Source organism: Streptomyces sp. NPDC013455 (assembly GCF_040632975.1).
In the GTDB taxonomy this organism is placed as follows: Bacteria; Actinomycetota; Actinomycetes; order Streptomycetales; family Streptomycetaceae; genus Streptomyces.
Genome location: NZ_JBEYCX010000008.1, coordinates 1 through 57,345, shown reverse-complemented (window position 1 = coordinate 57,345; position 57,345 = coordinate 1). Strand labels below are relative to the sequence as shown.

The following is a 57,345-nucleotide window of genomic DNA, read 5'->3' as shown; positions in this document are numbered from 1 at the left end:
GGCACCACACGGCACCTCAACCGAGGACCCCGGCACGGCGGCGCACGGCGCCCCGGCCGCGGGCGCCGGTGCCCAGCAGGGGACCCGGCGGCGCGGGATCGGCGCCTGGGCGCGCCGGCTGGCCGGCGGGCGCGCGGAGCGGCCGGCCGGGCCGGAGGCGTACGGGTCCCCGGCCGCCCGGGCCGGTGCCATCCCGGCGACCGGGGTCCGGCGGCAGCCCGAGACCTGGCCGGACCCGGCCGCGCTGCTGCTGACCGCGCTGGGTCCCGGCCCCCGGCTGTGGGAGCGCGGGGCGGGGCACCCCGAGGCGCTGGCCGTGCGGCTCGGCACCGCCGACCGGAGCGCTCCGGACGGATCCGGCCTGCTGCCCGCGGTACCGGTGACCGCCGCGCTGCGCGAGGCGGGCGCGCTGGGCCTGGCCGGTCCGCGCCCCCGGCTGGCCGGGCTGGCCCGCGCGGTGCTGGCCCAGCTCGCCGCGCTGCACTCCCCGGACCTGCTGGAGATCGTGCTGATCAGCGCGGACCACGCGCGGCCGGTGGCGGAGCGCGCGGCCGAGTGGGGCTGGCTGGGCTGGCTGCCGCACGTCCGGCCGGGCCACGGCCAGGACTGCCGCCTGCTGCTGGCCTACGACCGCGAACAGGCGGCGGCCCGCACCGGGGAACTGCTGCGCCGGCTGGACGATCAGGCGGCGACCGGCCGGAGCACGGCCCACCCCGGCCAGGGCCGCACCGCACCGTCCGGGCCAACCACGCCGTCCGGGCCGCCCGGGCCAACCACGCCGTCCGGGCCGCCCGGGCCGATCACGCCGTCCGGGCCGCCCGCGCCGGACACCTCCTCCTTCCTCACCGGTCCGCCGGTGCCGGGCACCGGTGACACCGGCCCGCACGGCCACGGCCGGCCGCCGGCGGGTGCCGGGGCCCCGGCCGGCCACCCCGGGACCCCGGGCCGGCCCGCGGGCGCCGAGGGCCACGATCGGGACGGCCTCGTGTGGCGCGGTGACCGCGGCGACGCCGCCGTGCATGCCGGCCCGGCCGTGTCCACCGCGTCCGCCCTGTCCCCTGCGGCCGCCGCCCGCCGCCCCTCCTGGGCCAAGGAAGACACCGGCCCGGCCGGCGGTTTCGCGGGGCCGTACACCGTCGTCGTCGTGGACGGGGACCCGGGCGGCGGCGCGCTGCGGGACGCCCTCGCGCGGCTGGCCGTGGCCGGGCCGCGGGCCGGGATCCACGTGGTGTGCCTGGCCGAGACCGAGCCGGCCTCGCCCGTGTCCCCGGTGACGCGGACGTACGAGGCCGCGTGCGCGGTGACGCCGACGTTCCGGCACTGCGGCGCGGTGGCGCTGCTCAGCGGGGACGTGGCCGCCGGCCTCCAGCTGCTGCGGGTCGCGCCGAGCGGTCCCGTCGGCCCCGGCACGCCCGCCGTCGTGGACGCCGTCTCCGCCGCCTGGGCCGAGCGCTTCGCGCGGGCGCTGGCGCCGCTGCGGCCGGACGGCCCGCCGGCCGGTGAGCGGCACGCGCGCGTGGCCGTGCCCTTGCCGCAGTCGGCTCGGCTGCTGGACGAGCTCGGGCTGGCCCGGGCCACCCCGGCGTCGCTGATGGCGCGCTGGGCGGACGCGGCCGACGACACGGAGTCGCCGGGCGGGCGGGCGCGGGCGGTGCTGGGCGCCGGCCCGCGCGGACCGGTCGCCGTGGACCTGGTGGCCGACGGGCCGCATCTGCTGGTCGAGGGACCGGCCGGCAGCGGCCGCACCGAGCTGCTGCGGGCGGCGGTCGCCTCGCTGGCCGCCGCGGAGCGGCCGGACCGGCTGGCCGTGGTGCTGCTCGACGGCCGGGACGGCGGCGGCTCGGGCGCCGGGCACGCGGACGGCCTGCGCGTCTGCACCGAGATACCGCACGTGACCACGTACCTCATCGCCAACGACCCGGTGCGCATGCGGGAGTTCGCACAGTCGCTGGCGGCCGAGCTGAAGCGCCGGGCGGAACTGCTCGGCCGGACGGACTTCGCCCGGTGGCACGCCGGTCACGAGGTGTCCGGCCGGATGGTCGCCCAGCGCACGTCCAGCCACGCCCCCGGCCCCGCCGCGGGTGCACCGTCGACCGGGGACATCGAGGTGCCGCCCAGCTCCACCCTGCGCCTGCGGCCGGGCGGGGCGGCCCGCAGGCGCGCCGGTGCGGCGCCGCCGCTGCCCCGGCTGGTGGTCGTCGTCGACGACCTGGACGCGCTGGTCTCCCCCGCGCTCGGCGCACCGGGCCGGCCCGCCGCCGGATCGGTCGTCCGCGCGCTGGAGGCCGTGGCCCGGGAGGGCGAGCGGCTCGGGGTGCACCTGCTGGCGGCGACCGGGACCGACGGCCGTACGGCGGAGTCGGAGCCGGCGCGCCGGGCCACCGTGCGGGTGACGCTGGACGCCCCGCAGCCGGGACCGGACCAGCCGGCGCCCGGCCGGGGCAGGCTGGCCGGTCCGGACGGCCGGACGCTCGGCTTGCAGGGCGGCCGGGTGACGGGCCGCATCCCGCGGACCGCGACCCAGCGGCCCACCGTGGTCCCGCTGGACTGGCAGCGCATGGGCGACCCGCCGGCCCGCCGGCCGGTGCGGGAGCTGGGCAACGGCCCGACCGACCTGGCCCTGCTGGCGAGCGCGCTGGAGCGGGCGGCCCGGGAGGTCGCGGCGGCCGAGGTGCCGTCGCTGCTCTGACGCTCGGACGCTCTGACGCTCTGACCGGGCCGCCGCCGCGCCGGGCGGGGCCTTCCCTGCTCCGCCGCCCGGACCGGGCTGCCCGTCGCCGGGCGGAGCCGTCCCTCCTCCAGGTGAACCTGCCGGCCCGCCGGTGCCTCCGCCACCCCTCGGCCGCCGGAAACCGGCACGCATACACCCCTGGTCACGAGCCGGTCACGATGAGCCGGTCGACCCCGCAGGCGCTCTTGCCCGCCCTGAGCGGCCCGGCGTACACCGGACCGCACGGGACAGAGTTCTGACGTTCAACAGCGTTCAACGAAGAACGACGAACGGGGAAGTGATGCGCAGCAAGAGCAGCACGTTCCGGACACACAGGGCCGTCACCACACTCGCCGCACTGCTCACGGGAGCCCTCGCGCTCTCCGCCTGCTCCGGCAGTGACGACGACAAGAAGGACGACGGGGAGAAGAGCGGCGCACCGACCGGCACCACCCTCACGCTGCCCGATCTGAAGGGCGCCCGCCTGGAGGTGGCCGCCGTCTGGACCGGCGCCGAGCAGGCCAACTTCAAGAAGGTGCTCGCCGAGTTCGAGAAACGCACCGGCGCGAGCGTCACCTTCGTACCCGCGCAGGACCCGATCATCAACTTCCTCGGTTCCAAGATCGCGGGCGGTCAGCCGCCGGACGTGGCGCTGCTGCCGCAGCCCGGTGCGATCAAGCAGGCCGTGCGGAAGGGCTGGGCCAAGCCGGTCGGACCCGAGGGGCAGGAGCAGCTGGCGAAGAACTACACGCAGGGCTGGCAGGACATCGGCAAGGTCGACGGCAAGCAGTACGGCGTCTACTACAAGGCCGCCAACAAGTCGCTGATCTGGTACAACGCCGAGGTTTTCGCGAACGCGGGGGCCAAGGAGCCCAAGACCTGGCAGGACCTGATGACCGCCTCGCGGGCGGTGTACGACTCGGGGGTCACGCCGTTCTCGGTGGCCGGCGCGGACGGCTGGCCGCTGACCGACTGGTTCGAGAACGTGTACCTGTCCCAGGCGGGCCCGGAGAAGTACGACCGGCTCGCCCGGCACGAGATCAAGTGGACCGATCCGTCGGTGAAGCAGGCGCTGACCACGCTCGCCCAGCTCTGGGGCAGGAAGGACTACCTGGCGGGCGGTCAGGACGGCGCGCTGCAGACCGAGTTCCCGCAGTCGGTCACCCAGACCTTCACCGGCGGCGACCAGCCGAAGTCCGCCATGGTCTACGAGGGCGACTTCGTACAGGTCAACATCGGCGAGACCGAGGCGAAGGTGGGCACGGACGCGAAGGTGTTCCCGTTCCCGGCGGTCGGCTCGGCCGCGCCGGTGGTCTCCGGCGGTGACGCGGCGGTGATCCTGAAGGACTCCGAGGCGGCCCAGGCCCTGGTGACCTTCCTGGCCTCGCCGGACGCGGCGACGATCCAGGCGAAGCTCGGCGGGTACCTCTCGCCGAACAAGAACGTGCCGGTGTCGGCGTACCCGAACGAGGTCCAGCAGAAGATCGCCAAGGCGCTGATCGCGTCCGGCGACGACTTCCGCTTCGACATGTCCGACCAGGCCCCGCAGGCGTTCGGCGGCACGCCCGGCAAGGGTGAGTGGAAAGACCTCCAGGACTTCCTGAAGAACCCGAAGGACGTCGCGGGCGCCCAGGCGAAGCTGGAGAAGGACGCGGCGGCGGCGTACGGGAACGGGGGCTGATCCGGCCATGGCGCCGGCAGCGGCGGCCGGGGCCCCACCGGGCCCCGCCGCGCCCCGCAGTCGCAAGAGCGTGACCGGCACCCGGAGGGCCGTGGCAGCCCTGTTCCTGCTGCCCGCGCTGGTGCTGCTCGGCGCGCTCGTGGTCTACCCGATCGGGTACTCGATCGTCCGCAGCTTCTTCGACGCCTCCGGCGACGGCTTCGCCGGGTTCGACAACTACGAGACCCTCTTCACCGACGACGGCATCCGGACCGCGTTGAAGAACAACGTCGTCTGGGTGGTGTTCGCGCCCACCGTCTCCACCGCCCTCGGCCTGGTCTTCGCCGTGCTGACCGAACGGGTGCGCTGGGGAACGGCGTTCAAGCTGGTCGTCTTCATGCCGATGGCGATCTCGATGCTGGCCGCCGGGATCATCTTCCGGCTGGTGTACGACCAGGACCCGGACAAGGGGGTCGCGAACGCGGTGTGGGTGGGGGTGCACGACACGTTCACGCAGTCGTCGGCGTTCCCGAAGGCCCACCCGGGCCGTGAGTCGCCGCTCGTGGCCGAGGGCGGGGGCTTCATCACCCGGACCACCGTGCGTGCCGGGCAGCCGGTCGCCCTGCCGCTCGTCGGCGTGGCCCCGGACCGGCTTCCGGACGGGGTGGCGAAGGCCGCCGCCGCGAAGGCGGAGCCGGGGAAGGTCACCGGTACCACCTGGCAGGACTTCACCCGGGGCAAGGGCGTCGGCAGGCTCGGCGCACCGGACGCCTCCGAGGTGGGCTATGCCGGGATGCGGATCGAGGCGGTGAAGGACGGCCGGGTGGTCGCGTCGGCGAAGGCGTCCGGTGACGGCACCTTCACCCTGCCCGCGGCGGCCGACGGGGCCCGGCTCCGGCTGCCCGCGAGCAATTTCCGGGAGCCGTACAACGGGGTCGAGTGGCTGGGCCCGGCGCTGGTCACCCCGGCGATCATCGGGGCGTACGTGTGGATGTGGGCGGGCTTCGCGATGGTGCTGATCGCGGCCGGGCTCGCGGGCGTGCCCCGGGAGCTGCTGGAGGCGGCGCGGGTGGACGGCGCCACCGAGTGGCAGGTGTTCCGCAAGGTCACCGTGCCGCTGCTGGCCCCGGTGCTCGCGGTGGTCGTCGTCACGCTGATGATCAACGTGCTGAAGGTGTTCGACCTGGTCTTCATCATCGCGCCGGGTTCCTCGCAGGACGACGCGAACGTGCTGGCGCTGGAGCTGTACCGCAAGGGCTTCGCGGAGGGCCGGCCGGGCGTCGCGAGCGCGATCTCGGTGTTCCTGCTGCTCCTGGTGATCCCGGTGATGCTGTTCAACATCCGCAGGCTGAGGCGGGAGGTGCGGCGATGACGGCGGCGGCCGGAAGCATCGGGAAGGTCTCCTCCGCCGACACGGCGGTGAAGGCCAGGCAGTCGCTCGGCTCCAGGATCGTGGGGAAGCTGAGCGGCGGGCTGGTCCGGGCGGTCCTGCTCGTCGTGGGCCTGTTCTGGCTGGTGCCGACCATCGGTCTGCTCGTCTCCTCGCTGCGCTCGCCGCAGGACATGAGCGCGAGCGGCTGGTGGACGGTGTTCAGCGAGCCGTCCCAGCTCACCGTGGACAGCTACCGAAAACTGCTGGAGAACGGCGACATCACCGACTCCCTGGTGAACACCGTGCTGATCACGGTCCCGGCGACCGTCCTGGTCGTGGTGATCGGCGCACTGGCCGGGTACGCGTTCGCGTGGATGGAGTTCCCCGGCCGGGACTGGTGGTTCCTCGGCGTGGTGAGCCTGCTCGTGGTGCCCGTGCAGGTGGCGCTGATCCCGATTGCCGAACTCTTCGGCAACATCGGCCTGTTCGGCACGATCCTCGGGGTGATCCTGTTCCACACGGGCTTCGGTCTGCCGTTCGCGGTGTTCCTGTTGCGGAACTTCTTCGCGGAGATCCCGCGCGAGCTGCTGGAGGCGGCCCGGCTGGACGGAGCCGGGGAACTCCGGCTGTTCGCCCGGGTGGTGATGCCGCTCGGCGGGCCGGCGATCGCGAGCCTCGGCATCTTCCAGTTCCTGTGGGTGTGGAACGACATGCTGGTCGCGCTGGTGTTCACCAAGTCGGGCACCCAGCCGGTCACGGTCGCCCTCCAGACGCAGGTACGGCAGTTCGGCAACAACATCGACGTCCTGGCGCCCGGTGCGTTCATCTCCATGGTGATCCCGCTGGCGGTGTTCTTCGCGTTCCAGCGGCAGTTCGTCTCCGGAGTCATGGCCGGCGCCGTCAAATAGCCACGAACCGGGACGAGTTCATAGGGGCGGGCCTTCCGGGGCCCGCCCCGCGGCGTTCACCCGGTGTCCCCCGAATGCCGTACGGGCCGTAACCAAGTCACTCCATCGGCCGTTCCCGGGCAGAACGCCCGCGCCGACCGACCCATGGATGTCCCTTGCCCAGGTTCAGTGTCATTGTCCCCGCGTACAAGGTCCAGGCGTACCTGTCCGAGTGCCTGGACTCGGTGCTCTCCCAGTCGTACCCGGACCTGGAACTGATCGCCGTGGACGACCGCTCGCCGGACGCCTGCGGCGCGATCATCGACGAGTACGCGGCCCGGGACGCGCGCGTAAAGGCCGTGCACCTGGCCGAGAACCAGGGTCTCGGCCGCGCCCGGAACGCCGGCCTGGCCGAGGCGACCGGCGACTACCTGCTCTTCCTCGACAGCGACGACACGCTCACCCCCGACGCGCTGCGGGCCGTCGCCGACCGGCTGAAGGAGACCGGCGAACCGGACGTTCTGGTCTTCGACTACGCGCGCACCTACTGGGACGGCCGCGAGGTGCGCAACCAGCTCGCCGCCCAGCTCACCGAGCAGGGCCCGGCGCCGTTCCGGCTGGAGGACCGGCCGGGGCTGCTGCGGGTGCTCATGGTGGCCTGGAACAAGGCGTACCGGCGGGAGTTCGTCCAGGAGCACGGGTTCACCTTCCCGCCGGGCTACTACGAGGACACCCCCTGGACCTTCCCGGTGCTGCTGACGGCGCGGTCGATCGCCACCCTGGACCGGGTGTGCGTGCACTACCGGCAGCGCCGGCAGGGCAGCATCCTGGGCACCACCAGCACCCGGCACTTCGACCTGTTCGAGCAGTACGAGCGGGTGTTCGCCTACATCGAGCAGCGGCCCGGACTCGCCCGCTGGCGCGGTGAGCTGTTCCGGCGGATGATCGACCACTACGCCGTGGTGTTCACCCGGCGGGGCCGGCTGCCGCGCGGCAGCCACGGCGCGTTCCTGCGCCGGGCCCGCGCGCACTACCGCCGCTACCGCGTGCCCGGGGGGCGTCTGCGGCTGCGGCACGCGCTGGTCCGCTTCGGTCTGCACCGCACGTTCCGCGCGCTCCGGCTGGCCGCGGCGGTCCGCCGGCGGGTGGCGAAGTCGGCGGTGAAGCCGGCCCGCGCGGTGCGCTCGGGCCTGCTGCGGCTGCACTACCTCGTCCAGCTGCGGCTGCCGCTGCGGTCCGACCGGGCGGTGTTCGCCTCCCAGGAGGGGTACGGCGACCCGGCCGCGCTGGAGGAGGCGTTCCGGGCGCACGCCCCGCGGCTGAGCACGGCGTGGGTCGCCCGGCCGGGGCAGGAGCACGCGGTGCCGCCGGGTCCGCGCCGGCTGACGCCCGGGACGGCCGGCTACTTCACGGCGCTGGCCCGCTCCCGGTACCTGGTCAGCGACGCCGGTTTCGAGGGCCGGCTGCGCAAGCGGCCCGGGCAGGTCTTCGTGCAGACGCAGCAGGGCACCCCGCTCGGGCACGCGGGCCTCGACCTCCAGGAGCGCCCGGCGGCCGCCCGCGGCCTGGACTTCGCACAGCTGCTGCGGGACGTGGACCAGTGGGACTACGTGCTGTCCGGCAGCCGGCACGCCACGCTGGTCTGGGAGCGGGTCCACCCGGGCCGCTACACCACGCTGGAGTACGGCCTGCCCCGCAACGACGTCTTCCAGCGGGCGACCCCGGCGGACGTGGCGCGGCTGCGCGCGGGGCTGGGCGTGCCGGAGGGCGCCGTCGCCATCCTGTACGCGCCCGCGCACCGCGACCACCGGCGCACCCAGCGCCCGCTGCTCGACCTGGAGCGGATCCTGCGCCGTCTGGGCCCGCGCTTCGTGGTCCTGGCCCGCACCCCCGCGCCCGCCCAGGGCACCCGGATCATCGACGTCTCCGGTCACCCGGACCTGTCCGCGCTGTGTCTCGCCTCGGACGCGCTGCTCACGGACTACGCGCCGGTGATGTTCGACTACGCGGGCCTGGACCGGCCGATCGTGGTGCACACCGAGGACTGGGCGGCGTTCGAGGCGGCCCGCGGCGCCTACTTCGACCTGCGGGCCTTCCCGCCGGGCGCGGTGGCGCGCAGCGAGGACGAGCTGATCGACATCTTCGCCAGCGGGCACTGGCGCGGCTCGCGCTCGGCGCAGCTGCGGGCTGCGTTCCGGGAGCGGTTCTGCCCGTGGGACGACGGGCGCGCCGCCGAGCGGGTGGTGCGGCGGGTGGTGCTGGGCGAGACGGAGCTGCCGCCGGTGGTGCCGCTCGCGGACCGCGCACCGGTGCCGTCGGCCTGCGTGCGCTCCCCGCTGGTCACCGTGCCGCAACCTTCCGGCCCCTTCCCCGTCACCGAGAGCCGCTGAACACCGTTGGTCATACCGGGAGTTCCCATGCCCCTCGGCTCGACGCGGCCCACTCCGAGCCGGCCGTCCACCTGGCGTCCGGCGGGACGGCCCGGCCGCGTCCGCAAGACGACAGAAAGAACAGAATGCCCCGCTTCAGCATCATCGTCCCGTCCCACGGGGTCGCCGGCCGGCTGTCCCAGGCCCTGGACTCGGTCCTCGGCCAGTCCTTCGGCGACCTCCAGCTGATCCCCGTCTGCGACGCCCCGGACACCCCGGCCGAGGAGGGTCCCCCCTGCCCGCGCGCGGCCGAGGGCGCGGAGGAGGTCGCCGCCGGGTACGCCGGGCGGGACTCCCGGGTGACCCCCGTCCACTCACCGCCGTCCGCCGGGCTGAGCGGGGCGCGCAACGCCGGGATGCGGGCGGCGACCGGCGCGTACGTGCTGTTCCTGGACGGCGACGACCTGCTGCTGCCGGGCGCGCTGGCGGCGCTGGACGCCCGGCTGGCCGAGACCGGCGACGTGGACGTGCTGTACACCGAGCACGAGCGCGCCCCCTGGTGGGAGGGCGAGCCGACGAACCCGGCCGCGCCGCTGCTCACCGGGGCCCCGGAGGGTGCCTTCGCCCCGGCCGCGCTGCCCCGGCTGACCGGTGTCCAGCTGCCGGCGTGGAGCGCGGTCTACCGCCGCGCCTTCCTCACCGAGCACCGCCTGCTGTTCCCGGAGGGCCACTTCACCGACCTCGGGTGGGGCGGGCTGGTCACCCTCGCCGCCGAGCGGACGGCGGTGCTGCGCCGGACCGTCGTACGGCACCGGCTGCGCCGCCAGGGCAGCCGGCTCAATCTGCCCGGGCCGCACCAGCACGCCCTGCTGGACCAGGCGGAGCGGGTGCTGGCGCGGGCGGCGGAACTCGGCCTGCCCGTCGAGCGGACCGGGCCGCTGTTCGACCAGGTGTTCGCCGTGGTGCTGAAGACGGCCTCCCGGCCCGAGCGGCTGCTCTCCGGGCACCGGGCGTTCTTCCGCCGGGCGGCCCGCCTCTACCGGCGGCACCGGCCGGCCGGCCACCAACTGCCCGGCGGCAGCGTGGGCGTGCAGCACCGGCTGCTGGCGGCGGGCGCGTACACCGCCTTCCGGTGCCTGCGCGGGGCCAACCAGGCCGCGGGCGGCGCCGCCGGCCGGCTGCCCCGCCCGCGCATGCTGCGCACCCGGCTGCGCTACGCCCGCGACCTGCGCCGCCCGCTCGACCCGAACCTCGCCGTGTACTGCGCCTACTGGGGGCGCGGCTACACCTGCAACCCGGCCGCGATCCACGCCAAGGCCCGCGAACTGGCCCCGCACATCCGCTCGGTGTTCCTGGTGGAACCCGGCCGGGAGCACACCATGCCGAAGGACGTCGAGTACGCGGTGATCGGCTCCCACCGCTACTGGGAGGTGCTGGCCCGCGCCACCTACCTGGTGAACAACGCCAACTTCGCCGAGGGCGTCGTCAAACGGCCCGGCAGCGTGCACCTCCAGACGCAGCACGGCACGCCGCTGAAGAAGATGGGCGTGGACCAGTCGACGTACCCGGTGGTGGCCGCCCAGTCCGGCAGCTTCACCAAGCTGCTCGGCCGGGTCGACCGCTGGGACTTCAACCTCTCCGCCAACCGGCACTCCACACAGATGTGGGAGCGCGCCTTCCCCGGCTCCTACGAGCAGCTGGAGTACGGCTATCCGCGCAACGACGTCTACTACACGGCGACCGCCGACGACGTGGCCCGGATCCGGCGCGACCTGGGCGTCCCGGAGGGCAGCACGGCCGTGCTGTACGCGCCGACCCACCGCGACCACCACACCGGCTTCGAGTCCGGCCTGGACCTGGAGGCGTTCTGCGAGGCGGCCGGGGAGGACGTCGTCGTCCTGCTGCGCGCGCACTACTTCTACGACCGGGGCGGCTCCCGGGGTTCGGACCGGATCATCGACGTGACCGCGCACCGCTCCTCGGAGGACGTGTGCCTGGCCGCGGACGCGCTGGTCACCGACTACTCGTCGATCATGTTCGACTACGCCAACCTGGACCGGCCGATCGTCGTGTACGCCGACGACTGGGAGGTCTACCAGGAGACCCGGGGCGTCTACTTCGACCTGCCGGCCGAGCCGCCCGGGGTGGTCGCCCGGACCCCCGGGGAGCTGGCCGCCGTCTTCCGCGACGGCTCCTACGCGGGCCCGGAGGCCGGCGCGCTGCGGGCCGCGTTCCGCACGCGGTTCTGCCAGTTCGACGACGGGCGGGCCGCCGAGCGGGTGGTGCGGCGGGTGCTGCTCGGTGAGCCGCCGGAGGCGGTGCCGCCCGTGATCCCGCTCGCGGAGCGCATCCCCGCCCCCGCCGCCGCGACCCTCGTGAGGAGCTGACCCGCCGTGCCCCGCTTCAGTCTGATCGTGCCCTGTTTCAAGGTGCAGGCCTTCCTGCGCGAGTGCCTGGACTCCGTGCTCGGGCAGTCCTTCGGCGACTTCGAGCTGATCGCGGTGGACGACTGCTCCCCGGACGGCTGCGGCGCGATCCTCGACGAGTACGCCGCGCGCGACCCGCGCGTGAAGGTGCTGCACCTGCCGGAGAACGTGGGCCTCGGCCGGGCCCGCAACGCGGGCATGCCGGAGGCCACCGGGGACTACCTGTTCTTCCTGGACAGCGACGACACGCTCACCCCGGGGGCGCTGCGGGCCATCGCCGACCGGCTCGCGGAGTCCGCCGACCCGGACGTCCTCGTCTTCGACTACGCGCGCACCTACTGGTGGGGCGGGACCCGGCGCAACGTGCTCGCCCACGTCCTGGCGGAGGCCGGCGCCGGCACCTTCACGGTGGCCGAGCGGCCGGAGATCCTGGACCTGCTGATGGTGGTCTGGAACAAGGTCTACCGGCGGGAGTTCGTCGCGGAGCACGCCTTCGCGTTCCCGCCCGGCTACTACGAGGACACCCCCTGGACCTTCCCGGTGCTGCTCAGCGCCCGAAGGATCGCCACCCTGGACCGCATCTGCCTGAACTACCGGCAGCGCCGGCAGGGCAACATCCTGTCCACCACCAGCCGCAAGCACTTCGACATCCACGACCAGTACGAGCGGGTCTTCGCCTTCCTGGCCGAGCGGCCCGAGCTGGCGCAGTGGCTGCCGTACCTGCACCGCAAGATGGGCGAGCACTGCCTCGACATCCTCGCCAAGCCGGACCGGCTGCCGCCGGCCGACAAGGCCGAGTTCTTCCGGCGTACGGCGGAGATGTTCCGCCGGCACCGGCCGGAGGGCGCCACGGTGGACGGTGAGGTCGCCGTGCTGGAAGGCTCCTGGGCCGGCTACCTGCTCAGGCGGCAGGCGGGACGGGCCGGGCGGGAGGCGGCACGGCGGGCGGCGCAGGCGCGCCGGGGCGCGGCCGGGCGGGCCCGCACGGGCTGGGCGGCCCTGCACCGGCACCGCCCGCTGGACGAGGACCTGGTGGTGTACTCGGCGTCCTCGCACCGCGGCCTGCTCGGCGACCCCGCGGCCGTGTACGCCGCCGCCCGCGAGATCGCCCCGCGGCTGCGCGGGGTGTGGGTGGTGCGGGACGCGGAGACGGCGGCGCACCTGCCGTCCGGTGTGGAGCACGTGGTCGTCGGCTCGCGGCGCTACCTGGAGGTCACCGCGCGCGCGAAGTTCTTCGTCAACGACGTCAACTGGCCCGGTGCCCTGGCCAAGCGCCCGGGCAGCGTGCACATCCACACCCACCAGGGCACCCCGCTGAAGTACCTGGGCGCGGACCTGCTCGACAAGCCGGGCGCCCGGCTCGGCTTCGACGTGCCGCAGATGCTGCGCCGGGCCGACCGCTGGGACTACAGCCTGGTCGCGAGCCGCCATTCCGAGCTGGTCTTCGAGCGGGCCTACCCCTGCCACTTCACCTCGGTGCGCACCGGCAGCCCGCGCAACGACGTGCTGGTGAACGGCGGCCCCGGTGACTTCCGGGAGCGGCACGGCATCCCGGCGGACCACACGGTCGTGCTGTACGCGCCGACCCGCCGGGACTACCGGCGCGGCGGGCACGTGGACCGGATCGACCTGGCCCGGTTCGCGGCCGACCTGGGCGAGGGGCACACCCTCGTGGTGCGGCTGCACCCGTCGCTGGCGTCCGGCCCCGCCCGGGGCATGGGCCTCGCGGAACTGGCCCGGCGCGGGATCGTGGTGGACGCGACCGAGGAGCCGCGGGTGGCGGACGTGCTGCTCGCGGCGGACGCGCTGGTCACCGACTACTCGTCCGTCATGGTCGACTACGCCGTCCTGGACCGCCCGGTCGTGGTGCACGCCGACGACTGGCCCGCCTTCTCGGCGAGCCGGGGCGCCTACGTCGACCTCACCGCCGAGCCGCCGGGCCATGTCTCGCGCTCCTACCGGGAGCTGGTCCGGCTGTTCTCCTCGGGCGCGTGGCGGGACGAGGAGTCGGCGCGGCTGCGCGCGGACTTCCGGGACCGGTTCTGCACCTACGAGGACGGGCGGGCCGCCGAGCGGGTCGTGCGGACGCTGCTGCTGGGCGATCCGATGCCGGGCGAGAATCCGGTGCGGATCCCGGGCCAGGCGGTGGCCACGGACGCGCTGACGTCGGCGTAGCCACGGCCCGGGGGGCCGGCCCCGTCCGGGACCGGCCCCCCGGGGAGCACGCGACGGTTCACTCGATGACGAGGTCGACGTCGATGTTGCCGCGGGTGGCGTTGGAGTACGGGCAGACCTGGTGCGCGGTCTCGACGAGCTTGCGGCCGGTCGCCTCGTCGACGGTGTCGGGCAGCTCGATCCGCAGGGTCACCTTCAGGCCGAAGCCCTCGCCCTGCTTGCCTATGCCGACCTCGGCGGTCACCGCGGCGTCGCTGACATCGACCTTCGCCTGGCGTCCGACGAGCCCGAGCGCGCTGCCGAAGCAGGCGGCGTACCCGGCGGCGAACAGCTGTTCCGGGTTGGTGCCCTGGCCGTTGCCGCCCAGCTCCACCGGCATGGCGAGGGCGAGGTCGATCGCGCCGTCGGCGGAGACGGCACGGCCCTCGCGGCCGTGCGTGGCGGTGGCGACAGCGGTGTAGAGCGCGTCCATGAAGACCATCCCTGTGTGGAGTCGGGTGTTCCGGCGGCCCCTGTCCTGACCGCCGTACGACGATCAGTAGAGCACACAATTTAGTTGTGCACAACTAAATGGACCGCGAGAGCTATCCTGGTGCCATGACCGTCCCGCCCGCCTCCCCCGACGCCGACTGGCTCCGCCTGGACCGCCAGATCTGCTTCTCGCTGCACGCCGCGTCCCGCGCCTTCAACGGCGTCTACCGCGTCATCCTCAAGGACCTCGGACTCACCTATCCCCAGTACCTCGTGATGCTGGTGCTGTGGGAGCGGGACGACCTGCCGGTCAAGAAGCTCGGCGAGCAGCTGCGGCTCGACTCGGGCACGCTGTCCCCGCTGGTCAAGCGACTGGAGGGGGCGGGTCTTGTACGGCGCGAGCGCAGCGCGCAGGACGAGCGGTCGGTGAGCGTCCGGCTCACCGGGGAGGGCGCTGCGCTGCGCGAGCGGGCCCTGGAGGTGCCCCGCCGGATCATGTCGGCGACCGGCTTCGACCTGGGGGAGATCGTCGACCTGCGCGCCCGGCTCGACCAGCTCACCGCCGCCCTGGACGCGGCGGCGCGGCAGGAGGCCCGGTCCGCCCGCTGACCGGGCGGACGTACAGCCGTACCGTCACGCCGCGCCGCACGGCTTCCTCCCGCCGGGTGAACTGCTGCCACAGGACGGTCACCTTGGCCCGCTCGACGGGACCGCGCGGGGCCGAGCGTCCGCCGAGCACCCTCCGGTCCGCGACGACCCACACCCGGTCCAGCCGCGCCAGCCTGCGCCGCAGTTCGGCGGCATCGGCCTCCCGGCCGTACAGCGTCCCGGACTCGGCCGCCCCCTCCACCAGCGCCACGTCCCGCACGCCCCGGAACGCCCCGGGGTAGGTGAGCGCCGCGTTCCGCAGCACGGCCGGGACGAACACCACGCTCTCCCCGGGCGCCAGCCGCCGCGCGGCGGCCCGGGAGACGGCGCCGAGATCGTCCGCCCGCCGCCCGGGATCCCGGTCCGCCCGCAGGACGGGGAACTGGTGGAGGGCGGAGAGGCAGACCAGGAGGACGCCGGCCAGGGCGGCGCGGGGCGACGACGGCAGGGGGCGCCCGGTCAGGACCGCCTCGCCGGGCCGGCGGCCCTCCGGCAGGGCACCGGGGGCACCCCCGCCCGAGCGGAGCCGGGCGAGGAGGGCGGGCAGCCGGTGGGCGGCGGTCCGCAGCCGCGCGGCCGCCCCGGCCACCCGTTCGGCCCCCGCGGCGACCAGCAGGGGTGCTCCGGACAGGGCGTACAGCACGTACCGGTCGACGTACAGCGGTGACGCCTGCGACGCCAGCATCAGCACCACCGGCGGCACCACCGCCACCGGCAGCGCGACCCCCGCGCAGGTGAGCTCCCCCCGTCGGCCCACCAGTCCCGCCAGACCGGCCACCGCCAGCGCGAGACACACCCAGAAGACCTCCTGCGTCGGCCCGAGGAACGCCCGCAGCAACCTTTCAGCGGTTTCCGCCGTGGGCGTGCGCAACCACGCCACCTGCGCCGACTGCCCCCGCGAGACCCACACCATGGGCAGCAGCGCGAGGCCGGCCGCCGCCGCCGCACACCCCCAGCCCCGCCACACCCGCGCCCCGGCCCGGGCCAGCGCCAGCGACACCGCGTGGGCCAGGAGCAGCAGCACCGCGAACTCGTGCAGCCAGCAGGTGAGGCCGAGGAGCGCGCCGTAGGGCCACCAGGAACCGCCGCGGACGGCGCGCACGAAGAGGAGGGTCGCGCCGGTGGCGCCGGCCGCGACGAGGGCGTAGGAACGGCCCTCCTGGGCGTAGTGGCCGGCCATCGGGCTGAGGGCGTAGAGCAGGCCGGCCCACAGGCCGGCCCGGGGCCGCAGCAGCCGGGTGCCGAGCGCGGCCACCAGGCCCGCCGTGAGGGCCGCCGCGCCCACCGAGGGCAGCCGGAGGGCGACCTCCCCGGGGTGCACGGCGAGGACGGCGTGCAGCAGCAGGTAGTACAGGCCGTGCACCGCGTCCACCTCGTGCAGCAGGTGCCAGATCTGCGGCACCGTACGGCGCGCGACCTGGTGGCTGACGGCCTCGTCGCGCCACATGCCGCCCCGGTCGAGTCCCCAGAGCCCGACCGCCGTCATCACCAGCGTGGGCACGCCCACGGCGACGGCCCGGCGGATTACCGGTGCCCGGTGCGGGACCCGGCCCAGTGCACCGGCCGGCACGGCAGTGGTCGCTCCAGCCGCCCGACGCGACTGCGGTTTCGCGGAAAGCCCGACGTTCACCCTGGCCCGATCTCTTGCGATTAGCCAATCTTTGCGGTCATTGACGGCGTATCAGCATGAATACACCATGCGCTCCGCTTAGGCTCCCATGTGATGAACCGTCTCCGTGTCACCCCCGGCCCGGTCCTCGCACTCACCGCCATCTGGCTCACCACCCGCGCCCTGATGCTGTGGCTGCTCGCCCACAACAGCGCCCGGCTGCTGGGCGGCGGTTCGGTGTCCCGGGAGGTCTGGCGGCTGTACGTCCACTGGTACGGCGTCCTCGCGCACGGCTCCTTCCCGGTGCACGACACGCTGTGGCAGTACCCGCCGGGCGCGGGCGCGGTGCTGCTGGCGCCGGGCCTGCTGCCGGGCCTGACGTACTTTCAGGCGTTCGTGGCGCTCACCCTGGCCGCGGACGCGCTGACCGCGGCGGCGCTGCTGCGCGCGGGCACCCGGCCCGGGCGCAGCCAGCTCGGCGCGGCCGTGTGGACCGGCGGCCTGCCGCTGCTGCTGCACCTGCCGCTCGCCCGGTACGACCTCCAGGTCACCGCCCTGGCCGTGCTGTCCCTGCTGGCCGTGGCGCGCTCCCCGCGCGCGGGCGGGGTGTTCGGCGCGCTGGGCGCGCTGGTGAAGGTGTGGCCGGCGCTGGTGCTGCTCGGCGTCCCCCGGGGGCGGCCGGCGCGCACGGCGTGGGCCTGGGCGGCGGCGGCCTCGGCCGCGTGCCTCGTCCCGCTCGCGCTCCTCCTCGACCACCCGCTGTCCTTCCTGCGCGAGCAGGGCGGCCGGGGGGTACAGATCGAGTCGCTCGGCGGCACGGCGCTCAACCTGGCCCGGCACGCCGGATGGCCGGGCCGGTCCCGCTACCGGTACGGCGCGATCGAACTCGTCGGCCCGCACGTGCAGGCGGTCGCCACCGCCTCCCTCGCGCTCACCGCGCTCTGCCTCGGGCTGCTGGTGCTGTGGCGGGTGCGGGCGCGGCACTGGAGCGAGGCCACGCCGTACGACGCGGCGCTGAGCGCGGTGCTGCTGTTCACGGTCACCAGCCGGGTCATCAGTCCGCAGTACATGATCTGGCTGATCGGCCTCGCCGCCGTGTGCCTGACCTCGCGCCGCACCAGCCAGCGGCCGGTGGCGGTGCTGATCCTGGCGGCGGCCGCCGTGAGCACCGTGGCGTACCCGATGTACTACCAGGAGGTGGTGCACGGCACCTGGGCCGGCTGCCTGCTGATGCTGGTCCGCAACGGGCTGCTGACGGCCGCCGCCGTGCTGTCCTTCGCACGGCTGTGGCGGGCCGCGCGGCCCGCGTCCGGAAAGGCCGGGCCGCCGATGGAACCCCGGCCCGGTCCCCACCGTCTTCCGGAGCGAGCACTAAGTGTCTCTTAACGGGGTATTACCTACTATTTCTCCGCTCCCGGCCCGTGGACCCCATGCATCCAGAACCGCGAGACCCGAACCCGGCCCCGGCCCCGGCGCCGGCGCCGGCGCCCCAGGTCACCGTCGTCGTCATCGGCTACAACGACCGCTCCCACGTGGGCGACGCCGTGCGCTCGGCGCTGGCCCAGGGGCCCGCCGTGGCCGAGGTGATCGCCGTCGACGACTGCTCCACCGACGGCAGTGACCGGCTGCTCGCCCGGCTGGCCGAGGGCGAGCCGCGGCTGCGGGTGGTGCGCCGCGGGGTGAACAGCGGCGGCTGCGGCAGCCCGCGCAACACCGGGATCGACGCGGCCAGGGCGCCGTACGTGATGTTCCTGGACAGCGACGACGTGCTGCCGCCGGGTGCGGTGGAGGCGCTGCTGGCCGCGGTCACCGAGGCGCGGGCCGAGGTCGCGAGCGGCCTGTGCGTGCGCCGGGAGCTGCCTTCGGGGCGCGAACAGCCCTGGCAGGCGCCCCTCTACGCGGCACGGGCCGTGCTGCCCCGCCCCTCCCGGCGCCCGCGGCTGGTCCACGACACGCTGTGCGTCAACAAGCTGTACCGCACCGACTTCCTGCGCGAGCACGGCATCCGCTTCCCCGAGGGCCGCTTCCTCTACGAGGACTTCGTCTTCACCGCGCGGGTCCTGGCCGCGGGCCCGCGCGTCGCGCTCGTCCCGGACCGGGTGTACGTGTGGCAGGTACGCCGGTCGGCCGACCGGCTGTCGCTCTCGCTGGACCGGGAGCACATCGGCAACTGGACGGCGCGTGTCGAGGCGTGCGCGCTGGCGTACGACATCCTGCTGAGCGCTGGGCAGAAGCAGCTGGCGCGGGCGGCACGCGCCAAGTTCCTCGACCACGAGCTGCGCATGTACGCGCGCGAGCTGGGACTGCGCGACGCACGGTACCGGCGCGCGTGGTGGGCGCGCACCCGGGAGTACCTGGGGCGCTACGACGCGGCCGACTGGGAGCTGAACCCCGCCGCCCCCGGCCGGCTGCTGGCCCGGGTGGTGCTGGCCTCCCCCGAGCCGCGCGACCTGCCCCGCCTGCGCGAGCTCGCCGCCCGCCCGGCGCGCCTGCTCCCGCCGTACGCCCGCACCCCCGAGGGCGACCCGGTCTGGTCCGCGGACCTGCCCCAGGTCTCCCTGGCCCCGCTGCTGGCCGGACCCGTCCCCGCGCTCCCCCTCGCGGTGGACGCGGAGCTGCGCCCCCGCGCCCGCGTGTCACCGCTGCGCCTGCGGCTGCACGAGCTGTACGGCAGGGTCGCCGAGGCGGGCCCGCGCGAGGTGGACGTGGTGTGGCAGGCGCGGGACGACGAGCGCACGCGCGGCCGTGCGACGGTGGCGCTCACGCGCCGCGGCGCGGACACCTGGTCGGCCGAGGTGCCGGTCGACCTGGCCGGGCTGGGCGCGGGCACCTGGGACCTGCGGCTGACCGTGCGGTTCGCCGACGGCGGGCAGCGGGAGGTCACGGCACACGCCCTGGCGGGCGCCGGCCGGCTGCGCCGGCGCGCCGTCCCGAGCGCCGTGCACGGCGTGCTCCTGGCGCAGCCGTACGCCACGCACTCCGGCGCACTCGCGCTGCGCGTGGCCACCGGCGTGCGCGGGGTGCTGGCGGTGGCCCGCGGCCGGCTCGGCCGCCTGCTTCACTGAGACACGGGACGCGGGACACGGAACGGGCACGCGGGACACAGGGCACAGGACGCAGGACGCAGGACGCAGGACGCAGAACGCAGACGCAGGACGCAGGACGCAGGACGCAGGCGACGGACGCAGGACGCAGGCGACGGACACGGCACCGGGGCACGGGCCAACCGACGAGCTACGAGGGGACGGCCGCACATGACCTGGCTGATCACCGGCGGCGCCGGATACATCGGGGCGCACGTCGTCCGGGCGATGACGGAGGCCGGTGAACGCACGGTCGTCTACGACGACCTGTCCACCGGGGCCGCGGAGCGGGTGCCGGCCGAGGTCCCGCTGGTGCGCGGCTCGGTCCTGGACGCGGAGCTGGTGGCCCGCACCCTCGCCGGGTACGGGATCACCGGGGTCGTCCATCTGGCGGCGAAGAAGCAGGTGGGCGAATCGGTGGAGCACCCGCTGCTCTACTACCGGCACAACGTGGAGGGGTTGCGCGTCCTGCTGGAGGCGGTGGTCGCGACGGGGGTCCCGTCGTTCCTGTTCTCCTCCTCGGCGGCGGTCTACGGCATGCCCGACGTCGACCTGGTGACGGAGGAGACCCCGTGCCGCCCGCTCTCCCCCTACGGCGAGACCAAGCTGGCCGGCGAGTGGCTGGTGCGCGCCACGGGCCGGGCCGCGGGACTCGCCACCGCCTCGCTGCGCTACTTCAACGTCGCGGGCGCGGCCGCCCCCGAACTCGCCGACACCGGTGTGTCCAACCTGATCCCGATGGTCTTCGAACGGCTCACCGAGGGCGCGCCGCCGCGCATCTTCGGCGACGGCTACCCCACCCCGGACGGCACCTGCGTCCGCGACTACATCCACGTGGTGGACCTGGCCGAGGCCCATGTGACCGTCGCCCGCGCGCTGCGCTCCTCGCCCGGTACCGACCTGACCTTCAACATCGGCCGCGGCGAGGGCGTCTCCGTCCGCGAGATGATCGACCGCATCAACGCGGTCACCGGCTACGACCGCCCGCCGACGGTCACCCCGCACCGTCCCGGCGACCCCGCCCGGGTCGTCGCCTCCGCCGCCCGGATCGCCACCGAACTGGGCTGGGAGGCCAAGTACGACGTGCAGGACATGATCACCTCGGCGTGGGAGGGGTGGGTCCGCAGGCATCCGGAGGCGGCGCGGTCGTAGCGGACCCCGCCCTCACAACGCCTTCAGCGCCGCCGCCGTGGCCCGGGCCAGCTGCTCCAGGTAGCCCTTGGGCGGCTTCGGCGAGCGGATCACCACCGAGCGCCAGTACAACGGGCCGGAGACGAGGTCCAGCGCCAGGTCGGAGTCGACGCCCGCGCGGAGTTCACCCCGTCGCTCCGCCGCCGCCACGATCCCGCTGACCACACCCTCCTGACCGTCCCGCAGTGCCTTCTGGAACGCCTCCGCGAGGTCGGGATTGCGGGCCGCCTCGGCCTGGAGGTCGGGGATGATCTGGGACGCGACCGGATGGCGCAGGGCCCGGGACGTGACCTCGTACAGGAGCCGCAGGTCGCCCTCCAGGGAGCCCGTGTCGGGCACCGGGAAGCCGGTCACCGCCATCGCGGAGACGACGTCCAGGACCAGGTGGAGCTTCGAGCGCCAGCGCCGGTACACCGCCGTCTTGCCGACGCCGGCGCGGCGGGCGATCCCCTCGATCGACACGCGGGCGTAGCCGACGGACGCCAGCTCCTCGAAGACGGCCGCCCGGATGGCCTCGGTCACGTCCTCGCGGAGCACGGCCGCCCCGGCCGGTGCCCGGCGGCGCGGACGCGCCGGCGGCTCGTCGGCGGACCCGGCGGCGTTCGTCGTCATGCCTCCCAGCATAGGGCGTCACGACGAAACGGTTGCGTTCCGACGTCCGTTGGCCCTACGCTCGCGTTGCGACGATACGGTCCCGTCCCGACGTAAGAAAACGGGAAGAGAAGCGTGTGGAAACGCCGGACGACGACCGCGGACGCGGCGGCCCGGACGGGAGCCGCGCGCAGCACCCCCTCCCCCCGAGCGAAAGCAGCGGATGTGAGCCAGGTCCTCCACACACCGCCCCCCACCCAGGCCGCGGCCGGCGACGACCTCGCCGCCCTCGCGGCCCGGCACGGCCTGTCGGTCAGCGGTGCCCGCCCCTCCCTGCCGGAGTACGTCCGCCAGCTGTGGGCCCGGCGCCACTTCATCGGCGCCTTCGCCACCGCGAAGCTCACCGCGCAGTACAGCCAGGCCAAGCTCGGCCAGGTCTGGCAGGTCATGACCCCGCTGCTGAACGCGGCGGTCTACTACTTCATCTTCGGCGTGCTGCTCGGCACCAAGCACAACGTGCCGGACTACGTGCCCTTCCTGGTCACGGGCGTGTTCATCTGGACGTTCACACAGAGCTCGATCATGGCCGGCACCCGGGCGATCTCCGGCAACCTCGGACTGGTGCGCGCCCTGCACTTCCCGCGGGCCGCCCTGCCGATCTCCTTCGCGCTCCAGCAGCTCCAGCAGCTGCTGTTCTCGATGGCCGCGCTCGTCGTCATCCTGCTCTGCTTCGGCGTGCCGGTCGCCGCCTCCTGGGTGCTGGCACTCCCGGCCCTGGTGCTCCAGTTCACGTTCAACGCGGGCGTCTCGATGATCGTCGCGCGGCTGGGCGCCAAGACCCCGGACATCGCGCAGCTGATGCCGTTCGTGCTGCGGACCTGGATGTACGTGTCCGGTGTGATGTGGAGCATCGACACACTGGCCGACAAGGACGACCTGCCGCACATCGTCACCGTCCTGCTGGAGATCAATCCGGCCGCCGTCTACATCGACCTCATGCGCTTCGCGCTGATCGACAGCTTCCACGCCGCCTCCCTGCCCCCGCACGTGTGGGCGGCGGCCGTCGGCTGGGCCCTGCTCGCCGGCATCGGCGGCTTCATCTACTTCTGGAAGGCTGAGGAGACGTACGGCCGTGGCTGAGCACACCCCCGAGAAGACCGAGCGGGCCGAGAAGGCCGAGACCACCGAGACCTCCGCGGGGGCCCGGAAGGTCCCCACCGTCGTCGCCGACCGCGTCGACATCGTCTACCGGGTCAACGGCACCGGCGCCGGGCGGGGCTCCGCCACCGCCGCCCTCAACCGCATCCTGCGCCGCAAGCAGACCGAGAAGGCGGCCGGCGTGCGCCGGGTGCACGCGGTGAAGAAGGTGTCGTTCGTCGCGTACAAGGGCGAGGCCATCGGGCTCATCGGCACCAACGGTTCCGGCAAGTCGACCCTGCTCAAGGCGGTCGCCGGGCTGCTCCCGGTGGAGAGCGGCCACATCTACACCGACGGCCAGCCGTCCCTGCTGGGCGTCAACGCGGCCCTGATGAACGACCTCACCGGCGAGCGGAACGTCTTCCTCGGCGGTCTGGCGATGGGCATGTCCCGGGAGCAGATAAAGGAGCGCTACCAGGACATCGTCGACTTCTCGGGGATCAACGAGAAGGGCGACTTCATCACCCTGCCGATGCGCACGTACTCCTCCGGCATGGCGGCCCGGCTCCGCTTCTCCATCGCCGCCGCCAAGGACCACGACGTGCTGCTGATCGACGAGGCGCTGGCCACCGGCGACCGCTCCTTCCAGAAGCGCTCCGAGGCGCGCATCCGCGAGCTGCGGCAGCACGCGGGCACGGTCTTCCTGGTCAGCCACAACAACAAGTCGATCCGCGACACCTGCGAGCGGGTGCTGTGGCTGGAGCGCGGCGAGCTGCGCATGGACGGGCCGACGGAGGAGGTCATGAAGGAGTACGAGGCCTTCACCGGAGACAAGAAGCCGGCGCCGGGGAAACCGGCCCCGAAGAAACCGGCCGCGGGGAACCCGGAGGTGCCGAAGGTTCCTCTTCCCTCCTGAGCGCCCCTCTTGTGCCAGGCGTGGTTATCCCTTTCATCGGCTTAATGTCAGTATGTTGTGAAAGGTGCGCCCGGAGACCGCGAGCCGAAGGAGTCCACTGCGATGCCCCAGCTGAGCGTGATCGTCTACGGGCCGAACGCGCAGGGGCGCCTGACGGAGCTGCTGGACTCCCTGGAGGCACACCCCCTCCCCGACGCCGAGGTGATCGTCGCCGCGGTCGGCGACTGGGCGCGCGAGGCGGCCGAGGGCCACGCCCCCGAGACCGTCGTCGTCCCGCTGCCGGACGGCACCGGTGACGCGCGGGCCCGCGCGGCCGGCGCCGCCCGGGCCTCCGGTCGCTGGCTGCACTTCGTCCACGCCAAGGACGGCCTGCCGGCCGGCGCCCCCCGCCTGATCGTCGAGCGGACCGCCGAACTGGACGCCGCGGCCTCCCCCGGCCCCCCGGTCGACGTGCTCCTCTTCGACCACGTCACCACCACCTGGCGGACCGCCGCCACGCCGTCCCGCGACGGCCGCCGCCTCGCCGCCGTCGGCCGCTCGGGCCGGCCCCTGGCCGAGGCCGCCGACCTGCTGCGGCTCACCCCGCTGCTCGGCAACCGCGCCCTGCGCGCCACGTTCTGGCGGGCCCACGAGGAGCTGCTGGCCACCGACGACGAGGCGCACGCCGCCCACGCGGCGCTGCTGCACGCCGGCCGGGTCGCCTGCCTGAACCAGACGGCGTACGAGCACCGGGTGCTGCGCCCCGAGAGCCTGCCGCCGCACGCCCCCGAGGAACGGCTCGCGCTCGTCGACCGCTACGAGTCCCTCCTCCCGCTCACCCGGGAGCGCCGCGCCGTCCACGCGGTGCTGTACGACCTGATGGTGCGCGACCTGCTGCGCACCTTCGCCCGCGAGGACCTGCCCGACCCGGTGGCCCGCGAGTTCTTCCGCCGTGCCTCCCTGGCCGCGGTCCGCTGGCGCCCCGAGGGCCACCGGCGCCCGGCGGGCCCGGAGGGCGTACGGCAGGCCCTGCTGGAGGAGGGCGCCTACGGCAGGTACCGCGCGTTCCAGGCCGCCAACCGCACCCGCCGGGCGGTACGCAAAGCCGTACGGACCCGCAAGCGGCGGCTGGGCGCCAAGGTGCGCGACCACCAGTACCGCCAGGCCCTCGGCCGCCCGCTGGACCCGCATCTCGCCGTGTTCGCCGCCTACTGGGACCGCGGTGTGGCCTGCAACCCGGCCGCCGTCGCCGCCAAGCTCGGCGAACTCGCCCCGCACATCCGCCGGGTGTGGGTGGTGAACAAGGACAACGCGGCCCTGCTGCCGCCCGGCACCGACCACGTCGTCCCCGGCACCCGCCGCTACTGGGAGACGCTGGCCACCGCCACGTACTTCACGAACAACGTCAACTTCCCCAACGCGGTGGTCAAACGGCCCGGCCAGATCCACGTCCAGACCCACCACGGGACCCCGCTCAAGCGCATGGGCCTGGACCAGATGGACCACCCGGCGGCCGCCCAGGGCCTGGACTTCGCCGCCCTGCTGGCCCGTATCGACCGGTGGGACTACAGCGTCAGCGCCAACAGCCACTCCACCCGCATGTGGGAGCGCGCCTACCCGTCCCGCTACACGCCCCTCGACCACGGCTACCCGCGCAACGACGTCTTCTACACCGCCGGTGCCGGGGCCGTGCGCGCCGCCCGCGCGCGCCTGGGCATCCCGCCCGGCAGGACGGCCGTCCTGTACGCGCCCACCCACCGCGACTACGAGGCCGGCTTCACCCCCCGCCTCGACCTCGCCACCCTCGCCGACCGCCTCGGCGAGGACACCGTCCTCCTGGTCCGCGCCCACTACTTCTACGGCGGCGCGGCCTCTCCGCTGAGCGGCCTGCGCCGCTGCGGCCGGATCATCGACGTCTCCTCCTACGACCCCGTCGAGGAGCTCTGCCTGGCCGCCGACGCGCTGGTCACGGACTACTCGTCGATCATGTTCGACTACGCCAACCTGGACCGTCCGATCGTGATCCACGCCGACGACTGGGAGACCTACCGGACCACCCGGGGCGTCTACTTCGACCTCATGGCCGAGCACCCCGGCCAGGTCGCCCGCACCCAGGAGCAGCTCACGGAGATCTTCCTCTCCGGCGCCTGGCGTGACGAGAGCGCGGCGAAGGCGCGGGCCGCCTTCCGGCGCCGGTTCTGCGAGTACGACGACGGGCGCGCCGCCGAGCGGGTCGTACGGCGGGTGTTCCTCGGCGAACCGGAGGAGTCGCTGCCGCCGGTTCTCCCGCTGGAGGACCGCACCCCCGCCCCCACCCCCGAGGAGGCCACGGCATGACGCTCCCCGACGTCACGGTCACCGTCATCGTCTACAACGACGCGGCCCGTCTGCCCCGCGCGGTCGCCTCGCTGCGCGCGCAGACCCACGCGAACATCGAGATCGTCATCAGCGACGACCACTCGACGGACGAGACGCCGTCCGTGGCACGGGAGCTGGCGGCCGCGGACCACCGGATCCGCTACCTGCGGCTGCCCGAGAACAGCGGCGGGTGCAGCGCCCCGCGCAACCGGGCCGTCGAGATCGCCCGGGCGCCGTACCTGATGTTCCTGGACAGCGACGACGAGCTGCCCCCGCGCGCGGTGGAGCTGCTGCTCGCGGCCCACCGCGAGCGTGAGGTGGACTTCACCATGGGCGCGGTCCGCCGGGTCCGGGTGGACAGCGGGCGCCGCTCGACGTGGATGCCGCACCTGGTCGCCGAACGCCGCACGGTGGAGGGGATCGAGGCCGACCCCCGGCTGTTCTTCGAGCACCTGTCGACCAGCAAGATGTACGCCCGCTCCTTCCTGGACCGGCACCGGCTGCGCTTCCCCGAAGGCATCCATTACGAGGACCAGCTGTTCTCGGCGCAGGCGTACTGCCTGGCGAAGGCCTTCACGGTCATCCCGGACCCCGTCTACGTCTGGTACATCGAGCCGTTCGCCGCCGCGTCCGCCGCCTCCATCTCCAACCAGCGGCACAAGATCTCCAACGTCCGCGACCGGGTCCACGTCCAGCGCCTCATCGACGACTTCCTGGTGATCAGCGGGCACGCCGCGCTGCGGGAGGACAAGGACTACAAGTTCCTCAAGCACGACTTCCGGATGTACGCCGGCGACCTGCCCCACCGGGACGAGGAGTGGCTGGCGGCCTTCGCGGACATCATGAACCCCTACCTGGACACGCTGTCCGACGAGGCCTACGTCCGCCTGCCCCGCCCCGAGCGGGTGGTGCTGGAGCTGCTGCGGGAGGGCCGCCTGGCCGAGGCCCGGCTGGCGGCCCGCGGGCTGGGGCACGGGGTGGCGCCCCGGCAGGTGACGACCGACGCCGCGGGCGTGCCGTACTGGGGTGACACGCTCCCCGAGACGGACCGCGCCCGCCGTGAACTCGACCTGTCCGACCTGGAACTGGACACCCGGCCGTTCCCGGCGGCCCACTTCCGCCACGAGATCACGCGGCTGGTGCCCGGCCCGGGAGCCTCCCTGGGCCTCGCGGTCCGGACCTACGACCCCGGTCTGCGCCTGCCTGTCGGCCCGCAGCGCGCGTCCCTCCTGCTGACGCCCGGCAGGCGCCGGATGACGGTCCCCTTCCGGCTGGACCCGGTCCGCCCCGGCGTCTTCGAGGGCACGGTCACCCTGGACCTCGCCGCGGCGCCGCTCCCGCTCCACGGCTTCGACGGCGTCCGCCACCCCCTGCTCCGCCTGGACCAGCAGGGCCTGTCCCACTCGGGCCTCCTGCTGGCCCCCCTCGACTTCCCGGCGCGCCGCGTCCGCGTCGGCACCCACGAACTCACCGTCGAACCGGAGGGCCGCAGCCCCGGCCGACTCCAGCTGCGCTGGCGCCCGGTGGGGGTGACGGCCCACCTGATCCGCCCCCTGGCCCGCCGGGCGGCCGGCCCCCGGGTACGGAACGCCGCACGGCTGGCGGCGAGCGTGCTGCGGTGAGGGCTCAGCGCACCACCCGGTACAGGACCTGGCCGCCCGGGCCCACGGCCGCCTTCCGCAGCCACGGCGCCGCCGCCGACACACCGCCGACGACCCACCGCACCCCGTACTCCCCGAGGATCGCCCGCCGTTCCTCCGCGCCGGTCCCCGCCGCGAAGTACCTCTCCACCGCCGCCTCCCGCCGCGCGGCGTCCGGCAGGAACACGTCCGGATAACCCGGCGCCACGGTGTACGGCCCGTACGCCGGGATCTGCCGGGCCGGGAAGGTCCGCGCCATCACCACATCGCCGTACCGCACCCCCGCGCGCATGATCCACTGGTAACCCGTCCACGGCGTGCGGTACTTCTGCGCGACCGCCCCGGGCAGCGCGTCCCGCCCCAGCACGTAGCCGAGCGTCCCGGCCTGCGTCCACGCCCCCGCCGCCAGCACGGCGCACAGCACGCACGCCCATCCCCGCCGCGCCGCCCGCCGCCCCGCCGACACCACCTCCAGCGCGGCCGCGAGCTGCGCCGGGATCAGCGCGGCGGGCAGGGCGCGGCCCCAGGAGTAGTGCCCGGTCAGGCCGCCCGCCGCGAACACCAGCGCGCCGAGGACGAAGAAGAGGACCAGCGGGTCCCGGGGGTCCCGCCGCCGGCGCAGGCCCAGCGCCACCACTCCGAGCAGCACGAACCCGAACCGCCCGGCCAGGTCCTGGTACAGCGGCCGGTGGATGGCCTCCAGGTCCGCCCCCGCGGAGAACAGCGCGAAGAAGTCGTAGTAGGGCCAGAGCGCCGGCACGAGCAGCCCCAGCAGCAGCCCGGCGCCGAGCCGGGGCAGGACCGTGCGGCCCGGCCGGGCCGCGAGCAGCACGGCGAGGGCGCCGAGGGACGCCACGATCCCGGTGAACTGGTGGCAGAGCAGGATCAGCGCCCACAGCGCGCCGAGCCCGAGCCACTCGCCCCAGGCGGCCTCCCGGCGCGCCGCGCGCGTCAGCCAGGCCCAGAGGTGGAAGGCGAGGCCGAGCGCGAACACGCTGGGGTAGGCCACCGTCAGCGCGAGGGAGTTCAGGCCCGGGAAGCCGCTCCAGTTGAACAGCAGCGGGCCCCAGAGCAGAAGCAGACTCAGCAGGGCCAGGGCGGGGGCGGCGCGGTGGGCGCTGAGCGTGCGGACGTAGCGCCACACGCCCGTCACCAGCAGGCCCAGACCGGCGAGCGCCGCCCCGCGCAGGACCACGAACACCGACAGGCCGGTCGCCTTGGCGACGATGCCGAGCAGCAGCATCCACGGCGAGTAGTACGGGCTCGGCGTGTCGGCGTCGACCAGCGGGTCGCCGGGATGGCGCAGGCCGTGCCGCAGGCGCTGAAGGGTTGCCGCGTGCATACCGAGGTCGCCCGCCCACGGCAGGCGGACCACGACCAGGAGCAGCAGCACCACGACGAGCGCGGCGGCGGCCTGCGGCAGCACCCGGCCGGCCCGCGAGGCCGAGCTGTCCGGGGGTGCCGTACGGCGCTGCGGTGCGGTGTCAGACGGCGCGGTGTGCATCGTTCACCGACCCTATCCGAACCGCCCCCTTCGGCAGGAAAGGGACCATTCGCCGCGGGTCTTCCGTCAGGGGCTCGTCAGGGGCCGGGAAAAGGCGGGCGCCCCGGGCCGCAGTGGGCCCGGGGCGCCTTCACCGTCGCACGGCCGGCCGAACGGCCCGTACGGGTCGTACGGGTCGTACGGGCCGTCGTACGGCTACGAGTGCGTGCGCAGCAGCGTCCGCATCGTGCGCATCGCCACCGACAGGTTGGCGAGGTCGAACGAGTCCGAACCGCGGATCTCGTCCAGCGTGGTGCGGGCGCGGCTCAGCAGCGCGCTGTTCTTCTGCTCCCACGCCTTGAACCGCTGCTCCGGCGTCGAGGTGCCGTTGCCCACCGCGAGGATGTCCGCGGTGAGCGCCGCGTGGGCCGCGTAGAGGTCCTCGCGGATGGAGGCGCGGGCCATGGACTGCCAGCGGTCGGCGCGGGGCAGCTCGATGATGCGGTCCATGAGCTGGGTGATGTGCAGGCGGTCGGCGAGGTCGTAGTAGACCTCGGCGACGTCCAGCGGCTCCTTGCCCATGCGGTCGGCCACCGAGACGATGTCCAGCGTCGGGAAGGCGGAGGAGAAGCCGGCCACGCGCGCGGCGAGCTCGTCCGGGACCCCGGCCGCGGACAGCTCGTCGTACACGTGCTGGTACCACTCCAGGTCCGCGCCGCGCAGCAGCTTGGGCAGCTCCTGCCAGACCCGCTCGACCCGGTCGGCGAAGAACTCGACCGTCTCGGCGAGCTGCAGCGGCTGCGGCCGGTTGTTCAGCAGCCAGCGCGTGCCGCGCTCGACCAGGCGGCGCGAGTGCAGCCGGATGCGGGTCTGGACGTCGGCGTCGACCTTGTTGTCCAGGGCCTCGACCGCGTCCCACACCGGTGCCGAGCAGAAGATCGCGCGGGCCGCGGTCTGGGCGCGGACGATCTCCTCCAGGGAGGCGCCGGTCTCCTCGCGCAGACGGTGCAGGTACGTCGTACCGCCCGTGTTGACCGTGTCGTTGACCAGCACGGTCGTGGTGATCTCACGGCGCAGCGGGTGGTTGTCGACCGCCTCGGCGAAGCGCTCGCGCAGGGGCGCCGGGAAGTACGCGTGCAGCAGGCCGCGCAGGTACGGGTCGTCCGGCAGGGAGGTGTGCAGCAGCTCCTCGGCGACCGTGATCTTCGTGTACGCCAGCACGACGGCCGTCTCCGGACCGGTCAGGCCCTGGCCCCCCGCGAGGCGCTCGCGGATCTGGCGGTCGGTGGGCAGGAACTCCAGCGCCCGGTCCAGGTGGCCCTCGCGCACCAGGTGGCGGATGAAGCGCTGCTGGGCGTGGAGCATGTCCTTGGCCTGGGACAGCGCGTTGGCGAGTGCCGTGTTCTGCGCGTAGTTGTTGCGCAGGACCAGCCCGCCGACCTCGTCGGTCATCTCGGCGAGCAGCTTGTTGCGCTGCTTGACGGTCATGTCGCCGTCCGCGACCAGGCCGTTCAGCAGGATCTTGATGTTCACCTCGTGGTCGGAGGTGTCCACGCCGGCGCTGTTGTCAATCGCGTCGGTGTTGATCTTGCCGCCGTGCGTGGCGAACTCGATCCGGCCGAGCTGGGTCAGGCCCAGGTTGCCGCCCTCGCCGACGACCTTGACCCGCAGGTCGGCGCCGTCGACGCGGATGGCGTCGTTGGCCTTGTCGCCGACGTCCGCGTTCGACTCCGACGACGACTTCACGTACGTGCCGATGCCGCCGTTCCACAGCAGGTCAACCGGCGCCTTGAGGATCGTCTTCATCAGGTCGGCCGGGGTCATCTTGGTGACCTTGTCCTCGATGCCGAGGGCCTCGCGGATGTGGCTGTTGAGGGTGATCGACTTGGCGCTGCGCGGGAAGACGCCGCCGCCCGCCGACAGCAGCTCGGTGTTGTAGTCGGCCCAGCTGGAGCGGGGCAGCTCGAACAGGCGGCGGCGCTCGGCGTAGGAGACGGCCGCGTCCGGGGTGGGGTCGATGAAGATGTGCCGGTGGTCGAAGGCGGCGACCAGCCGGATGTGCTCGGAGAGCAGCATGCCGTTGCCGAACACGTCACCGGACATGTCGCCGATGCCGACGACCGTGAAGTCCTCGCTCTGGGTGTCCACGCCCAGCTCGCGGAAGTGCCGCTTCACGGACTCCCAGGCGCCGCGCGCGGTGATGCCCATGCCCTTGTGGTCGTAGCCGGCCGAGCCGCCGGAGGCGAAGGCGTCGCCGAGCCAGAAGTTGTACTGGGTCGCGACCTCGTTGGCGATGTCGGAGAACGTGGCGGTGCCCTTGTCGGCGGCGACCACCAGGTAGGTGTCGTCACCGTCGTGCCGGACGACGTCCTGCGGCGGCACGACCTCGCCGGCCACCATGTTGTCGGTGATGTCCAGCAGCGCCGAGATGAACGTCTTGTAGCTGGCGATGCCCTCGGCCAGCCACGCGTCGCGGTCCTTGCCCGGGTCCGGCAGCTGCTTGGCGACGAAGCCGCCCTTGGCGCCGACCGGCACGATGACGGTGTTCTTCACCATCTGCGCCTTGACCAGACCGAGGATCTCGGTACGGAAGTCCTCACGCCGGTCGGACCAGCGCAGGCCGCCTCGGGCGACCTTGCCGAAGCGCAGGTGCACGCCCTCGACGCGCGGCGAGTACACCCAGATCTCGTACGCCGGGCGCGGCGCCGGCAGGTCCGGGATGGCCCGCGGGTCGAACTTCATGGAGACGTAGTCGTGCGGCTGGCCGCCGAGCGCCTCCTGGAAGAAGTTGGTGCGCAGGGTCGCCTTGATGACGGTCAGGAAGGAGCGCAGGATGCGGTCCTCGTCCAGGCTGGCCACCTGCTCCAGGGCCGCGTCCAGCTCCTCCAGCAGGGCGTCGGTGATCTCCAGTCCGGCCCGCTGCCGGTCGGGGGACATCCGCGCCTCGAAGAGGGAGACGAGCAGCCGGGTGGTGTGGACGTTGTTGCGGAGGGTGTCCTCCATGTAGTCCTGCGAGAAGGTCGAGCCGGCCTGCCGCAGGTACTTGGCGTAGGCGCGCAGCACCATCGCCTGGCGCCAGTTCAGCCCGGCGCTCAGCACGAGGGCGTTGAAGCCGTCGTTCTCGGCCTTGCCGGTCCAGGTCGCGGCGAACGCGTCCTGGAACCGCTCGCGCGCGTCGTCGGCCAGGTAGTCGCCGCCGGCGCCCAGGGAGGCGGGCATGCGCAGACCGAAGTCGTAGATCCAGGCGGTGGTGCGGTCGGTGCGGCGCAGCTCGTACGGCCGCTCGTCGGTGACCTCGACGCCGAGACGGCTCAGCACCGGGAGCACCTTGGAGAGGGAGATCGAGCCGCCCTTCTGGTAGATCTTGAAGCGGCGCTCGCCGGGGGCCGCGCCCACCGGCTCGTACAGGCTCAGCGAGAAGGTCCTGTCCTCGCCGAGCTGCTCCATGTGCACCAGGTCGGCGACCGCGGCGCGCGGGCTGTGGTCGGCCTTGTAGCCCTCGGGGAAGGCGTGGTTGTAGCGGCGCAGCATCTCGGCCGCGCGCTCCTCGCCGCACTCGGCGGTCAGCGCCTCGGCGAACGCGTCGGCCCAGGACCGGGCGGCCTCGACCAGGCGGGCCTCGATGCGCTCCTTGTCGGTGTCCGACAGCTCGGGCAGCTCGGTGCCCTGCGGGACGCGGACGACGAAGTGCAGCCGGGACAGGATCGACTCGGTGTTCCAGGCGGTGAAGTCGACGCTGGTGCCGCCGAGCTCCTCCTTCAGGATGTCGATGATCCGCAGGCGGACGCCGGTGGTGTAGCGGTCGCGCGGCAGGTAGACGAGGGCCGAGTAGTAGCGGCCGTACTCGTCCTGGCGCAGGTACAGCCGCAGCCGGCGGCGCTCCTGGAGGTAGAGCACGCTGGTGACGATGGACTGCAGTTCGGCGACGGGCGTCTGGAAGAGCTCGTCGCGCGGGTACGTCTCCAGGATCTGCAGCAGGTCGCGGCCGTCGTGGCTGTGGGGGGAGAACCCGGCGCGCTCCAGCACCTCGTCCACCTTGCGGCGGATGACGGGGACGCGGCGCACGGACTCGGTGTAGGCGGCGGAGGAGAACAGGCCGAGGAAACGGCGCTCGCCGACGACGTTGCCGTCCGCGTCGAACTTCTTGACGCCGATGTAGTCCAGGTACGACGGCCGGTGCACGGTGGCCCGGCTGTTGGCCTTGGTCAGCACGAGCAGCTTGTGCTCGCGGGCCTTGGCCCGGGCGTCGGCCGGGAGGCGCTCGAAGGAGGGGCTGACCGGGTGCTGGTCGTCCTTGGCGTGGTGGGGGTCCGAACGCAGTATGCCGAGACCGGTGCCGGGCACGGCGGCGAGCGTGTCGTCCTCGCGCAGCTGGTACTCGCGGTAGCCGAGGAAGGTGAAGTGGTCGTCGGCCAGCCAGTGCAGCAGCTCGCGGGCCTCCTCGACCTCGGGCCGGGGCAGGTCGCCGGGGACGGGCTCGCTCTCCAGGCCGTCGGCGATCCGGGTCGCCGCGTCCCGCATCTTCTCCCAGTCCTCGACGGCCTCGCGGACGTCGGACAGGACGCGCAGCAGGTCGGCGGAGATCTGCTTCAGGTCGGCGCGGTCGGTCTCGCGGTCGATCTCGACGTGGATCCAGGACTCGACGTGCGCGTCGTGCGGGAGGTCGCCGGTGGGCCGGGTCGGCAGGACCTCGATCAGCTTGCCGGTGAGATCGCGGCGGACGACGAACTGCGGGTGGATGACGACGTGGATGCCGCGTCCCTGCCGCGTGAGCTCGTTGGTCACGGAGTCGACGAGGAAGGGCATGTCGTCGGTGACGACCTCCACGACGGTGTGGCTGCACGTCCACCCGTTCTCTTCCACGGTGGGGGTGTGCACCCGGACGTTCGCGGTGCCCTGCGGGCGGTTCTCGGCGAGACGGTGGTGCGAGACCGCGGCGCCGAAGACGTCGACCGGGTCGCGGTCGGCGAGGTCTTCCGGGGCGGTGTGCAGGTAGTAGCGCTGGAGGAACGCGAGCACGGATGCGCTGTCCGGGGTGCCGGGGGTGCCCTCGCTCGTCGTCCCGGTCGGTAGGTGCCCCCCGACCGGGCTGTTCTCAGCTACCCGGGCGGCCCTCTCGAGCAGCTCGGCCTTGGCTTCGTCCAGCTTGGTCTGCATTGTCCTCTGGCTCCTGTCGCGCGCCGTTGCGTGACGTAGAAGGAAGTACGGTCTCTTCCCCTGCGGCATAACGCCACGACCCGGGGTGTCCGGTCGGTTCCGACGCTATGCCTCGGGGTGAGATGAGCGGGGGGAATTCAGCCATATTCGACCGGCCCGTCGGGTGTGACGCTGCCCTCGGCACCGCCGCGTCCCGGGCCGTCCTCGGCGCTCCGGGGGCTCCGGTGCCCCCGCCCCGCCCGCGAAGACCAGCGACCGCCGCCCGGTCACGGAGGTGTTCCGTGCAACCCGGGCGCAGGGCAGGGGCAGGATCGCCCCCGCGAGATATCGCGCTGATCACGCCACAAGGCTATCGCCACTTACCGGGGGCCCGTCATGAGCCGTATGTGTACAAAACCGGGGGGTGAAGTTTGACGTTCTGCACAGCGGCGGGCCGGGGGCGCGTGGCGTATCCGGTCGCGCCCCCGGCCCCCGGGTCGCACCCTGAAAGCGCCGGGCCCTCTTGGCAAGCACGCCCGGCCAGGGCACGGTTCCCAGGGCACCGCACCTCGTCGGGAGGTCGTGCCCCGGGGTTCCGCCCCGGAGTTCTGCCTGGAGTCTGCCCGGAGGAGCCGACATGCCCACGAAGATCCTCATCGTCACCGGCGACGCAGCGGAGTCCCTGGAAGTCCTCTATCCGTACCAGCGGCTGCGCGAGGAGGGCTACGAGGTCCACATCGCGGCCCCCACCCGCAAGACGCTCCGCTTCGTCGTCCACGACTTCGAGCCCGGCTACGACACCTACACCGAGAAGCCCGGCTACACCTGGCCCGCCGACCTGGCCTTCTCCGAGGTCGACCCGGGTGACTACGCGGCCCTCGTCATCCCCGGCGGCCGGGCCCCCGAGTACCTGCGCAACGATCCCGAACTGCGCAAGATCCTCAAGGCGTTCTTCGACTCGGACAAGCCGGTCGCGCAGATCTGCCACGGACCGCTGCTCACCGCGGCGATCGACTCCCTGCGGGGCCGCCGGGTCACCGCCTACCCCGCGCTGGAGCCGGACATGCAGGCGGCCGGGGCGGGCTTCCAGGACTCCGAGGCGGTCGTCGACGGCACCCTGGTCTCCGCCCGCGCCTGGCCGGACCACCCGGCGTGGATGCGCGAGTTCCTCAACGTCCTGCGGACGACGGCACCGGCGGACTGAGGTACGGGGCGCAGCGCCCGGACGGGCTCCCTAGGCCGCCATCCGCCGCGCCTCCGCCACCGCCTCGGCCAGCGAGTCCACCACCGGCACCCCCACGTCCTCCAGGCTGGCGCGGCTGTGCGACCCCCCGGTGTACAGCACGGCCCGCGCCCCCGCGTGGCGCGCGGCGACCGCGTCGTCCGCCGCGTCCCCGATGACCACCGTCCGCGCGAGCTCCACCGTCCCCGCCAGCGCCTTCAGGTGCCGCACCATGTGCTCGGCCTTGCTGCCGCCGGACGGCCCCGTACGTCCGTCGACGCGTACGAAGTGCGTCTCGATGCCGAAGCCCCGCACCAGCGGCACCAGTTCCTCGTGCCCGTACATGCTCAGCAGCGACTGGCTGTGCCCCGCCGACCGCCAGCCCGCGAGCAGGTCCGCCGCGCCCTCCGTCAGCCCGCACCGCACCCGGTGCTGTGCGTAGTGCCGGTGGAAGACCCCGTCCATCAGCTCCCACTCGGTGTCCGTGGGCAGCCGGCCGAGCAGCCGCTCGTAGAACTTCGGCACCGGCACGCAGTACAGCGACCTGTACTGCTCCAGTGTGATCGGCGCGAGCCCCAGCTCGGCGAATGCCGCGTTCGTCGCCCCGATGATCGCGTCGTTGTCGTGGAACAGCGTGCCGTTCCAGTCCCAGACGATGTGCGCGCTTCCCTGCGTCCCCATGTCCAAGACCGTACCCGCCGCCACGGACAGCCACTGCTCGCGTCCGGTCAGGCCCGCCCGACGAGGTGGGGGATCTCCTGCGAGGCGTACCACAGCAGCTCGTGGTCGTCCGCCCCGTCCACGACGAACTGCGCGTCGTCGTCCCCGCCGTCCGCCGCCTCCAGCGCCCCGGCCGCCGCGGCCACGTCCTGCTCCGCGTCGTCGGCGTCGACATGGACGGAGGCGGCCTCGGCCAGCGGCACCGCGGCCGTCACGGTCACCTCGCCCAGCGCGGCTGGTTCCAGCGCGCGGTCCGGGTCGACGCGCGCGGCGCCGTCCGGCACGTCCACGGCCACCACGACCCGGCGCCGTACGGCGTCCGCGTCCGCCGCGAGCAGCCGCAGCGAGGCCAGCGCGGCACGGCTGAGCGCCGCGTACTCCAGCTCCTCGATGTCCTCGGACAGGTACCACTCGCGCAGCGCGGGCGTGACGGCGTACGCGACGAACGGGCCCTTCCCCAGCTCGCCCGTCCTGTGCGCCTCGGCGAGAGCGGGGAGGGTCAGGGGGACGTAGACGCGCATGCTGGCCGCTCTTTCCTGGTCAAAGGCTCCGCTGGGGCCCCGGCGAGAGCGGCTGGCGCGTCTCCCGGAGGGCCTTCAGGATACGTGCGCCCGTCCCCTTTCGGGGTCCCGCCCGCACCCGTCGAGGCGTCCACTGCGGGCCACGGGTTCACCCTCTCCGGCCGCTTCGCCACAGGGCCGGGGGCCGTCCGCGTCCCTCGGATAGGTGAACGTTCCGGCCCTCCCGCGCACCCCGCTCCTTCCTTGCGGGCCCCGCGGACACCCCCGTACAAGATGCCCACCAGCAAGTTACCGCCCGGTATCCCCCGGGCCCGCCGAACGGGGTTCCCCATGAACAAGGTCATGAGCCGTGCCGCCCGGCCCCGCCCGCGGCACCGCCCGCCGACCCGCCGCGACTCCCGCCGCCCCGGCGGCGCACCGCCCCGCACCCCGGTGCGGGAGGCACCCCGGCGCACCCCCGTCCCCGCAGGCCGTGAGGGGCCGGCCGCGGCTCCTCGCCCGGCCGCGGGGCCGCCACGGCCGACCGACGTCTTCGCGGACCGCCTGCTGGCCGTCCTGAGCGGCCAGCGCCCCGTCCACTGGATGCTCCGGCACACGGCGGGCCGGGCCTACGACGACCTGGCCCGCCTCGCCGCCCGCAGCCCGCTGCGCACCCGCGGCACGCGTCCCGTCGTCAGCGACATCGGCTACTACGTCCCCAGCGAAGGCGCCTTGGAGGTCTTCGCCCGCATCGCCGCCGGGGACCAGCTCAGAGCCCTCGCCTTCCGCCTGGAACGGGGCGAGGACCTCCGCTGGCGCTGCACCGCGGTGGAAACGGGCGCACCCCGGCACTGACAGCCCCCTCACCACCGCCACAGCCGCGGGCAGCCGTACCGCCGGGGCGGCACGGGTGGGCGCAGCGGCACCCCGCCGGCGCGGGTGAGCGCCCCCGTCGGCACGGTCCATCCGGCAAGCCACCGCGCGACAACATGAAAGGGCCGGGCTCCGCAAGGAACCCGGCCCCTTCTCGACGGCCGGGCTCCCGAGGGAACCCGGCCCTTTCACGACGGCTGGAGCGCCGCGGGCGACCGCTACTTCTTGCGGCGGCGCCCGCCCTTGGCCTGCCGGCGCCGCTCGGCCCGCGTCAGACCGTCCGCCTCCGAGCGCACCGGCTCCTCGTCCTCCAGGTCACGCTCGACGATGCCGCCCTCGCCATCCACCGTCGGCGCGGAGAAGTGCAGGTCGCGCCGCTGCGGAACGTCCAGTCCCTTCGCGCGGATCTCCGGACGCGCGCCCGCCTGCGCCGGCACCGTGTCCTGGACGCCCTCGCCCACCGGCTGGGCCTCCTCGACCGGGACCTCCTCGACCTGCTGCTCGACCTGGACCTCCAGGTTGAACAGGTAGCCGACGGACTCCTCCTTGATGCCGTCCATCATCGCGGTGAACATGTCGAAGCCCTCGCGCTGGTACTCGACCAGCGGGTCCTTCTGCGCCATCGCGCGCAGGCCGATGCCCTCCTGGAGGTAGTCCATCTCGTAGAGGTGCTCGCGCCACTTGCGGTCCAGGACCGACAGCACGACCCGGCGCTCCAGCTCACGCATGATCTCGGAGCCGAGCTGCGCCTCGCGGGCCTCGTACTGCTGCTGGATGTCCTCCTTGATGGACTCCTCGATGAACTCGGCGGTCAGACCGGCCCGGTCACCGGCCGCCTCCTCCAGCTCCTCGATGGTGACCTTCACCGGGTACAGCTGCCGGAAGGCACCCCACAGCCGGTCCAGGTCCCAGTCCTCGGGGAAGCCCTCGGCGGTCTCCGCGGCGACGTACGCCGCGATCGTGTCGTCCATGAAGTGCTGGATCTGCTCCTGCAGGTCCTCGCCCTCCAGGACACGGCGGCGCTCGCCGTAGATGACCTCGCGCTGCCGGTTGAGCACCTCGTCGTACTTCAGGACGTTCTTGCGGGTCTCGAAGTTCTGCGTCTCGACCTGCGACTGCGCGGACGCGATCGCGCGCGTGACCATCTTGTTCTCGATCGGCACGTCGTCCGGCACGTTGGCCATGGACATCACGCGCTCGACCATCTGCGCCTTGAACAGCCGCATCAGGTCGTCACCGAGGGAGAGGTAGAAGCGGGACTCGCCCGGGTCGCCCTGGCGGCCGGAACGACCGCGCAGCTGGTTGTCGATGCGCCGCGACTCGTGCCGCTCGGTGCCGAGGACGTACAGGCCGCCGAGCTCCTCGACCTCTTCCTTCTCGGCCTTGACGGCCTGCTCGGCCTTCTCCAGGGCGGCGGGCAGCGCCGCCGCCCACTCCTCGATGTGCTCCTCGGGGTCGAGGCCGCGCTGGCGCAGCTCCGCCTCGGCGAGGTCCTCGGGGTTGCCGCCGAGCTTGATGTCCGTACCACGGCCGGCCATGTTGGTGGCCACGGTGACGGCGCCCTTGCGGCCGGCCTGGGCGACGATCGAGGCCTCACGCTCGTGGTGCTTGGCGTTCAGCACCTCGTGCTGGATGCCGCGCTTGCTGAGCTGCTGCGAGAGGTACTCCGACTTCTCGACGGAGGTCGTGCCGACGAGGATCGGCTGGCCCTTCTCGTGCTTCTCGGCGATGTCGTCCACGACCGCCTCGAACTTGGCCACCTCGGTGCGGTAGATCAGGTCCGACTGGTCCTTGCGGACCATCGGCCTGTTGGTCGGGATCGGGACCACGCCGAGCTTGTAGATCTGGTGGAACTCGGCGGCCTCGGTCATCGCCGTACCGGTCATGCCGGAGAGCTTCTTGTAGAGGCGGAAGAAGTTCTGGAGGGTGATCGTGGCGAGCGTCTGGTTCTCGTCCTTGATGTCCACCCCTTCCTTCGCCTCGATCGCCTGGTGCATGCCCTCGTTGTAGCGGCGGCCGGCGAGGATACGGCCGGTGTGCTCGTCGACGATCATGACTTCGCCGTCGATGACGACGTAGTCCTTGTCGCGCTTGAAGAGCTCCTTGGCCTTGATGGCGTTGTTCAGGTAGCCCACGAGCGGGGTGTTCACCGACTCGTACAGGTTGTCGATGCCCAGCCAGTCCTCGACCTTGCTGACACCGGACTCGTGGATGGCGACCGTGCGCTTCTTCTCGTCGACGTCGTAGTCGCCGGTCTCCTCCAGGCCCTTGAGCGGGTTGCCGGCCTCGCCGCGCTTGAGGCGGGTGACCAGCTTGGCGAAGTCGCCGTACCACTTGGTGGCCTGGTCGGCCGGGCCGGAGATGATCAGCGGCGTACGGGCCTCGTCGATGAGGATGGAGTCGACCTCGTCCACGATGGCGAAGTTGTGGCCGCGCTGCACCAGCTCGTCCTTCGACCACGCCATGTTGTCGCGCAGGTAGTCGAAGCCGAACTCGTTGTTGGTGCCGTAGGTGATGTCGCACGCGTACTGCTCGCGGCGCTGGGCCGGCGTCATGTTGGCGAGGATGCAGCCGACGCTCAGGCCCAGGAACTTGTGGACGCGGCCCATCATCTCGGAGTCGCGCTCGGCCAGGTAGTCGTTGACCGTGATCAGGTGGACGCCGTCTCCGGAGAGGGCGTTCAGGTACGCGGGCAGGGTGCCGACGAGGGTCTTGCCCTCACCGGTCTTCATCTCGGCCACGTACCCCAGGTGGAGGGCGGCGCCGCCCATCAGCTGCACGTCGTAGTGCCGCTGGCCGAGGACGCGCTTGGCGGCCTCGCGCACGGTGGCGAACGCTTCGGGGAGCAGGTCGTCCAGGCTCTCACCGTCGGCGTACCGCTGCTTGTACTCATCGGTGAGGGCGCGCAGCTCGGCGTCGGAGAGGTCGACGAAGTCCTCTTCGATGGAGTTGACCTGGTCCGCGATGCGGTGCAGCTTGCGCAGGATTTTGCCTTCGCCTGCACGCATGATCTTCGAGAGGACGGACACGGGGGCTGGTCTCCTTGCCGGTCGGGCCTGGGACGGTCGGGTTTTCCTTTGACTTACTGAGCAACGGCCATCGTATGCGAGGACCCGGCTGCGCCGGGAGGCCTGGCGTCCCGGCAGCTGCCTCATCCAGGACAACGGACGGGTCCTCCGGATAGTGCCGCATCGGCGCGAGGAATTGCGCGAATTGTGATCACACGCTCACGCTTCGCGAAAATCGATGACTCCGGACGGGTGCGCCCAGCAGAATCGGGCGATGGAACCCGTCACTCTCACCACCGACCGTCTTCTGCTGCGGCCGGTCGGCCCCGCCGACGCCGACGCGGTGTACGAGGCCGCGCAGGACCCCGACATCCAGCGCTGGACGACGGTGCCCTCGCCCTATCTGCCCGAACACGCGCGGTCCTTCACGGAGCGGATCGTCCCCGACGGCTGGTCCCAGGGCTCGGTGTTCACCTTCGGCGTCTTCCTGCCCGACGGCGACCTGGCCGCCATGCTCTCCCTCTCGATGCGCTCGCTGGGCACGGCCGAGGTCGGCTTCTGGGCGGCCAAGGAGCACCGCGGCCGCGGCTATGTCGTGGAGGCCACGCTCACGGCCTGCCGGTGGATCTTCACCGAGGTCGGCGTCGACCGTGTCGAATGGCAGGCCGAGGTCGGCAACCACGCCTCCCGCGCGGTGGCGGAGCGGGCCGGCTTCACCATGGAGGGCACCCTGCGCTCCGGCATCAACAACCGGGGCGTGCGCCGGGACTGCTGGATCGGCTCCCTGCTCCCCTCGGACCTGGGCCTGCCCTCCACCGCCCCGTACCTGCCCGCGCGTCACTGACCGCCCGTGGGCCGGGCGGCCCGGCCTTTCGACCGGGGCGACCGGGGCGACCGGGGAAAGCACGGCTCGCCGCGGGTTGTCAGTGGCACCCTCTATCGTCCGACGCATGACGACCCTTCCGCGCCCGACCACCCTCCTCACCGCGGACGACGCCCGCCGGATCGCCCTGCGGGCCCAGGGCCTCCTCGGCGCACCCGACCGGCGCGCCGGGGTCCGCGGAGTGCTGCGCCACCTCGGCGCGGTCCAGCTGGACACGATCTCGGTCCTCGCCCGCTCCCACGAACTGGTGCCGTACGCCCGGCTGGGCGCCGTCGGCCGTACGACGGTGGAGGCCGCGTACTGGACGGACGCCCACGCCTTCGAGTACTGGTCGCACGCGGCCTGCCTCCTGCCCATCGAGGAGTGGCCGCACTTCGCCTTCCGCCGCCGCGCCTACCGCAACCGCCCGCACTGGCACCACGAACTCCCCGACGGCGCCTACGACCAGGTCATCAAGCAGCTGCGCGCGGAGGGCCCGCTGACCGCCACCGAGCTGGGCGGCGCGAAGAAGACGAACGACTGGTGGGACTGGTCGGGCACGAAGGTCGCCGTGGAGCGGGCGCTGATGTACGGCGAGGTGGTGTGCGTCGAACGGCGCGGCTGGAAGCGGGTGTACGACCTCGCCGAGCGCGCGGTCCCGGCCGCCCTGCTCCACGACGAGCTGGACGACACCGAGTGCCTGCGCCGTCTGGTGCGGCTGGCGGGCGAGTCGCTCGGCGTCGGCACGCGCGGGGACATCGCCGACTACCACCGCCTCAAGGGGGAACAGGTCGACGCGGTGATCGCCGACTCGGGCCTGGTCCCGGTCGAGGTCGAGGGCTGGGGCAGGCCGGCCTGGGCGGACCCGGCGGCCCTGGCGACGCCGCCGCGCGGCCGGCACCGCACCACGCTGCTGTCCCCGTTCGACTCGCTGATCTGGGAGAGGGCGCGCACGGAGCGGATCTTCGGCTTCACCCACCGGCTGGAGGCGTACGTCCCCAAGCCCAAGCGGGTGCACGGCTACTTCGCGATGCCCGTGCTGGCCGGCGGCCGGCTGGTCGGGCGTGTCGACCCGGCCCGCGAGGGCCGCACGCTGGTGGCCAGGCAGGTCACCCTGGACGGCCCGAAGGCGGTCCCGGCGGTCGCGCGGGCGCTGACCGAGGCGGCGGCCTGGGTGAACTGCACGGACGTCCGCGTGGAGCGGGTGGACGCCCCCGAGCTGCGCGCCCCGCTCACCAGGGAGCTCGCCGGCCTGCTCGGCTAGGCGCTAGCGGATCTCGAGGATCTTCTCCCGCATCGCGTACACCACAGCCTCCATCCTGGAGTGCAGCTGCAGCTTCTCCAGGATGTTGCGCACGTGGTTCTTCACGGTGTTCTCGGAGATGAACAGCTCCTTGGCGATGTCCCGGTTGTTCATGCCCGTGGCGACGAGTTTGAGGACCTCCAGCTCCCGGTCGGTCAGCCGGGGCGCGGGCACCAGCCTGCGCTCGTCGGTGCGCTGGATCATCGACTTGAACTCGGTGAGCAGTTTCGACGCCATCGACGGACTGATCTGCGACTGCCCGTCGGCCACCGCGCGAATGGCGGTGGCCACCTCGTCGGTCGAGATCTCCTTCAGCAGGTAGCCGGTCGCGCCCGCCTTGATCGCCTCGTAGAGGTCGGCCTCCTCGTCGCTGATCGTCAGCATGATGATCTTGGCGCTGGGGGCGACCTCCTTGATGGAGGTGCAGGCCTCGATCCCCCCGCGCTTGGGCATGCGGACGTCCATCAGCACGATGTCGGGCAGCAGGTCGGCGGCCTTGTCGACGGCCTCGGCCCCGTCGCCGGCCTCGCCGACGACCTGGATGTCCTCCTCGGCCGCGAGCACGATCTCCAGGCCGCGCCGGAAGAGGGCGTGGTCGTCCACGACCAGGACTCTGATCGGCTCCTTGCGTGGAGCGTCCGGGTCCGGGCCCGTCCCGACGGCATGGCCGTCGGCGTCCCCGTCCCGCATCGGTCCGAAGGTGTCCGCCATCGTTCCTCCCCCTGAAGGCTGTGGCCTGTGGTCCTGTGCCATCGCCAACCCAAGGCAGCGGCCCACCGGTTGGGCCGGTGCGGCCATGATTTCATGCCCGGGCGACACCGAGGTGACGTGCGGGGCGCGAAGTGGTCGCACACCGATGCCCCTGGGGGCGCACACGCGCTCCAGGGGCACCGGCTCAGCTTCAGCCGGGTGGGTCAGCCGCCCAGCGTGCCCCCCGCCGCCGGGGGCTGCGTCTCAGTGACCATCGGGTCCGTGCTGAGGTGGATCACGCCGTAGTCGTAGGCGTGGCGCCGGTAGACGACGCTCGGCTCCTTCGTCTCGGAGTCGACGAACAAGTAGAAGTCGTGGCCGACCAGTTCCATCTCGTAGAGAGCCTGGTCGAGGCTCATCGGGGAGGCGACGTGGGTCTTCTCGCGGACGACGAGGGGTCCTTCGCCCTTGACCTCCAGCGGGCCGATCTTCTTGGTCGGTACGCCGTCCGCCTCCTCCTCCTGGACGAGGATGCCGTTGCCGTCGAGCGTCGCCGCACCCGGGACGTGGTCGGCGACCTCGGCCGCCGGGATCCGGCGCGCGCCCCGGCGCGAGAACCGCTTGTCGTGCTGCTTGCGCAGCCGCGCATCCAGTTTCTCCGCCGCCAGGTCAAGTGCCGCGTACGGGTCGCTGGCCGCTGCCTCCGCCCGGATCACCGGACCGCGGGAGCGGAGCGTGATCTCCACTCGGTCACAGCGGTCGGCCTGTCGGGGGTTCGGCTCCTTGGACACCTCGACGTCGAGGCTGATCACCTTGGCATCGAGCCGCTGGATCTTCTCCAGCTTCAGCTTCTCGGCCACGTGCTTGCGGAACCGCTCGGGCACCTCGGTCTTGCGGCCTTTGACGACGATGTCCACGCAGAACTCCGTTCCCGGATCGCTCCGCTGGTTCGGCGGAGCATCTCCCTATTGCACCAGGTCCGGTGATCGCCGGACCTCGGACTCGGTGACGTCCACCTCCTCCTCCCCCATGGGCGAGATCTCCACCCCACCGGTGCGGGTGAATGCGGAAAACCCGCAGCACGGCATTCGGATAATGCGAGGCGTGGCCTGCGCCTTTCCTCACAACCGAACATATCTCGCCCGGACGGATGTCGTCACCCTCTCGCGCGGTGTACCTCCGTTCAGGTGAATTGATCCCCTCACCACCTGCAACGACGCAGGTCGGCGGTCAGTTCCTGTTCATTTCGAAAGAATCGCAGGGAGCGGCGATCACTGCCGCACGGAGCATCCACTCACGGGCGTTCGGCACCGCCTTTTCAAGTGCACCCTGCATACACTCCCTCCGCTTCGGCCGGGCACCGGTGCGTCGTTCCTCCCTACCTTCCCGAGTTACGGCCTCGTACACGAGAGTCCCCTCATCTCGGCGGAATGGCACCCCCTGCCGCAGGGCCCTCGCCGCCTCCGCGAGGCTGGCGCCGGTCGTCATCAGGTCGTCGACGAGCACCACCCGGCCCGCGCCGAGCAACCGGCCGCCTCCCGCGGTGACCTCCAGCGCCCCGGCGAGGTTCGCCAGGCGCCGCCGCGCGTCCAGGCCCGCCTGGTCCGCCACGGGCCGCCGCTGGCGCAGTACGGCCGCCACCCGGGCCGGCGTCCCGGTGCGCCGCAGCTCCCCGGCGGCCGCGAGCGCCATCCGCCGCACCGGATCGTGCCCGCGCGCCCGCACGGCCCAGCGGGCGGAGGGCACCGGCACCAGCAGCACGGGCCCGCGCCCCGGCCCGCCGGCGGCCCCGCCACCGGTGGCCTCAGTGGCCCCGGTGGCCGCGGCCCCGCCGAGGCCCGCCCGCACGGCCCCCGCCAGTGCCGTGCCCAGCGCTCCCGCGAGCGCCAGCGCGCCCCGCTCCTTGTGCGCGAGGAGCAGCGCGCGCACCTCCGCCGCGTACGGAGCCGCCGCGTGCACCACCGGCAGCCCGGCCGGCTCCGGCACCGGCCGCACCCGGCGCGGCACGCCGCCGACCAGCGCGGCCCGGCACCGTGGGCAGAGTGCCGTACGAGGTGCCCCGCAGCCCGCGCAGTCGGCCGGCAGCACCAGGTCGGTGAGGTCCTGCCACCACCCCCGCATGCGCACCACTGTGCCGCCCCCGGCGCGGCCGGGCCACCCCTGTGGACAACGCCTGTGGACAACACCCCGGCCCACTCCGCGGCACCCCGGCACCCGGCCGGCCTCAGCGGGCCCGGCCCACTCCGCGGCACCCCGGCACCCGGCCGGCCTCAGCCCGGATAGACCGGCGCCGTCCCGTCCTTGTCGACCTTCTGCCACTGGGCGCCGGACGGCAGCCGTACGATCCCGTCCTCCGAGTAGGCCACCAGCGGCACCCGCTCGTCCTCGGACGCGGCGACCGCCTCCACACCGGGCAGCGCGCCCGGGGCCGGGCCGTCGAGCGTGGACCCGTCGACCTGGACGTACCGCATCTGCTGCACGCCCCCATGCTCCTGGCCGACCACGAGCAGCCTGCTGTCACCGGCCCAGGAGACGGCACTGACCTGCTCCAGATCCGGAGCGGCCGGCCGCAGACCGTCCACCGAGATGCCCTGCCCGGTGCCGTCGTCCCGCTGGATCCGGCCCAGGAGCAGCGACTGCTCGCCGTCCTTCTCGACGACCAGCGCGATCCGCGCCCCGTCGGCGGCCACCCGCACGTCCTTGATCCGGCCGGACAGATCCGGCACGGCGACCTGCTCCGGTTCACCGTCGCCGACGCCCTGCTCCAGGACGAACAGCCGCGGCCGGTGCGGGTCCCGGTCGGCCACCCACAGGTCCCCGCGGGCGTCCCAGCTCGGCGTGGTCAGCCGGTCGGCGGGCGTCGGGCCGGCGCTGGTCAGCAGCGGGGCACCGAGCGAACCGCCCGACGCCAGCGACGCCACGTACAGCGACCTGCCCTCGTCACCGACCCCGGCCGCGGTGTGCTCGTCGCGCGAGACGGCCACCGACCGGAGTGCCTTCTCGCCCTCGCCCAGCGGACCCGGCACGGGGACGGCGCCGGTTCCGGTGCTCCCGGTCGGCATCCGTACCGCCTGGTGCTTGCCGTCGAGGAAGTACAGGTACTCGGGACGCTTGGAGGATCCGTGCCAGGCGACGGACTCGGCGCGCTCCTCGGTCAGTTCGCACAGCCGGTCCCCGCCGGTGCCCTCCAGCGCGACGCCTTCCAGTGTCGGAGCCAGGTTCCGCAGGGTGAGCAGCACCTGGGTGGCCATCTCGGTGCACTTGCTCGCCGCGACTTGGGAACCTTCCAGGTTCAGCGGCACGGTCAGCCTGTTCTGGTCGTCCGGTGCCAGCCCGGACGCACCCTTCCTCAGCGCCGTACCGGTCGGGAAGCTGGACCTGACCACCGGACCGAGCCACGCGGTCGGCCCGTTCAGCAGCGAGCGGACCATCTGGGTCATCGGGTCGACCTTGCTGCGCACGAAGACCGGATCGGCGACCGCCACCGGCTGCCCGGCCGTCCCGACCGCCGTGTTCGAGGCGAAGTAGAACTTGTCGACGGACGTGTAGTTCCGCTGGAAGTCCGACTTGCCCATGACGACACCGTCGGGCAGCCCGTCGATGCGCCACTGGCCGGACTTGGGGTTCTTCGTGAGGTGCAGCTTCTTGCGGTAGAAGCCGTCGGCGGGCTGGTACGCCTGCTGCGCGTCGACCGTGGCGACCCGGATACCGGCGAGCACGCACGTGACGCTGTTGGCCTCCTCCCGGGGACCCGGGCCGCAGTCGGTCTCGATGCTCGGCCCGTTCGCCAGCACGGTGGTCGACCGCTCCGGCCGCCAGGCGCTCGCCGCCTCGGCCGTCAGGTACTTGCGCGCCGTGTCGTACTCCGGGTCGTCGCTGGTCAGCGCCTCCAGGAAGCCCTGCATGATCTCCCCCGGACCGGCCCCCTCGGCCGGCGGCATCGCGAACACCCGCACCCCGGTGTCCTGCCGCGGCGTGGACTCCACGTCCCGCAGGTCCCCGCTGTCGGGCATCGACGCGCACCCGGCCAGCAGGACGACACCCGCGGCGGCGTACGCCACCGCGCGCCCCAGCCGCCGCCGTGCGCCCCCCTTGCGGTCAGCGGCCACGAAACGCCTCCCCTGGCTCGGTCGAGTCATGCGGCCCGGCCGCTCCGCCCGGCCCGCCCCCATGCGTGTCGGCCGCCGGACCCGCGGCGGGCCCTTCGCCCGGGCGCCGCGCACCACCGGTGGGCCGGGGCACCACGCGCGCGCCGTTGCCGTGTCCGGGCAGGGCGGTCGGGTCGGCGGCGGGGGTCGCGGACAGCCGCGGCGCCCTCGGCGGCAGCGCGGCCGGCTGGGCACCGGTGTGCTGCACCGGAAGGGTCGCCTGCTTCTCCGCTCCCGCGCGGGGCCGACCGGCTTCGTCGAGGCCGCGGTTGCGGCGTGAATCCTTGGGCTCCAGCGGTATGGGCGAGCCCCGCAGCGGCTCGTCGGCGGTCCTGGGCAGCGTCAGCCGGAACTGGGAGCCGCCGCCCGGCTCACCCCAGGCCTGGAGCCAGCCGCCGTGCAGCCGCGCGTCCTCCAGGGCGATCGACAGTCCGAGACCCGTCCCGCCGGTGGTACGCGCGCGTGCCGGGTCGGCCCGCCAGAAGCGGCTGAAGACCCGGGTCGCCTCGCCGGGCTTGAGCCCGACGCCGTAGTCGCGCACCGCGATGGCCACGGCGCCGCCCGCCGCGGCGAGCTTGACGATGACGTCCTTGCCGTCGCCGTGCTCGACGGCGTTGACGACGAGGTTGCGCAGCACCCGCTCCACGCGCCGGGGGTCCGCCTCGGCGACGACGGGCTGCTGGTCGCCGAAGACCCGTATGCGGGTGCCCTTGCGCTCGGCGAGCGGCTCGGCGCCGCTCACCACCCGCCGGACGACCTCCCTGAGGTCTATCGGCTCGGCCTCCAGGGCCGCCGCGCCCGCGTCGAATCGGCTGATCTCCAGCAGGTCCGCGAGCAGCGACTCGAACCGGTCCAGCTGGTCGGCGAGCAGCTCGGCCGAGCGCGCGGTCACCGGGTCGAAGTCCTCGCGGGCCTCGTGGATGACGTCGGCGGCCATCCGGACGGTGGTCAGCGGGGTGCGCAGCTCGTGCGAGACGTCGGAGACGAACCGACGCTGCATCCGCGACAGGTCCTCCAGCTGCTGGATCTTGACCTGGAGGTTCTGCGCCATCTTGTTGAAGGCCTCGCCGAGACGCGCGATGTCGTCCTCGCCGGTGACCTTCATCCGCTCCTGCAACCGCCCGGCGGACAGCCGCTCCGCGATCCCGGCCGCCATCCGCACCGGCGTGACGACCTGCCGCACCACCAGCCAGGCGATGGCGCCCAGCAGGACGACGACGAACAGCCCGGCGGTGGCGAGGGTGCCCTTGACCAGGCTCAGGGACTTCTCCTCCTGCGTCAGCGGGAAGAGGTAGTACAGCTCGTAGGGACGGCCGTTGGGGTCGTTGACCTGCTTGCCGATGACGAGACCCGGCTGCGACTCCTTGCCGCCGAAGTAGATGATCCGCGTGTTGCTCTGCACGGCCGTCGTACCGCTGTTGACCCGGTCGCGCAGGGCCGCGGGCACGCTGGAGGTCGGGTTGACGTTCCCGGAGCCGCGTGGGCTGCGCCCGCCGCCGCTGTCGTCGCCGACGGGCAGCGTCACCACGTCGAAGGCGCCCGCACCACCGCTGGACAGCGACTCCACGAGATCGCTCATCCACTGGATGACGTTCTGCGACTGCCGCCCGTCCGCGGTCGCGGCGTCTTCACCGTCGTCGGCGGCGGCACCCGCTCCGGTCCCGCCGACCGCCTCGTCGGCCTTCTGCTTGGCCACCGCGAACCCGCCCGTGGCCTGGCTCTGCGACGCCTTCACCTTGGCGTCCAGCAGGCCGTTGCGCACCTGCCCGATCACCACGAAACCCAGCAGCAGGACGACGCCCAGCGACATGAGCAGGGTCGTGGCGACCACCCTGAGCTGGATGTTGCGCCGCCACAGCCGCATCACCGGCAACAGCGGCCGGCGCACCCAGCGCAGGAACAGCCGCAGCACCGGGCTGCCCTGGACCCCGCCCCGGAGCAGCCCGCCCTCGAACAGGCGCCTGATCCGCGAACCCGCCGCCGTCCGGCCGACAGGCCGCCCCGGCCGGGACCCGGACCCGCCGGGAGCCGAAGCGGCGCTGTCCCCGGACATGTCAGCTCGGTCCGGCCTTGTAACCGACACCACGGACGGTCACCACGATCTCCGGCCGCTCCGGGTCCTTCTCGACCTTGGAGCGCAGCCGCTGGACGTGCACGTTGACCAGCCGGGTGTCGGCCGCGTGCCGGTAGCCCCACACCTGCTCCAGGAGCACCTCGCGCGTGAACACCTGCCACGGCTTGCGCGCGAGCGCGACCAGCAGGTCGAACTCGAGCGGGGTCAGCGCGATCGACTGCCCGTCCCGCTTCACCGAGTGCCCGGCGACGTCGATGACCAGGTCACCGATGGTGAGCTGCTCCGGTGCCGGCTCCTCCGACCTGCGCAGTCGCGCCCGGATCCGCGCCACCAGCTCCTTCGGCTTGAACGGCTTCACGATGTAGTCGTCGGCGCCCGACTCCAGGCCCACCACGACATCGACGGTGTCGCTCTTCGCCGTGAGCATCACGATCGGCACCCCGGACTCCGCCCGGATCAGCCGGCACACCTCGATGCCGTCCCGTCCGGGCAGCATGAGGTCGAGCAGCACCAAGTCGGGCTTGCTCTCACGGAAAGCGGCCAGCGCCTTGTCGCCGTCGGCTACGAAAGACGGCTCAAAACCTTCACCACGCAGCACGATGCCGAGCATCTCGGCCAGTGCGGTGTCGTCGTCGACGACAAGGACTCGTCCCTTCATAAACGACATCATCCCATTCTCATAACAGCGACAGGCGCCCTGGTGAGGGAGGTCACTGGCCGGTGACGATAGTCGTATGTCGCCGTCACTGTCTGCCCCTGTCCGCCGGCACCGGTCCCGGCACCGGCCGTCCACCGGCACCGGCGCGCCCCTCGCCGGCGATCGCCGGCCCCGGCGGGCGACGAAACGGGGATGTCCGGAACGGTGATGCCACGGCCCCTCGCCCCGGACGTCACCGAGGTCGAGGGGCCGTCGACGCCGCCGGAGCCGGCCTCACCCCATCAGTCGACCGCCACCTGGCGGGACCCGGCACACGACTCCGCCAGGGCCTCGGCCGTCACGGGTGACACGACCCCCGCCTCGGTGACGATCGCCGTCACCAGCTCGGGCGGCGTCACGTCGAACGCCGGGTTGTACGCCTGGGTCCCCAGGGGCGCCACCGCGATCCCCCCTCCGGCTGCCGTCACCGGCACCTGGGGCACCGCGACCTCGGTCACCTCGAAGCCGGGCCGCTGCTCGACCTCGATGGACGCCCCGTCGGGCGTGTCCGCGTCGACCGTCGTCAGCGGCGCCACCACGATGAACGGCACGTGGTGGTACCGCGCCAGCACGGCGAGCGGATAGCTCCCCACCTTGTTCGCCACCGAACCGTCGGCCGCGATCCGGTCCGCCCCGATCAGCACCGCGTCCACCTCGCCCGCCGCGAACAGGGAACCCGCCGCGTTGTCGGTGAGCAGGGTGTACGCCATGCCGCTGCGAGCCGCTTCGTACGCGGTCAGGCGCGCGCCCTGCAGCAGCGGACGCGTCTCGTCCACCCACAGCCGCCGCAGCCGCCCCGCCCGGTGCGCGGCGAGCGCCACCGCGAAGGCCGTGCCCTCCCCGCCCGACACCAGCGAGCCGGTGTTGCAGTGGGTCAGGATCCGGTGCCCGCCGCCGGGCTGCAGCTCGTCCAGCAGCGCCAGCCCATGGGCCGCCATCCGGGCACTGGCCTCGGCGTCCTCCCGGTGCAGCGCCCGCGCCGCGGCCAGCGCCGCCATGGCGGCCGCGGTGGGGTCGCCGGTCCTGGCCAGCGCCGCCTGGTGCGCGGCCTGCGCCCGGCGCACACCGACGGAGAGGTTCACCGCGGTGGGCCTGGCTCCCGCGAGCGCGCTCGCCGCCTCGGCCACCTCGAAGCCGCGCGCGGCGGCGAGCGCGACGCCGTACGCCCCCGCGATCCCCAGCAGCGGCGCCCCCCGCACGGCGAGCGAACGGATCGCCTCCACCAGCGCCGATGCGTCCGTGCACACCAGCTCGACCTCTTCCGCCGGAAGCCTTGTCTGATCGAGAAGGACCAGTACGGGACCTTCTGGTGGTTCCTCCCATCGGATCGCCGGTATCTCGGTCGGCCGCATGTGCCCGCCGGTTCGCGCCTGCTGATCAGCCATGCCGTCAGTCTGCCCCGGATCCGGCGGACAATTGAAGGCGTCCGGCCCCCACCGCGGCCGGCCCCCTGCCGACCGGCCCATGGCACGATGGCTGCCAACCTGCCGCCGCGACCGCGGACGGGCACCGAGAAGGAGCTTCGATGACAGACACTCCGGGCTGGGCCTCGCCCGGATCCTCCCCGTCGCCCGAGGGGCGGGAGCCCGGTGCGTCCGGCCCCGCCGAGCCCGCCGACCGCCCCGGCCCCACCGAGCCCGCGCCGCAGCCGGGCGCGGAAGCGCAGGGCGCGGGCGCGAAATGGTCGAAGGAACAGCCGCCACCCGGCCAGTGGTCGGCGCCCACCGGTGCCCCGAGCCCGCACCAGGCCCCACCGCCCCCGCCGCCCGGCCCGGGCTGGGGCGGACGGCACCCCGGCGGCCCCGGCCCCGGCGGACCCGGCGGCGGATACACCGGCCCACCCGCGGGGTACGCCGGTCCGCCCGCCGGATACGCCGGTCCGCCCGCCGGGTACGGCGGTCACGGCAACCCGGGCGGCTACCCCGCCTGGGGCGGCGGCTGGGGCGGCCCGCCTCCCGCCGCCAAGCCCGGTGTCATCCCGCTGCGCCCGCTCGGCGTCGGCGAGATCCTCGACGGCGCCGTGTCCACCATGCGCACCTACTGGCGCACGGTCCTCGGTATCGCGCTGACCGTCGCCGTGGTCACGGACACCTGCCTGGTCCTCCTCCAGGGCCTCGTCCTCAACGACGCCCTCTCCGGCACGTCCCTCGACAGCCGGACCGCCACCCCCGACGAGGTGTTCCGCGCGCTGCGCGAGACCATGATCGTCGGAGGCATCGTCACAGTGATCTCCGCGGCCGCCATCCTGGTCGCGACCGCGCTGCTCACGACCATCACCAGCCGTGCCGTCCTCGGCAAGCCGGTCAGCGCCGGCGAGGCCTGGCGGGAGGCCCGCCCGCAGCTCCCGAAGCTGTGCGGCCTGCTCCTCCTGCTCGGCCTGATCACCGTCGGGGTGGTGGCCGCCGGGGCCCTGCCCGGCATCCTCGTCCTGGCCGCCGGCGGCAGCGACGCCGGCGGAGCGGCGCTCCTCGGCCTCGGCATCCTCGGCTCCGTCGTGGTCGCGGTGTGGCTGGCGATCCGCTTCTACCTGGCCGCGCCCGCGCTGATGCTGGAACGCCAGACCATCACGAAGGCCATGAGCCGCTCCGCCAAGCTGGTGCGCGGCTCCTGGTGGCGCATCTTCGGCATCCAGGTACTCGCCTGGCTCATCGCCAACATCGTCTCCTCCATCGTCACCATCCCCTTCGCCGTCATCGGTGCCGCCGTGAGCGGTGACGGCATGGACGACTTCCTGGGCACCAGCGGCGGACACGTCGGCTGGGCGTTCCTGATCATCCGGGGCATCGGCTCCCTGATCGGCACCACGCTCACCCTTCCGATCAGCGCCGGCGTCACCGTGCTCCTCTACATCGACCAGCGCATCCGCCGCGAAGCCCTCGACCTCGAACTGGCCCGCGCCGCCGGAGTCCAGGGCTACGGCACCGGCGGCACCGGCCACGTATCCGGGAGCTGATGCGGTGAGCCTCACGGGGGCAGTCCTCACGGCGGTGGCTCCATCGGGCCCCGCCGCGACGGCCGTCCGGGCACTGGCGCGGGTGACGGGCCGGGCCGTCCTGGCGGCCGGCTCGGGCGACGAACCGCCGGTGACCGTCCCGCGCGACCCCGCGCGGGAAGCGGCCCGGCGCGAGCTGTCCAAGCCGGTGTACCACGAGAACGACCCCAGCCTGCTCCAGCGGGCCCTGGACGCGTTCTGGGACTGGCTCGACCGGCTGTTCAGCAGCGCCGCCTCGGCGACCCCGGGCGGCGCCGTCGGCCTGTTCGTGGTCATCCTGTTCGCCGTCGCCGTCCTGGCCGCCCTGTGGTGGCGCCTCGGCACCCCCCGCCGCCGGCCCGCTTCCGCGGCCGCCCTGTTCGGCGACCGCCCCCGCAGCGCCGCCGAACACCGCGCGGCCGGCGAGGCCCATGCCGCCCTGGGCCACTGGAACCAGGCCGTCCAGGAACGCATGCGCGCCCTCGTCCGCTCCCTGGAGGAACGCGCCCTGCTCGACGTACGCGCCGGCCGCACCGCCGACGAGGCGGCCGCCGAGGCCGGCCGCGTCCTTCCCGGGCACACGGACCGGTTGCGCACCGCCGCCCGCGACTTCGACGACGTCACGTACGGCGGGCGCAGCGCCGACGAGCAGGCGTACCACCGCCTCGTCACGCTCGACCGCGACCTCGAAAACACTCGCCCGGCCCTCGCCGCCGACGCCACCGCCGCGGCCCACAGCACCCGCCAGGGGGTCACCGAGTGACCGCCGAGGCCCCGCCGACGACCACCTCCACCGCACCCACCGGCCGCCAGGTGTGGACCAGGACACGAGGCATCGCGCTCGCCGTCGTACTGATCCTGGTGGCGGCCGTCGCCATGGCCGCCGTACGCTCCACCGCCCGGCACGGCGAGCTGGACCCGCGCTCCGCCGACCCCTACGGCAGCCGGGCCGTCGCCCAACTCCTCGCCGCCCGGGGTGTTTCCACCCGCGTGGTCACCACCCTGGACGCGGCGCGCGCCGCCGCCGGCCCGGACACCACCCTGCTGGTTGCCGTGCCCGACCTGCTGACCCACCGTCAGCAGAGCCGGCTGCACACGGCCACGGCGTCCTCGGGCGGGCGCACCGTGCTGGTCGCGGCCGGCAGCTGGTCCGTCGAACGCCTCGCCCCCGGGGTCACCGCGGACCCCGCCACCAGCGACGCATCCACCCTCGCCCCGGACTGCACACTGCCCGAAGCCCGGCGCGCGGGCACCGCCGACACCGGCGGCGTCCGCTACACCACCACCCACCTCGACGCCGACTCCTGCTACCGCAGCGAGCGCCTCGCCACCCTGCTGCGCGTCCCCGCGGCCTCCGGGGGCGGCGACACCGTCGTCCTCGGCGCACCCGACATCCTCTACAACGACCGCCTCGACGAACAGGGCAACGCCTCGCTCGCCCTCCAACTCCTCGGTTCGCGCCCGCATCTGGTGTGGTACCTCCCCTCGCTGTCCGACGCCGCCGCCCCCGAGACCGGTGAGCGCAAGAGCTTCTTCGACCTGCTCCCCTCGGGATGGCTCTGGGCCACGCTGCAGCTCTTCATCGCGGCGGTCCTGGCCGCCTTCTGGCGGGCACGCCGCTTCGGTCCCCTCGTGTCCGAGAAACTCCCCGTCGCGGTCCGCGCCTCGGAGACCGCCGAAGGCCGCGCCCGGCTCTACCGCAAGGCCGACGCCCGCGACCGCGCGGCCACCGCTCTCCGCGCCACCACCCGCACCCGCCTCGCCCCCCTCGTCGGCGTGCCCGTCGCCCAGGCGCACGCGCCCGAGGCCCTGCTCCCCGCCCTGTCCGCTCACCTCGCCGGCGACGGACAGGCCCTGCACTTCCTCCTCTTCGGACCGCCGCCCGGCGACGACGCGGCCCTCATCGCACTCACCGACCAACTCGACGCCCTCGAAAGAGAGGTACGCCGTTCATGATGGACCCGACCACTGACAACGCCGGGCGGAGCGGGGACGCGGGCACCGCCCGGGCCTCCCTGGAGGCCCTGCGCACGGAGATCGCCAAAGCCGTGGTCGGCCAGGACCCCGCCGTGACCGGCCTCGTCGTCGCCCTCCTCTGCCGCGGACACGTACTCCTCGAAGGAGTCCCCGGGGTCGCCAAGACGTTGCTCGTCCGCGCCCTCGCGTCCGCACTCGAACTCGACACCAAACGCGTCCAGTTCACCCCGGACCTGATGCCGAGCGACGTCACCGGTTCCCTCGTCTACGACACCCGCAGCGCCGAGTTCTCCTTCCAGCCCGGCCCGGTCTTCACCAACCTGCTGCTCGCGGACGAGATCAACCGCACCCCGCCCAAGACCCAGTCGTCGCTGCTGGAGGCCATGGAGGAACGCCAGGTCACGGTCGACGGCACCCCGCGCCCGCTCCCGGAGCCGTTCCTGGTCGCCGCGACCCAGAACCCGGTCGAGTACGAGGGCACCTACCCCCTGCCCGAGGCCCAACTGGACCGGTTCCTGCTGAAACTGACGGTCCCTCTGCCCTCGCGGCAGGACGAGATCGACGTCCTCACCCGGCACGCCTCGGGCTTCGACCCCCGCGACCTGCGCGGCGCGGGCGTCCGCCCGGTCGCGGGCGCCGCCGACCTGGAGGCGGCCCGCGCGGCGGTCGCCAAGACCACCGTGTCCCCCGAGATCACCGCCTACGTCGTGGACATCTGCCGTGCCACCCGGGAATCGCCCTCCCTCACGCTGGGCGTCTCCCCCCGCGGCGCGACGTCCCTGCTCGCCACGTCACGCGCGTGGGCGTGGCTGACCGGCCGCGACTACGTCATCCCCGACGACGTGAAGGCCCTGGCCCTGCCCACGCTGCGCCACCGCGTCCAACTGCGCCCCGAGGCGGAGATGGAGGGCGTGACCGCCGACGCGGTCATCACCGCCATCCTGGCCCACGTCCCGGTTCCCCGCTGATGGCACTGACCGGACGCGCCGCCCTCATCGCGGCACTCGGCTCGATTCCCGTCGGGGTGCTGGAGCCGGGCTGGACCGGCATCCTCGCGGTCAACGGCCCGCTCGCCGTGGCCTGTGCCTGCGACTACGCACTCGCCGCACCCGTGCGGCGCCTCCTGCTGACCCGCTCCGGCGACACCTCCACGCGGCTCGGCGAGACCGCCGACGTGACCCTCACGATCACCAATCCCTCGCGCCGACCGCTGCGGGCGCGGCTGCGCGACGCCTGGCCGCCCAGCAGCTGGCAGCCCGGCACCGAGATCGCCGCGTCCCGGCACCGGCTGACCGTCCCGCCGGGCGAACGCCGCCGCGTGACGACCAGGCTGCGCCCCACCCGCCGCGGAGACCGCCGGGCCGACCGCGTGACGATCCGCTCCTACGGCCCACTCGGCCTGTTCTCCCGCCAGGGCGCCCACCTGGTGCCGTGGACGGTACGGGTCCTGCCGCCGTTCACCAGCCGCAAGCACCTTCCCTCGAAGCTCGCCCGGCTGCGTGAGCTCGACGGCCGCACCAGCGTGCTGACCCGCGGCGAGGGGACGGAGTTCGACAGCCTGCGCGAGTACGTTCCCGGGGACGACACCCGCTCGATCGACTGGCGGGCCACCGCCCGGCAGTCCGCCGTCGCCGTCCGCACCTGGCGCCCCGAACGCGACCGCCACATCCTGCTGGTCCTAGACACGGGCCGTACCTCGGCCGGACGGGTGGGTGACGCCCCGCGCCTGGACGCCTCCATGGACGCCGCGCTGCTGCTCTCGGCCCTCGCCTCCCGCGCCGGCGACCGGCTGGCCCTGCTCGCCTACGACCGCCGGGTACGGGCTCTGGTCCAGGGCCGCTCGGCAGGCGATGTGCTGCCCTCCCTGGTCGGCGCCATGGCCACGCTGGAGCCGGAACTGGTGGAGACCGACGCCCGGGGTCTGACCGCCACCGCGCTGCGCACCGCACCCCGGCGCTCCCTGATCGTGCTCTTCACGGCGTTGGACGCCGCACCGGTGGAACAGGGTCTGCTTCCGGTGCTCCCCCGGCTCACGCAGCGCCACACCGTCGTGGTCGCCTCCGTCGCGGATCCACACATCGCCCGCATGGCGCGGGCCCGGGGCACCACGGACGCCGTGTACGAGGCGGCCGCCGCGGCCCAGGCCCAGGACGAGCGCCGGCGCACCGCGGAGCAGCTCCGCCGTCATGGGGTGACCGTGGTGGACGCGACGCCGGAGGATTTGGCGCCGGCGCTGGCGGACGCCTACCTGGCGTTGAAAGCGGCGGGTCGGCTCTGAGGAATCTCCGACTCCCGCCGTCCCTCCGGGGACGGTATGTCCCCTGAACGCAGAAAACCCCCGCACCGTGAGGTGCGGGGGTTTTCTCAAAGATTGTTCGGCGGCGTCCTACTCTCCCACAGGGTCCCCCCTGCAGTACCATCGGCGCTGTGAGGCTTAGCTTCCGGGTTCGGTATGTAAC

At 73.5% G+C, this 57,345-nt stretch carries 39 protein-coding genes and 1 rRNA gene; 24 read left to right on the top strand and 16 right to left on the bottom strand.

The genetic code is table 11. The annotated features are described in order from the left end of the window. The 7 genes from ABZ576_RS15220 to ABZ576_RS15190 form a co-directional block, all read left to right on the top strand. Positions 1 to 2,689, top strand: a 2,689-nt coding sequence (locus tag ABZ576_RS15220) for an FtsK/SpoIIIE domain-containing protein (protein WP_360740172.1), incomplete at its 5' end; no start/stop codon positions are given. A 322-nt stretch (positions 2,690 to 3,011) separates the two neighbouring features. After that, positions 3,012 to 4,391: an ABC transporter substrate-binding protein gene (locus ABZ576_RS15215; protein WP_360740169.1), complete on the top strand. Its 1,380-nt coding sequence runs from the start codon at positions 3,012 to 3,014 to the stop codon at positions 4,389 to 4,391. A 70-nt stretch (positions 4,392 to 4,461) separates the two neighbouring features. After that, a complete protein-coding gene (locus ABZ576_RS15210) occupies positions 4,462 to 5,742 on the top strand; it encodes a sugar ABC transporter permease (RefSeq protein WP_360740167.1) in 1,281 nt (426 codons plus the stop codon). Next, complete coding sequence (locus ABZ576_RS15205) at positions 5,739 to 6,650, top strand: carbohydrate ABC transporter permease (RefSeq protein WP_360740165.1); 912 nt, start codon at positions 5,739 to 5,741, stop codon at positions 6,648 to 6,650. The genes ABZ576_RS15210 and ABZ576_RS15205 overlap by 4 nt, the downstream gene beginning before the upstream one ends. Positions 6,651 to 6,805: 155 nt before the next feature. Continuing rightward, positions 6,806 to 9,019: a CDP-glycerol glycerophosphotransferase family protein gene (locus tag ABZ576_RS15200; RefSeq protein ID WP_360740163.1), complete on the top strand. Its 2,214-nt coding sequence runs from the start codon at positions 6,806 to 6,808 to the stop codon at positions 9,017 to 9,019. Between the two features lie 125 nt (positions 9,020 to 9,144). Continuing rightward, positions 9,145 to 11,385: a CDP-glycerol glycerophosphotransferase family protein gene (locus ABZ576_RS15195; protein ID WP_360740160.1), complete on the top strand. Its 2,241-nt coding sequence runs from the start codon at positions 9,145 to 9,147 to the stop codon at positions 11,383 to 11,385. 6 nt (positions 11,386 to 11,391) lie between these two features. After that, positions 11,392 to 13,599, top strand: a complete 2,208-nt coding sequence (locus ABZ576_RS15190) for a CDP-glycerol glycerophosphotransferase family protein (protein ID WP_360740158.1) — start codon at positions 11,392 to 11,394, stop codon at positions 13,597 to 13,599. A gap of 58 nt (positions 13,600 to 13,657) precedes the next feature. Here the strand turns inward: ABZ576_RS15190 and ABZ576_RS15185 are convergent, their stop codons facing one another. After that, positions 13,658 to 14,071 (bottom strand): organic hydroperoxide resistance protein, encoded by a 414-nt coding sequence (locus ABZ576_RS15185; protein WP_360740156.1) that lies wholly within the window; start codon positions 14,069 to 14,071, stop codon positions 13,658 to 13,660. A 98-nt stretch (positions 14,072 to 14,169) separates the two neighbouring features. Between ABZ576_RS15185 and ABZ576_RS15180 the strand changes: the two genes are divergently transcribed. Beyond that, a complete protein-coding gene (locus ABZ576_RS15180) occupies positions 14,170 to 14,679 on the top strand; it encodes a MarR family transcriptional regulator (protein WP_360740154.1) in 510 nt (169 codons plus the stop codon). Here ABZ576_RS15180 and ABZ576_RS15175 read toward each other — a convergent pair. After that, on the bottom strand, positions 14,627 to 16,219 hold the full coding sequence (locus ABZ576_RS15175; protein WP_360740151.1) for a glycosyltransferase family 39 protein: 1,593 nt from the start codon (positions 16,217 to 16,219) through the stop codon (positions 14,627 to 14,629). The two genes, ABZ576_RS15180 and ABZ576_RS15175, sit on opposite strands and share 53 nt — an antisense overlap. Before the next feature lie 222 nt (positions 16,220 to 16,441). Here ABZ576_RS15175 and ABZ576_RS15170 point away from each other — a divergent pair, with 222 nt between their 5' ends. The 3 genes from ABZ576_RS15170 to galE all read left to right on the top strand — a co-directional run bounded on the left by ABZ576_RS15170 (position 16,442) and on the right by galE (position 20,562). After that, positions 16,442 to 17,713 (top strand): glycosyltransferase 87 family protein, encoded by a 1,272-nt coding sequence (locus ABZ576_RS15170; RefSeq protein WP_360740148.1) that lies wholly within the window; start codon positions 16,442 to 16,444, stop codon positions 17,711 to 17,713. A gap of 44 nt (positions 17,714 to 17,757) precedes the next feature. Beyond that, positions 17,758 to 19,392 carry a glycosyltransferase family 2 protein gene (locus tag ABZ576_RS15165; protein WP_360740146.1) on the top strand — a complete coding sequence of 545 codons (1,635 nt, stop codon included), beginning with the start codon at positions 17,758 to 17,760 and terminating at the stop codon, positions 19,390 to 19,392. Positions 19,393 to 19,581: 189 nt separating this feature from the next. Next, positions 19,582 to 20,562 (top strand): UDP-glucose 4-epimerase GalE, encoded by a 981-nt coding sequence (galE, locus tag ABZ576_RS15160; RefSeq protein WP_360740144.1) that lies wholly within the window; start codon positions 19,582 to 19,584, stop codon positions 20,560 to 20,562. Positions 20,563 to 20,574: 12 nt separating this feature from the next. Here the strand turns inward: galE and ABZ576_RS15155 are convergent, their stop codons facing one another. Further along, the gene (locus ABZ576_RS15155) at positions 20,575 to 21,213 is read right to left on the bottom strand and encodes a TetR/AcrR family transcriptional regulator (RefSeq protein ID WP_360740141.1); all 639 of its coding nucleotides are present in this window, start codon (positions 21,211 to 21,213) and stop codon (positions 20,575 to 20,577) included. A gap of 204 nt (positions 21,214 to 21,417) precedes the next feature. Between ABZ576_RS15155 and ABZ576_RS15150 the strand changes: the two genes are divergently transcribed. From ABZ576_RS15150 to ABZ576_RS15135, 4 genes are all read left to right on the top strand, one after another. After that, positions 21,418 to 22,332 carry an ABC transporter permease gene (locus ABZ576_RS15150; RefSeq protein ID WP_360740138.1) on the top strand — a complete coding sequence of 305 codons (915 nt, stop codon included), beginning with the start codon at positions 21,418 to 21,420 and terminating at the stop codon, positions 22,330 to 22,332. A gap of 100 nt (positions 22,333 to 22,432) precedes the next feature. Next, positions 22,433 to 23,245 carry an ABC transporter ATP-binding protein gene (locus tag ABZ576_RS15145; protein WP_360740644.1) on the top strand — a complete coding sequence of 271 codons (813 nt, stop codon included), beginning with the start codon at positions 22,433 to 22,435 and terminating at the stop codon, positions 23,243 to 23,245. 102 nt (positions 23,246 to 23,347) lie between these two features. Next, positions 23,348 to 25,561: a CDP-glycerol glycerophosphotransferase family protein gene (locus ABZ576_RS15140; protein WP_360740135.1), complete on the top strand. Its 2,214-nt coding sequence runs from the start codon at positions 23,348 to 23,350 to the stop codon at positions 25,559 to 25,561. Then, positions 25,558 to 27,204: a glycosyltransferase family 2 protein gene (locus ABZ576_RS15135; protein ID WP_360740133.1), complete on the top strand. Its 1,647-nt coding sequence runs from the start codon at positions 25,558 to 25,560 to the stop codon at positions 27,202 to 27,204. Before ABZ576_RS15140 ends, ABZ576_RS15135 begins: the two co-directional genes overlap by 4 nt. Before the next feature lie 4 nt (positions 27,205 to 27,208). Here ABZ576_RS15135 and ABZ576_RS15130 read toward each other — a convergent pair whose 3' ends face one another. Further along, positions 27,209 to 28,726 (bottom strand): hypothetical protein, encoded by a 1,518-nt coding sequence (locus ABZ576_RS15130; RefSeq protein ID WP_360740130.1) that lies wholly within the window; start codon positions 28,724 to 28,726, stop codon positions 27,209 to 27,211. 195 nt (positions 28,727 to 28,921) lie between these two features. Continuing rightward, entirely contained in the window at positions 28,922 to 33,862 is a 4,941-nt protein-coding gene (locus ABZ576_RS15125; protein WP_360740127.1) for an NAD-glutamate dehydrogenase, read from the bottom strand. A 616-nt stretch (positions 33,863 to 34,478) separates the two neighbouring features. On the opposite strand from ABZ576_RS15125, the gene ABZ576_RS15120 reads away from it, so the two are divergent. After that, on the top strand, positions 34,479 to 35,045 hold the full coding sequence (locus tag ABZ576_RS15120; RefSeq protein ID WP_360740124.1) for a DJ-1/PfpI family protein: 567 nt from the start codon (positions 34,479 to 34,481) through the stop codon (positions 35,043 to 35,045). Positions 35,046 to 35,075: 30 nt separating this feature from the next. Here ABZ576_RS15120 and ABZ576_RS15115 read toward each other — a convergent pair whose 3' ends face one another. Both ABZ576_RS15115 and ABZ576_RS15110 read right to left on the bottom strand, forming a co-directional pair. Continuing rightward, positions 35,076 to 35,744: an HAD family hydrolase gene (locus tag ABZ576_RS15115; protein WP_360740121.1), complete on the bottom strand. Its 669-nt coding sequence runs from the start codon at positions 35,742 to 35,744 to the stop codon at positions 35,076 to 35,078. 47 nt (positions 35,745 to 35,791) lie between these two features. Further along, positions 35,792 to 36,304 carry a hypothetical protein gene (locus ABZ576_RS15110; RefSeq protein WP_360740118.1) on the bottom strand — a complete coding sequence of 171 codons (513 nt, stop codon included), beginning with the start codon at positions 36,302 to 36,304 and terminating at the stop codon, positions 35,792 to 35,794. Positions 36,305 to 36,634: 330 nt separating this feature from the next. Here ABZ576_RS15110 and ABZ576_RS15105 point away from each other — a divergent pair, with 330 nt between their 5' ends. Beyond that, the gene (locus ABZ576_RS15105; RefSeq protein ID WP_360740115.1) at positions 36,635 to 37,138 is read left to right on the top strand and encodes an Rv3235 family protein; all 504 of its coding nucleotides are present in this window, start codon (positions 36,635 to 36,637) and stop codon (positions 37,136 to 37,138) included. Positions 37,139 to 37,374: 236 nt separating this feature from the next. Here the strand turns inward: ABZ576_RS15105 and secA are convergent, their stop codons facing one another. Continuing rightward, entirely contained in the window at positions 37,375 to 40,185 is a 2,811-nt protein-coding gene (gene secA / locus ABZ576_RS15100) for a preprotein translocase subunit SecA (protein WP_360740114.1), read from the bottom strand. A gap of 253 nt (positions 40,186 to 40,438) precedes the next feature. On the opposite strand from secA, the gene ABZ576_RS15095 reads away from it, so the two are divergent. Then, on the top strand, positions 40,439 to 41,008 hold the full coding sequence (locus ABZ576_RS15095; protein ID WP_360740112.1) for a GNAT family N-acetyltransferase: 570 nt from the start codon (positions 40,439 to 40,441) through the stop codon (positions 41,006 to 41,008). A 106-nt stretch (positions 41,009 to 41,114) separates the two neighbouring features. Then, positions 41,115 to 42,290 (top strand): crosslink repair DNA glycosylase YcaQ family protein, encoded by a 1,176-nt coding sequence (locus tag ABZ576_RS15090; RefSeq protein WP_360740109.1) that lies wholly within the window; start codon positions 41,115 to 41,117, stop codon positions 42,288 to 42,290. A 3-nt stretch (positions 42,291 to 42,293) separates the two neighbouring features. Here ABZ576_RS15090 and ABZ576_RS15085 read toward each other — a convergent pair whose 3' ends face one another. The 7 genes from ABZ576_RS15085 to mtnA all read right to left on the bottom strand — a co-directional run bounded on the left by ABZ576_RS15085 (position 42,294) and on the right by mtnA (position 51,323). Next, the gene (locus ABZ576_RS15085; RefSeq protein WP_360740106.1) at positions 42,294 to 43,040 is read right to left on the bottom strand and encodes a response regulator transcription factor; all 747 of its coding nucleotides are present in this window, start codon (positions 43,038 to 43,040) and stop codon (positions 42,294 to 42,296) included. Positions 43,041 to 43,243: 203 nt separating this feature from the next. Further along, positions 43,244 to 43,936 (bottom strand): ribosome-associated translation inhibitor RaiA, encoded by a 693-nt coding sequence (gene raiA / locus ABZ576_RS15080; protein WP_360740103.1) that lies wholly within the window; start codon positions 43,934 to 43,936, stop codon positions 43,244 to 43,246. A 313-nt stretch (positions 43,937 to 44,249) separates the two neighbouring features. Beyond that, positions 44,250 to 45,140 (bottom strand): ComF family protein, encoded by an 891-nt coding sequence (locus tag ABZ576_RS15075; RefSeq protein WP_360740100.1) that lies wholly within the window; start codon positions 45,138 to 45,140, stop codon positions 44,250 to 44,252. A 149-nt stretch (positions 45,141 to 45,289) separates the two neighbouring features. Beyond that, the gene (locus ABZ576_RS15070) at positions 45,290 to 47,128 is read right to left on the bottom strand and encodes an LpqB family beta-propeller domain-containing protein (RefSeq protein WP_360740097.1); all 1,839 of its coding nucleotides are present in this window, start codon (positions 47,126 to 47,128) and stop codon (positions 45,290 to 45,292) included. Further along, positions 47,118 to 49,220, bottom strand: coding sequence for an MtrAB system histidine kinase MtrB (gene mtrB, locus ABZ576_RS15065; RefSeq protein WP_360740095.1), 2,103 nt, complete (start codon positions 49,218 to 49,220; stop codon positions 47,118 to 47,120). The genes ABZ576_RS15070 and mtrB overlap by 11 nt, the downstream gene beginning before the upstream one ends. A gap of 1 nt (position 49,221) precedes the next feature. After that, positions 49,222 to 49,911 carry a two-component system response regulator MtrA gene (gene mtrA / locus ABZ576_RS15060; RefSeq protein WP_187279108.1) on the bottom strand — a complete coding sequence of 230 codons (690 nt, stop codon included), beginning with the start codon at positions 49,909 to 49,911 and terminating at the stop codon, positions 49,222 to 49,224. Between the two features lie 269 nt (positions 49,912 to 50,180). Next, entirely contained in the window at positions 50,181 to 51,323 is a 1,143-nt protein-coding gene (gene mtnA / locus ABZ576_RS15055; RefSeq protein WP_360740092.1) for an S-methyl-5-thioribose-1-phosphate isomerase, read from the bottom strand. 140 nt (positions 51,324 to 51,463) lie between these two features. Here mtnA and ABZ576_RS15050 point away from each other — a divergent pair, with 140 nt between their 5' ends. Genes ABZ576_RS15050 through ABZ576_RS15030 form a run of 5 tightly spaced genes read left to right on the top strand, consistent with a single transcriptional unit; the run spans position 51,464 to position 57,164 of the window. Further along, the gene (locus ABZ576_RS15050; protein ID WP_360740089.1) at positions 51,464 to 52,891 is read left to right on the top strand and encodes a glycerophosphoryl diester phosphodiesterase membrane domain-containing protein; all 1,428 of its coding nucleotides are present in this window, start codon (positions 51,464 to 51,466) and stop codon (positions 52,889 to 52,891) included. 34 nt (positions 52,892 to 52,925) lie between these two features. Next, the gene (locus ABZ576_RS15045) at positions 52,926 to 53,672 is read left to right on the top strand and encodes a DUF4129 domain-containing protein (RefSeq protein ID WP_360740086.1); all 747 of its coding nucleotides are present in this window, start codon (positions 52,926 to 52,928) and stop codon (positions 53,670 to 53,672) included. Then, a complete protein-coding gene (locus tag ABZ576_RS15040) occupies positions 53,669 to 54,865 on the top strand; it encodes a DUF4350 domain-containing protein (RefSeq protein WP_360740083.1) in 1,197 nt (398 codons plus the stop codon). The genes ABZ576_RS15045 and ABZ576_RS15040 overlap by 4 nt, the downstream gene beginning before the upstream one ends. Then, positions 54,865 to 55,854, top strand: coding sequence for a MoxR family ATPase (locus ABZ576_RS15035; RefSeq protein WP_360740642.1), 990 nt, complete (start codon positions 54,865 to 54,867; stop codon positions 55,852 to 55,854). Before ABZ576_RS15040 ends, ABZ576_RS15035 begins: the two co-directional genes overlap by 1 nt. After that, positions 55,854 to 57,164, top strand: a complete 1,311-nt coding sequence (locus tag ABZ576_RS15030) for a DUF58 domain-containing protein (RefSeq protein WP_360740080.1) — start codon at positions 55,854 to 55,856, stop codon at positions 57,162 to 57,164. The genes ABZ576_RS15035 and ABZ576_RS15030 overlap by 1 nt, the downstream gene beginning before the upstream one ends. Positions 57,165 to 57,259: 95 nt before the next feature. Here ABZ576_RS15030 and rrf read toward each other — a convergent pair. Further along, positions 57,260 to 57,345 (bottom strand): 5S ribosomal RNA (gene rrf / locus ABZ576_RS15025); the annotation flags it as partial.

What these genes read in the sequence shown, in the direction of transcription:
- ABZ576_RS15215 (WP_360740169.1), top strand. Translation starts at nt 3,012, where the DNA reads ATGCGCAGCAAGAGCAGCACGTTCCGGACACACAGGGCCGTCACCACA.
- ABZ576_RS15205 (WP_360740165.1), top strand. Translation starts at nt 5,739, where the DNA reads ATGACGGCGGCGGCCGGAAGCATCGGGAAGGTCTCCTCCGCCGACACG.
- ABZ576_RS15195 (WP_360740160.1), top strand. Translation starts at nt 9,145, where the DNA reads ATGCCCCGCTTCAGCATCATCGTCCCGTCCCACGGGGTCGCCGGCCGG.
- ABZ576_RS15185 (WP_360740156.1), bottom strand. Translation starts at nt 14,071, where the DNA reads ATGGACGCGCTCTACACCGCTGTCGCCACCGCCACGCACGGCCGCGAG.
- ABZ576_RS15180 (WP_360740154.1), top strand. Translation starts at nt 14,170, where the DNA reads ATGGACCGCGAGAGCTATCCTGGTGCCATGACCGTCCCGCCCGCCTCC.
- ABZ576_RS15170 (WP_360740148.1), top strand. Translation starts at nt 16,442, where the DNA reads ATGAACCGTCTCCGTGTCACCCCCGGCCCGGTCCTCGCACTCACCGCC.
- ABZ576_RS15165 (WP_360740146.1), top strand. Translation starts at nt 17,758, where the DNA reads ATGCATCCAGAACCGCGAGACCCGAACCCGGCCCCGGCCCCGGCGCCG.
- galE (WP_360740144.1), top strand. Translation starts at nt 19,582, where the DNA reads ATGACCTGGCTGATCACCGGCGGCGCCGGATACATCGGGGCGCACGTC.
- ABZ576_RS15155 (WP_360740141.1), bottom strand. Translation starts at nt 21,213, where the DNA reads ATGACGACGAACGCCGCCGGGTCCGCCGACGAGCCGCCGGCGCGTCCG.
- ABZ576_RS15140 (WP_360740135.1), top strand. Translation starts at nt 23,348, where the DNA reads ATGCCCCAGCTGAGCGTGATCGTCTACGGGCCGAACGCGCAGGGGCGC.
- ABZ576_RS15135 (WP_360740133.1), top strand. Translation starts at nt 25,558, where the DNA reads ATGACGCTCCCCGACGTCACGGTCACCGTCATCGTCTACAACGACGCG.
- ABZ576_RS15130 (WP_360740130.1), bottom strand. Translation starts at nt 28,726, where the DNA reads ATGCACACCGCGCCGTCTGACACCGCACCGCAGCGCCGTACGGCACCC.
- ABZ576_RS15125 (WP_360740127.1), bottom strand. Translation starts at nt 33,862, where the DNA reads ATGCAGACCAAGCTGGACGAAGCCAAGGCCGAGCTGCTCGAGAGGGCC.
- ABZ576_RS15120 (WP_360740124.1), top strand. Translation starts at nt 34,479, where the DNA reads ATGCCCACGAAGATCCTCATCGTCACCGGCGACGCAGCGGAGTCCCTG.
- ABZ576_RS15115 (WP_360740121.1), bottom strand. Translation starts at nt 35,744, where the DNA reads ATGGGGACGCAGGGAAGCGCGCACATCGTCTGGGACTGGAACGGCACG.
- ABZ576_RS15110 (WP_360740118.1), bottom strand. Translation starts at nt 36,304, where the DNA reads ATGCGCGTCTACGTCCCCCTGACCCTCCCCGCTCTCGCCGAGGCGCAC.
- ABZ576_RS15105 (WP_360740115.1), top strand. Translation starts at nt 36,635, where the DNA reads ATGAACAAGGTCATGAGCCGTGCCGCCCGGCCCCGCCCGCGGCACCGC.
- ABZ576_RS15095 (WP_360740112.1), top strand. Translation starts at nt 40,439, where the DNA reads ATGGAACCCGTCACTCTCACCACCGACCGTCTTCTGCTGCGGCCGGTC.
- ABZ576_RS15090 (WP_360740109.1), top strand. Translation starts at nt 41,115, where the DNA reads ATGACGACCCTTCCGCGCCCGACCACCCTCCTCACCGCGGACGACGCC.
- ABZ576_RS15085 (WP_360740106.1), bottom strand. Translation starts at nt 43,040, where the DNA reads ATGGCGGACACCTTCGGACCGATGCGGGACGGGGACGCCGACGGCCAT.
- ABZ576_RS15075 (WP_360740100.1), bottom strand. Translation starts at nt 45,140, where the DNA reads ATGCGGGGGTGGTGGCAGGACCTCACCGACCTGGTGCTGCCGGCCGAC.
- mtrB (WP_360740095.1), bottom strand. Translation starts at nt 49,220, where the DNA reads ATGTCCGGGGACAGCGCCGCTTCGGCTCCCGGCGGGTCCGGGTCCCGG.
- mtrA (WP_187279108.1), bottom strand. Translation starts at nt 49,911, where the DNA reads ATGATGTCGTTTATGAAGGGACGAGTCCTTGTCGTCGACGACGACACC.
- mtnA (WP_360740092.1), bottom strand. Translation starts at nt 51,323, where the DNA reads ATGGCTGATCAGCAGGCGCGAACCGGCGGGCACATGCGGCCGACCGAG.
- ABZ576_RS15050 (WP_360740089.1), top strand. Translation starts at nt 51,464, where the DNA reads ATGACAGACACTCCGGGCTGGGCCTCGCCCGGATCCTCCCCGTCGCCC.
- ABZ576_RS15035 (WP_360740642.1), top strand. Translation starts at nt 54,865, where the DNA reads ATGGACCCGACCACTGACAACGCCGGGCGGAGCGGGGACGCGGGCACC.
- ABZ576_RS15030 (WP_360740080.1), top strand. Translation starts at nt 55,854, where the DNA reads ATGGCACTGACCGGACGCGCCGCCCTCATCGCGGCACTCGGCTCGATT.